The 55,616-nt window shown below is 69.7% G+C and carries 52 protein-coding genes and 8 pseudogenes (2 of these 60 cut by a window edge); 30 read left to right on the top strand and 30 right to left on the bottom strand.

What is annotated here, in order from left to right:
- From CP984_RS02880 to CP984_RS02860, 4 genes are all read left to right on the top strand, one after another.
- Window positions 1-121, top strand: partial view of a helix-turn-helix transcriptional regulator gene (locus CP984_RS02880; protein WP_003979375.1) — the 3' portion only. It extends 77 nt beyond the left edge of the window; 121 of the gene's 198 nt are visible here — the last part of the coding sequence; the start codon falls outside the window, past its left edge; it ends in the stop codon at window positions 119-121.
- Entirely contained in the window at window positions 118-1,503 is a 1,386-nt protein-coding gene (locus tag CP984_RS02875) for a tyrosine-type recombinase/integrase (protein ID WP_030181393.1), read from the top strand. Before CP984_RS02880 ends, CP984_RS02875 begins: the two co-directional genes overlap by 4 nt.
- Before the next feature lie 874 nt (window positions 1,504-2,377).
- A complete protein-coding gene (locus CP984_RS02865; protein ID WP_003979372.1) occupies window positions 2,378-2,560 on the top strand; it encodes a hypothetical protein in 183 nt (60 codons plus the stop codon).
- Between the two features lie 200 nt (window positions 2,561-2,760).
- Complete coding sequence (locus CP984_RS02860) at window positions 2,761-3,246, top strand: Asp23/Gls24 family envelope stress response protein (protein WP_003979371.1); 486 nt, start codon at window positions 2,761-2,763, stop codon at window positions 3,244-3,246.
- A 734-nt stretch (window positions 3,247-3,980) separates the two neighbouring features.
- Here the strand turns inward: CP984_RS02860 and CP984_RS02855 are convergent.
- The gene (locus CP984_RS02855; RefSeq protein WP_371281515.1) at window positions 3,981-4,400 is read right to left on the bottom strand and encodes a spore-associated protein A; all 420 of its coding nucleotides are present in this window, start codon (window positions 4,398-4,400) and stop codon (window positions 3,981-3,983) included.
- 626 nt (window positions 4,401-5,026) lie between these two features.
- Between CP984_RS02855 and CP984_RS41070 the strand changes: the two genes are divergently transcribed.
- Window positions 5,027-5,662, top strand: a complete 636-nt coding sequence (locus CP984_RS41070; protein WP_003979370.1) for a DUF4386 domain-containing protein — start codon at window positions 5,027-5,029, stop codon at window positions 5,660-5,662.
- A gap of 56 nt (window positions 5,663-5,718) precedes the next feature.
- Window positions 5,719-6,426 (top strand): DUF4386 domain-containing protein, encoded by a 708-nt coding sequence (locus tag CP984_RS02845; protein WP_003979369.1) that lies wholly within the window; start codon window positions 5,719-5,721, stop codon window positions 6,424-6,426.
- A 930-nt stretch (window positions 6,427-7,356) separates the two neighbouring features.
- Here CP984_RS02845 and CP984_RS02840 read toward each other — a convergent pair.
- From CP984_RS02840 to CP984_RS02820, 5 genes are all read right to left on the bottom strand, one after another.
- Window positions 7,357-7,635: a hypothetical protein gene (locus CP984_RS02840; RefSeq protein WP_129820861.1), complete on the bottom strand. Its 279-nt coding sequence runs from the start codon at window positions 7,633-7,635 to the stop codon at window positions 7,357-7,359.
- A gap of 593 nt (window positions 7,636-8,228) precedes the next feature.
- Entirely contained in the window at window positions 8,229-8,783 is a 555-nt protein-coding gene (locus CP984_RS02835; RefSeq protein WP_129820860.1) for a DUF5994 family protein, read from the bottom strand.
- A gap of 209 nt (window positions 8,784-8,992) precedes the next feature.
- The gene (locus tag CP984_RS02830; protein WP_003979366.1) at window positions 8,993-10,195 is read right to left on the bottom strand and encodes an IS110 family RNA-guided transposase; all 1,203 of its coding nucleotides are present in this window, start codon (window positions 10,193-10,195) and stop codon (window positions 8,993-8,995) included.
- A gap of 148 nt (window positions 10,196-10,343) precedes the next feature.
- Window positions 10,344-12,134, bottom strand: coding sequence for a reverse transcriptase/maturase family protein (locus tag CP984_RS02825; protein ID WP_003979365.1), 1,791 nt, complete (start codon window positions 12,132-12,134; stop codon window positions 10,344-10,346).
- 1,099 nt (window positions 12,135-13,233) lie between these two features.
- Window positions 13,234-13,704 carry a DUF5994 family protein gene (locus tag CP984_RS02820; RefSeq protein WP_003979364.1) on the bottom strand — a complete coding sequence of 157 codons (471 nt, stop codon included), beginning with the start codon at window positions 13,702-13,704 and terminating at the stop codon, window positions 13,234-13,236.
- 387 nt (window positions 13,705-14,091) lie between these two features.
- On the opposite strand from CP984_RS02820, the gene CP984_RS02815 reads away from it, so the two are divergent.
- On the top strand, window positions 14,092-14,658 hold the full coding sequence (locus CP984_RS02815; RefSeq protein ID WP_003979363.1) for a DUF5994 family protein: 567 nt from the start codon (window positions 14,092-14,094) through the stop codon (window positions 14,656-14,658).
- 588 nt (window positions 14,659-15,246) lie between these two features.
- Here CP984_RS02815 and CP984_RS02805 read toward each other — a convergent pair.
- Window positions 15,247-16,268, bottom strand: a pseudogene (locus CP984_RS02805) (IS5 family transposase).
- A 65-nt stretch (window positions 16,269-16,333) separates the two neighbouring features.
- On the opposite strand from CP984_RS02805, the pseudogene CP984_RS02800 reads away from it, so the two are divergent.
- A pseudogene (locus CP984_RS02800) lies at window positions 16,334-16,795 on the top strand (IS5/IS1182 family transposase); the annotation flags it as partial.
- A 26-nt stretch (window positions 16,796-16,821) separates the two neighbouring features.
- Here the strand turns inward: CP984_RS02800 and CP984_RS02795 are convergent.
- Both CP984_RS02795 and CP984_RS02790 read right to left on the bottom strand, forming a co-directional pair.
- Window positions 16,822-17,214, bottom strand: a pseudogene (locus CP984_RS02795) (transposase); the annotation flags it as partial.
- 157 nt (window positions 17,215-17,371) lie between these two features.
- Window positions 17,372-17,959 carry a Rossmann-fold NAD(P)-binding domain-containing protein gene (locus tag CP984_RS02790; RefSeq protein WP_003979357.1) on the bottom strand — a complete coding sequence of 196 codons (588 nt, stop codon included), beginning with the start codon at window positions 17,957-17,959 and terminating at the stop codon, window positions 17,372-17,374.
- 326 nt (window positions 17,960-18,285) lie between these two features.
- On the opposite strand from CP984_RS02790, the gene CP984_RS02785 reads away from it, so the two are divergent.
- Entirely contained in the window at window positions 18,286-18,534 is a 249-nt protein-coding gene (locus CP984_RS02785) for a TetR/AcrR family transcriptional regulator C-terminal ligand-binding domain-containing protein (protein ID WP_003979356.1), read from the top strand.
- A gap of 216 nt (window positions 18,535-18,750) precedes the next feature.
- On the opposite strand, the gene CP984_RS02780 is transcribed toward CP984_RS02785, so the two are convergent.
- From CP984_RS02780 to CP984_RS02755, 6 genes are all read right to left on the bottom strand, one after another.
- The gene (locus tag CP984_RS02780; RefSeq protein ID WP_003979355.1) at window positions 18,751-19,749 is read right to left on the bottom strand and encodes an acyl-CoA desaturase; all 999 of its coding nucleotides are present in this window, start codon (window positions 19,747-19,749) and stop codon (window positions 18,751-18,753) included.
- 116 nt (window positions 19,750-19,865) lie between these two features.
- On the bottom strand, window positions 19,866-20,324 hold the full coding sequence (locus CP984_RS02775; protein ID WP_003979354.1) for a DUF5994 family protein: 459 nt from the start codon (window positions 20,322-20,324) through the stop codon (window positions 19,866-19,868).
- A complete protein-coding gene (locus CP984_RS02770; protein WP_003979353.1) occupies window positions 20,321-20,704 on the bottom strand; it encodes a hypothetical protein in 384 nt (127 codons plus the stop codon). Before CP984_RS02770 ends, CP984_RS02775 begins: the two co-directional genes overlap by 4 nt.
- A 165-nt stretch (window positions 20,705-20,869) precedes the next feature.
- Window positions 20,870-21,424: a DUF5994 family protein gene (locus tag CP984_RS41065; protein WP_003979352.1), complete on the bottom strand. Its 555-nt coding sequence runs from the start codon at window positions 21,422-21,424 to the stop codon at window positions 20,870-20,872.
- A gap of 120 nt (window positions 21,425-21,544) precedes the next feature.
- The gene (locus CP984_RS02760) at window positions 21,545-22,687 is read right to left on the bottom strand and encodes a fatty acid desaturase family protein (RefSeq protein ID WP_003979351.1); all 1,143 of its coding nucleotides are present in this window, start codon (window positions 22,685-22,687) and stop codon (window positions 21,545-21,547) included.
- Window positions 22,688-22,705: 18 nt separating this feature from the next.
- Window positions 22,706-23,857, bottom strand: a complete 1,152-nt coding sequence (locus tag CP984_RS02755; RefSeq protein ID WP_003979350.1) for a ferredoxin reductase — start codon at window positions 23,855-23,857, stop codon at window positions 22,706-22,708.
- A gap of 711 nt (window positions 23,858-24,568) precedes the next feature.
- Between CP984_RS02755 and CP984_RS42755 the strand changes: the two are divergent.
- The 3 genes and pseudogenes from CP984_RS42755 to CP984_RS41850 all read left to right on the top strand — a co-directional run.
- Window positions 24,569-24,850, top strand: a pseudogene (locus tag CP984_RS42755) (DUF1206 domain-containing protein); the annotation flags it as partial.
- A gap of 12 nt (window positions 24,851-24,862) precedes the next feature.
- Window positions 24,863-25,405, top strand: a complete 543-nt coding sequence (locus tag CP984_RS42750; protein WP_306464343.1) for a DUF1206 domain-containing protein — start codon at window positions 24,863-24,865, stop codon at window positions 25,403-25,405.
- Window positions 25,406-25,915: 510 nt separating this feature from the next.
- Window positions 25,916-26,104 (top strand): Asp23/Gls24 family envelope stress response protein, encoded by a 189-nt coding sequence (locus tag CP984_RS41850; RefSeq protein ID WP_050505928.1) that lies wholly within the window; start codon window positions 25,916-25,918, stop codon window positions 26,102-26,104.
- 192 nt (window positions 26,105-26,296) lie between these two features.
- Here the strand turns inward: CP984_RS41850 and CP984_RS02740 are convergent, their stop codons facing one another.
- The 3 genes from CP984_RS02740 to CP984_RS02730 all read right to left on the bottom strand — a co-directional run bounded on the left by CP984_RS02740 (window position 26,297) and on the right by CP984_RS02730 (window position 28,617).
- Window positions 26,297-26,464, bottom strand: a complete 168-nt coding sequence (locus CP984_RS02740) for a CsbD family protein (RefSeq protein WP_226048596.1) — start codon at window positions 26,462-26,464, stop codon at window positions 26,297-26,299.
- Between the two features lie 101 nt (window positions 26,465-26,565).
- Window positions 26,566-28,008, bottom strand: a complete 1,443-nt coding sequence (locus tag CP984_RS02735) for a PP2C family protein-serine/threonine phosphatase (protein ID WP_063726408.1) — start codon at window positions 28,006-28,008, stop codon at window positions 26,566-26,568.
- A 228-nt stretch (window positions 28,009-28,236) separates the two neighbouring features.
- Window positions 28,237-28,617, bottom strand: coding sequence for an STAS domain-containing protein (locus tag CP984_RS02730; RefSeq protein ID WP_003979347.1), 381 nt, complete (start codon window positions 28,615-28,617; stop codon window positions 28,237-28,239).
- A gap of 1,076 nt (window positions 28,618-29,693) precedes the next feature.
- Between CP984_RS02730 and CP984_RS41060 the strand changes: the two genes are divergently transcribed.
- Both CP984_RS41060 and CP984_RS02725 read left to right on the top strand, forming a co-directional pair.
- Window positions 29,694-29,837: a hypothetical protein gene (locus tag CP984_RS41060; protein WP_156100270.1), complete on the top strand. Its 144-nt coding sequence runs from the start codon at window positions 29,694-29,696 to the stop codon at window positions 29,835-29,837.
- 514 nt (window positions 29,838-30,351) lie between these two features.
- Window positions 30,352-30,834 carry a sigma-70 family RNA polymerase sigma factor gene (locus CP984_RS02725; RefSeq protein WP_003979346.1) on the top strand — a complete coding sequence of 161 codons (483 nt, stop codon included), beginning with the start codon at window positions 30,352-30,354 and terminating at the stop codon, window positions 30,832-30,834.
- A gap of 798 nt (window positions 30,835-31,632) precedes the next feature.
- Here the strand turns inward: CP984_RS02725 and CP984_RS02720 are convergent.
- The 3 genes from CP984_RS02720 to CP984_RS02710 form a co-directional block, all read right to left on the bottom strand.
- A complete protein-coding gene (locus tag CP984_RS02720) occupies window positions 31,633-32,628 on the bottom strand; it encodes a sensor histidine kinase (protein ID WP_003979345.1) in 996 nt (331 codons plus the stop codon).
- Window positions 32,621-32,968, bottom strand: a complete 348-nt coding sequence (locus CP984_RS02715) for an STAS domain-containing protein (protein WP_003979344.1) — start codon at window positions 32,966-32,968, stop codon at window positions 32,621-32,623. Before CP984_RS02715 ends, CP984_RS02720 begins: the two co-directional genes overlap by 8 nt.
- Window positions 32,969-33,395: 427 nt before the next feature.
- Window positions 33,396-34,124: a GAF and ANTAR domain-containing protein gene (locus tag CP984_RS02710; protein WP_003979343.1), complete on the bottom strand. Its 729-nt coding sequence runs from the start codon at window positions 34,122-34,124 to the stop codon at window positions 33,396-33,398.
- 358 nt (window positions 34,125-34,482) lie between these two features.
- On the opposite strand from CP984_RS02710, the gene CP984_RS02705 reads away from it, so the two are divergent.
- The 3 genes from CP984_RS02705 to CP984_RS02695 all read left to right on the top strand — a co-directional run bounded on the left by CP984_RS02705 (window position 34,483) and on the right by CP984_RS02695 (window position 36,741).
- Window positions 34,483-35,226 carry a GAF and ANTAR domain-containing protein gene (locus CP984_RS02705; protein ID WP_226048595.1) on the top strand — a complete coding sequence of 248 codons (744 nt, stop codon included), beginning with the start codon at window positions 34,483-34,485 and terminating at the stop codon, window positions 35,224-35,226.
- A complete protein-coding gene (locus CP984_RS02700) occupies window positions 35,223-35,951 on the top strand; it encodes a GAF and ANTAR domain-containing protein (protein WP_003979341.1) in 729 nt (242 codons plus the stop codon). The genes CP984_RS02705 and CP984_RS02700 overlap by 4 nt, the downstream gene beginning before the upstream one ends.
- Before the next feature lie 97 nt (window positions 35,952-36,048).
- Complete coding sequence (locus CP984_RS02695) at window positions 36,049-36,741, top strand: GAF and ANTAR domain-containing protein (protein ID WP_003979340.1); 693 nt, start codon at window positions 36,049-36,051, stop codon at window positions 36,739-36,741.
- 439 nt (window positions 36,742-37,180) lie between these two features.
- Here CP984_RS02695 and CP984_RS41055 read toward each other — a convergent pair whose 3' ends face one another.
- Window positions 37,181-37,324: a hypothetical protein gene (locus CP984_RS41055; RefSeq protein WP_003979339.1), complete on the bottom strand. Its 144-nt coding sequence runs from the start codon at window positions 37,322-37,324 to the stop codon at window positions 37,181-37,183.
- A 147-nt stretch (window positions 37,325-37,471) separates the two neighbouring features.
- Here CP984_RS41055 and CP984_RS41845 point away from each other — a divergent pair, with 147 nt between their 5' ends.
- Both CP984_RS41845 and CP984_RS41840 read left to right on the top strand, forming a co-directional pair.
- Window positions 37,472-37,669 carry a hypothetical protein gene (locus CP984_RS41845; RefSeq protein WP_197049334.1) on the top strand — a complete coding sequence of 66 codons (198 nt, stop codon included), beginning with the start codon at window positions 37,472-37,474 and terminating at the stop codon, window positions 37,667-37,669.
- Between the two features lie 7 nt (window positions 37,670-37,676).
- Entirely contained in the window at window positions 37,677-37,895 is a 219-nt protein-coding gene (locus CP984_RS41840; RefSeq protein WP_197049335.1) for a nuclear transport factor 2 family protein, read from the top strand.
- 285 nt (window positions 37,896-38,180) lie between these two features.
- On the opposite strand, the pseudogene CP984_RS42915 reads toward CP984_RS41840, so the two are convergent.
- Together CP984_RS42915 and CP984_RS42560 are read right to left on the bottom strand one after the other, a co-directional pair.
- A pseudogene (locus CP984_RS42915) lies at window positions 38,181-38,450 on the bottom strand (zinc-binding dehydrogenase); the annotation flags it as partial.
- 26 nt (window positions 38,451-38,476) lie between these two features.
- Window positions 38,477-39,079 carry an alcohol dehydrogenase catalytic domain-containing protein gene (locus tag CP984_RS42560; RefSeq protein WP_063726410.1) on the bottom strand — a complete coding sequence of 201 codons (603 nt, stop codon included), beginning with the start codon at window positions 39,077-39,079 and terminating at the stop codon, window positions 38,477-38,479.
- A 134-nt stretch (window positions 39,080-39,213) separates the two neighbouring features.
- Between CP984_RS42560 and CP984_RS02680 the strand changes: the two are divergent.
- Window positions 39,214-39,598 (top strand): annotated as a pseudogene (locus CP984_RS02680) (winged helix-turn-helix transcriptional regulator); the annotation flags it as partial.
- Window positions 39,599-39,729: 131 nt separating this feature from the next.
- Here the strand turns inward: CP984_RS02680 and CP984_RS02675 are convergent.
- A complete protein-coding gene (locus CP984_RS02675) occupies window positions 39,730-40,425 on the bottom strand; it encodes a GAF and ANTAR domain-containing protein (protein ID WP_100246456.1) in 696 nt (231 codons plus the stop codon).
- Between the two features lie 370 nt (window positions 40,426-40,795).
- Window positions 40,796-41,425 (bottom strand): 2'-5' RNA ligase family protein, encoded by a 630-nt coding sequence (locus tag CP984_RS02670; protein WP_003979336.1) that lies wholly within the window; start codon window positions 41,423-41,425, stop codon window positions 40,796-40,798.
- Between the two features lie 632 nt (window positions 41,426-42,057).
- Between CP984_RS02670 and CP984_RS02665 the strand changes: the two genes are divergently transcribed.
- Window positions 42,058-42,255: a hypothetical protein gene (locus CP984_RS02665; RefSeq protein ID WP_030658501.1), complete on the top strand. Its 198-nt coding sequence runs from the start codon at window positions 42,058-42,060 to the stop codon at window positions 42,253-42,255.
- Between the two features lie 528 nt (window positions 42,256-42,783).
- A complete protein-coding gene (locus CP984_RS02660) occupies window positions 42,784-43,566 on the top strand; it encodes a GAF and ANTAR domain-containing protein (protein WP_030181424.1) in 783 nt (260 codons plus the stop codon).
- A 1,469-nt stretch (window positions 43,567-45,035) separates the two neighbouring features.
- Here CP984_RS02660 and CP984_RS02655 read toward each other — a convergent pair.
- Window positions 45,036-45,200: pseudogene (locus CP984_RS02655) on the bottom strand (ISAzo13 family transposase); the annotation flags it as partial.
- Between the two features lie 1,020 nt (window positions 45,201-46,220).
- On the opposite strand from CP984_RS02655, the gene CP984_RS02645 reads away from it, so the two are divergent.
- On the top strand, window positions 46,221-46,898 hold the full coding sequence (locus CP984_RS02645; RefSeq protein WP_167748709.1) for a chaplin: 678 nt from the start codon (window positions 46,221-46,223) through the stop codon (window positions 46,896-46,898).
- A gap of 15 nt (window positions 46,899-46,913) precedes the next feature.
- Here CP984_RS02645 and CP984_RS02640 read toward each other — a convergent pair whose 3' ends face one another.
- The gene (locus CP984_RS02640) at window positions 46,914-47,321 is read right to left on the bottom strand and encodes an STAS domain-containing protein (RefSeq protein WP_078586938.1); all 408 of its coding nucleotides are present in this window, start codon (window positions 47,319-47,321) and stop codon (window positions 46,914-46,916) included.
- 523 nt (window positions 47,322-47,844) lie between these two features.
- Here CP984_RS02640 and CP984_RS02635 point away from each other — a divergent pair.
- The 3 genes from CP984_RS02635 to CP984_RS02625 all read left to right on the top strand — a co-directional run bounded on the left by CP984_RS02635 (window position 47,845) and on the right by CP984_RS02625 (window position 50,420).
- Window positions 47,845-48,327: an STAS domain-containing protein gene (locus tag CP984_RS02635; RefSeq protein WP_050506198.1), complete on the top strand. Its 483-nt coding sequence runs from the start codon at window positions 47,845-47,847 to the stop codon at window positions 48,325-48,327.
- 231 nt (window positions 48,328-48,558) lie between these two features.
- Entirely contained in the window at window positions 48,559-49,026 is a 468-nt protein-coding gene (locus CP984_RS02630) for an ATP-binding protein (protein WP_003979329.1), read from the top strand.
- A 692-nt stretch (window positions 49,027-49,718) separates the two neighbouring features.
- On the top strand, window positions 49,719-50,420 hold the full coding sequence (locus CP984_RS02625; protein ID WP_003979328.1) for a GAF and ANTAR domain-containing protein: 702 nt from the start codon (window positions 49,719-49,721) through the stop codon (window positions 50,418-50,420).
- A 552-nt stretch (window positions 50,421-50,972) separates the two neighbouring features.
- On the opposite strand, the gene CP984_RS41830 is transcribed toward CP984_RS02625, so the two are convergent.
- The gene (locus CP984_RS41830; RefSeq protein WP_003979327.1) at window positions 50,973-51,296 is read right to left on the bottom strand and encodes a hypothetical protein; all 324 of its coding nucleotides are present in this window, start codon (window positions 51,294-51,296) and stop codon (window positions 50,973-50,975) included.
- On the opposite strand from CP984_RS41830, the gene CP984_RS41825 reads away from it, so the two are divergent.
- Window positions 51,283-51,624, top strand: coding sequence for a hypothetical protein (locus CP984_RS41825; RefSeq protein ID WP_226048594.1), 342 nt, complete (start codon window positions 51,283-51,285; stop codon window positions 51,622-51,624). The two genes, CP984_RS41830 and CP984_RS41825, sit on opposite strands and share 14 nt — an antisense overlap.
- A 200-nt stretch (window positions 51,625-51,824) precedes the next feature.
- Here the strand turns inward: CP984_RS41825 and CP984_RS02615 are convergent, their stop codons facing one another.
- Window positions 51,825-53,987, bottom strand: coding sequence for a hypothetical protein (locus CP984_RS02615; RefSeq protein ID WP_165417064.1), 2,163 nt, complete (start codon window positions 53,985-53,987; stop codon window positions 51,825-51,827).
- Between the two features lie 177 nt (window positions 53,988-54,164).
- Between CP984_RS02615 and CP984_RS41820 the strand changes: the two are divergent.
- The 3 genes and pseudogenes from CP984_RS41820 to CP984_RS02605 form a co-directional block, all read left to right on the top strand.
- Window positions 54,165-54,281, top strand: a pseudogene (locus CP984_RS41820) (mini-circle protein); the annotation flags it as partial.
- A 677-nt stretch (window positions 54,282-54,958) separates the two neighbouring features.
- The gene (locus CP984_RS42555) at window positions 54,959-55,093 is read left to right on the top strand and encodes a hypothetical protein (RefSeq protein ID WP_255304205.1); all 135 of its coding nucleotides are present in this window, start codon (window positions 54,959-54,961) and stop codon (window positions 55,091-55,093) included.
- Window positions 55,090-55,616 carry the 5' portion of a methyltransferase domain-containing protein gene (locus CP984_RS02605; RefSeq protein WP_030312370.1) on the top strand. Its footprint extends 352 nt past the window's final position, so 527 of the gene's 879 nt are visible here — the first part of the coding sequence; its start codon is at window positions 55,090-55,092; its stop codon lies beyond the right edge, outside the window. Before CP984_RS42555 ends, CP984_RS02605 begins: the two co-directional genes overlap by 4 nt.

Raw genomic sequence — 55,616 nt, 5'->3', positions numbered from 1 at the left:
GCGTGCTCGCGGCCAGGCCCCACGCATGATCAAGCTGCCGAATGGTGAGCTTCGCTGCCGCCGAGTCGATCTGGACGCCTGGTGGCGGGAATGTGAGAAGGAAACCCCGCATTGGCGATGAGTTATCACGTCCGCTTCTGGGACATCCGGGAGCGGCCGGATCGGCGAAAGCCGTTCGAAGTCCGCTGGACGGTCAGTGGGCGCGAGCGGTCCGAGTCGTTTCTTACCAAGGGCCTTGCCGAAAGTCGGCGGGCCAAGTTGATGACGGCGGCGCGCGACGGCGAACCGTTCGACGTGCGGCTGGGTTTGCCGGCCTCGGAGATCCGTGCGCTGAAACAGCGGACGACGTGGTACTCCCTGGTCCGCGAGTACATCGACCAGCGATGGGACCGGACACCGGGCAATACTCGCCGCACTCTGGCTGATGCCCTGGCCACCATCACCCCTGCCTTGGTGGAAGGGGGGGCCGCTTACCGGGAGCCGCGGGTGCTGCGACGGGCTCTGTATTCCTGGGCGTTCAATAAGAACGCCTGGGCCACGGAGCCGCGTGAGGAGTGGCAGTCGGCTCTGGACTGGCTGCAGCGCTACACCCTGCCGGTCAGTGAGTTGGAGGAGCCGGACGTCCTGCGGCGCGGGCTGGATGCTCTGTGCAGCAAGCTCGACGGGAATCCGGCCGCCGCGAAGACCGTGAAGCGCAAGAAAGCAGCGATCAACGAGGTGTTCGGTGTCGCGGTCGAGCGCGGTTACTTCGCTCATAACCCGCTCGCGGGGTTGCGGTGGGTGGCACCGGCTGTCGCCGACGAAGTGGATCCCGACTGCGTGCCGAATCCGGCGCAGGTGGCCAGGCTGCTGACGGCGGTCGCCGCACAGCCGGGACGAGGCCCTCATCTGCACGCGTTCTTCGGTTGCATGTACTACGCCGCCATGCGGCCGGCCGAGGTGATCCACCTCAGAGAAGCGCAGTGCCGCCTCCCGGCGACCGGCTGGGGCCTGCTCAACCTCAAAGGCGGCGTGGTCACGGCGGGTAAGGAGTGGACGAACGACGGGAGTTCCTACGAAATTCACTCTTTGAAGAGACGCGCGGCCAAGGCCACCCGGCCGGTCCCGATACCGCCGTCATTCGTCGCCGTGCTGCGCGGACACATCGAACGCTTCGGCGTGGCGCCCGACGGCCGTCTCTTTCGCAACCAGGCGGGCAACTACGTCGACATCTCCGCCTACAACGTGACGTGGCGACGCGCACGCGAAACCACACTCACCCTCGGCGAGCAGGCGCAGGAGCTGGCCAGGCGCCCCTACGACCTCCGTCACGCAGGAATCTCGTTCTGGTTGGCATCCGGTGTCGATCCCGCCGAGTGCGCCCGCCGGGCCGGGCAGAGCATCCAGGTGCTGTTCCGCTACTACGCCAAGTTCCTCGCCGAGGCTCGGGATCACGCCAACCATCTGATTGAGGAATCGATGCGCCGGTGGGACGGCGGCACGGAGGGCGCAGTCGGGGGCTGAACGGGCATCTGGCCCGTGTATGGCCCGGAACGGCTGGTCAGGGCGGGTATATGGGTGGGGCATATTGGGAGGAGGAGAACATTTGGCTACTCCCCCTCGGGGAGCGCCGCGGAGGGCGCCTGGCCTGCATAAGTGCAGGTCAGGCGCTCTTTTCGTGCGTCTAGAAGAAGCCCAGCTTCTTCGGCGAGTAGCTCACCAGCAAGTTCTTCGTCTGCTGGTGATACACGGCGTCCACTGCTTCTGAGCTGCAGAGATGGCTGGAAATGCCAGGCAACACCCCGTGTGGGACCGCCCCTGGCCCGGATCTTGCTCGGTGCTGACAGGGGCACCGGTCCCACATGGCGCATGTAGTAGAAGCCGTCCAGGGGCGTCCAGTGGGTTCAGGGGGAGAGTGTAAGTCCAGGTCAGAGCGTTGTGGCGTGATGGTGTCCGTGGGGTTGGTGACTCGGCTGTGATCGCTCGTGACATGTGAGGGCCCTGCGGGCTTGCTGCGACGGGGGGCCTGCGTAGACGGGATCTGATGCGAGGACGCCCCGCTGGCTTGCTCCGGCGGGGCGTCCTCGTGCAGTTGGTCAAGACGGCTTGGTGCTTGCGCTGGAGGCTGTGTTGTACTCCGGCTCGCCGCTTTCGAGTACCCGGAGGAGCGGGGCGGTGACGACGCGGTTGGTACGGCCTATCGGCAGTACGCGGCATGGGAATCCCCCGCGGCGAACAAGGTCGTAGCTCTTCGACCTCGACAAGCCGAACGCCTGGGCGGCGTCCTCGACGCTCGCGGTCCCGCTCCAGGTGGCGCGGATGTGCTCAGGGCTGAACGGGTCATGATGCGTCGTGCTTTTCTGGCTGGGCATTCCTGTCCGCGTGTCTTTCGGGTCTGGTGCCCAGCCCGCATCTGCGCAAGGCGCAGCCCAACGTCCGCCGGTACTGCCAGGAGGCAGGCATCCATTACCTGGAGGCCAGCCTGTTCGCCTCCTACCGGCAGGTTCTCAAGAGCCTGCACCACGCCGGCACCCCGATCCGCCAGGGGACCCGGGCCGCCCCTGACACGCCCACCGGGTAGTGGCGACTCTGTCGTCCGGGGCCGTCATGAACAGCGGGCCGGACCTCACAGCCGCAGGTGTCCCGGACGGGGGTGCGAGGCCCCGGAGACATCGTTAACAGCCTGCGTAGTTGCTGAGTTGGCCAGTACTCGCGGTGTACGGAAAAGCCCTGACCGTTGGAGTATGGGAGCCGGTGGACCACCTGAGGAGGTGGCTTCGCATGACGGAGCCGATCAGCCCGAGCACGCACAAATCCGCTGAGCCTCGCCGCCCGGACAACGCGACGACACCATCCGGGCGGACCGGCCCCGCCCAGTTGTCCTCGCCCCGGGGCAAGACCACCATCGCGGACGGCGTGGTGGAGAAGATCGCCGGAATGGCAGCCCGTGAAGTGCCCGGCATCTACGCACTGGGCGGCGGCCTCGCCCGTACCTTCGGGGCGATGCGTGACAAAGTCCCCGGCGGCGGCTCGAACTTCAGCCGCGGGGTCAAGGTCGAAGTCGGTGAACGGCAGACAGCCATCGACCTGGACGTGGTCGTCGAGTACGGGGGCAGCATCCCCACCATCGCCGCCGACGTCCGCGATAACGTGACCTCAGCCCTGGAACAGATGACGGGCCTGGAAGTCGTCGAGATCAACATCTCCGTCAACGACGTCCACCTGCCCGACGACACCACGGAAGACACCGAAGACCGAGTCCACTGACAACCGGCTTAGAGTTCCGCTACGGAGAAACGTTCCGTCAGGAGGCGGAGCCGAAGACCTCCCGTCCGTCGCCGCCCTCCAGGACGTCCGGTACGCGGGACGCCAAGCCCGCACCACGTCCTGTTCGACGGGCGGCCCAGCACGCTCGGGCCCGACACACACGAGTTCGCCACCACCATCCGGGCGCGCGTCTCGGTCGGCGCGCGGCAGTTCCCCACCCCGACGGCTGCCCCCATCCAAGGGCGCTCCGTGCCAACCGGCCTCGTGCGTGTCGTCGGGCACAACACCGTGCTGCTCGTGACCGACGCCGAGGGCCCCGGCCGACTCGACGTCACGGTGGTCGGAGCTGGCCCCCGGACCCACCACGGGCCCGGGGCATCGCCCCTGGAGCATCTGCTGCCGTTGGGACCTCCCCCTCGTGTCCCAGCGCAGGCACCGCTTGGGAGAACCTGGGCAATCTCGCCGGCGCTGGGGAGTTCATGGAGAGAATCGGTTGCGTAGGACAGCACGAACCTGACAGATCCGGAAAACAGAACTGTTCAGCTCAGACGTACGGAGCATCACATCAGGCGCGGAACACGACCGTTTGTCGGAAGGATTCAAGAACACCTTGCCCGGTCGTGGGGATTGGCTGGACATTCGCCATCAAGTGGCGGCGAGAACCAGGTTCGCTAAGGGCAAGAGGCCGTCGCCTCCTCTTTCTGCGCCGCATCATCAGGTCCGGCTGGTACACCTCACCGGGCGATGCGGCCACAGTTGGTGCCGCTCTTACCGGCTGACTCACCCGCGATTGCTCCGCCCCAGGAGACACAGTAGCCTTTGGCATCGAGGTAGACAGGACCCGCGTACGAACGGTAATAGCCTTCGTCATCGGCGTAGTCTCTCGTGTCGTCCCGCTGGACCCAGACGTACATGTGGACAGCAGGACCAGCAGTTTTCCGGATGGTCACCGCACAGTTCTTTCCCGTCGCGGCGTTGTAGGTCAGGTAGGACGTGCCCACCTTCCCTATGTCGGCCTGGTTCACGACCTTGTAGCCGGCGCCACATGCTTTGTTGTAGGCGGCCGCGGCTTTGGCCGGAGCTGCTGCCGCCCCGGTGGCTGTTGCCATGACGCCCCCAGCCGCCAGTGCCACCGCGGCCCCCGCCGATCGGATGTGTCCCCAACGTTGCATCGTGTGTCCTCCTCGAAGCCATGCCCGGTGTACCATCCGGCGCCCCGCCGACTTGGCTGGCCCCCGTGGTGGCACTTACATCTGTAACGACACGGTTGAAGCCCCGGTCAGTTGCGTCCCGTGCTTTGCAACTCGTCGTCGTCGGCACGTTCCGGCTCAGAGAACACTCCGGCCCCAGATGCCATACCGGACGGTGCATCAGGCACCGCATCCCGACGAAGCCGGGCCCGCTGATCGGCGTACTCCTCCCGTCCACGAAGCGCGGGGGACGGGGCCCGGCAGGGCCGTGCGGGCAGGGCGACAGCTCCAGGATGAGATCTTCGGATGCTCCGCTGTCCGGAAGAGGTTCGCGCGGACCCTGGCGGGTGGGCGTCGGCGGGAGGAAGCTCCGAAGGACCCGGCCCGAGGGGCCGGAGCCGCAACGGTTTCCGAAGGGAGCCCCGTCGACGCCCGTACTCCCTGCCCGGGAAGATACGGGTCTGAGGCTGCATGGGAGAAGACATCTGGCTGGTACTTCTCGGCGAACCCCATCGAGACCGGTACGCCGACACCGGTCACCGAAATCCGTCGTCCCGGATTTCGTGCGCGCAGCACAGAGGAGAACGCACATGCCATACAGAAAAACTGCCATCCTCGTGGGACTGCTCTTCATCTCTTCGACGGTCACCTTTGCCGCGGGCAGTTCTCTCGTACATGCCTACTTCTCCGACACCACCCCAAGCAGCGAGACGCTGTTCGGCGGGGTTTTTCTGGAGTGGTACACAGCTTCAGCGGTCGCCGTGATCGGTATCGCGTTGTTCCCCGTCCTCAAGCCACACGGGCAGAACCTGTCGGCGGGCTACCTCATTCTCCGGGCCATGGAAGGCGCGGCGATCATCGCGGTAGGGGTCTATTTTTTGGTGAGCCGACACCAATTCGAGGACTACGTTCTGCTCGTCTACATCCTGTCGGGTTCCGCTGGCCTCATCCTGTCCTACCTGTTGCTGCGCTCCGGGCTGGTCGCCCGGTGGCTGTCGATGCTCGGGATCGCGGGCTACGCCGCTCTGCTGGCAGGGGTTCTGGCCGATATGTCGGGGACAGTCAGCCTTGCTACCGGCGCCGGAATCGCGTTCCTCGTTCCTGGCGGCCTGTTCGAAATGGCTTTTCCGCTGTTGTTGATCTTCAGGGGTTGGCGTTCCGTCGACCCGGTCGGCTGCAAGGAGGACAGTCGTGCGGGAGTGGTGCCCGGTGGGCCTCGTGGGTGACTTCTGTCGCCCTGGAGCAGCCGGGTCCTGTTCAGGTATTCACCCGGGAGGGAAGCATGGAGGCTTCGGAGCCGACGAACCGAGACCTACGCAGGGCGGCCCTGGTCGCGGGCATCGGAATTCTGGCGATGGCAGCCCTCGCCACCTTCGCGAATTTTACCGTAGTGGAGAACCTTGTCACTGAAGGTGATGTCGAACGGACAGCACGCGATATACGCGCTTCCGAGGTGACGTTCCGTTACGGCGTCGCCGCCTGGGCGTTGGTGGCCGTTCTCGATGTCATCGTGGCCTGGTCGCTGCTGGCCTTCTTCGCACCAGTACACAAGGGGCTCTCCGCTCTTGCGGCGTGGTTCAGGCTCGCGTACGCAGCGGTGCTCATGGTCGCCGTGAGTCAGCTGGCCGGAGTGCCTTCGCTTGTCCGGGGGAGCATGCGGCCTGGGGCGTCAAGCGCAGGCCGGTCGCATGAAGAAGCGCTGATGAAGATCGACGCCTTCCACGACATCTGGGACGCCGGTCTCATTCTCTTCGCCTTCCACCTGCTGACACTCGGGTACCTTGCTTACGAGTCAGGCTATGTCCCCAAGGTTCTGGGACCCCTGCTCGTGATCGCAGGACTCGGCTACCTGGTGGACAGCTTCGGCCCCCTGCTGTCTGCCGGCTATGCGGCCGAGGTTGCCCTGTTCGCCTTTGTCGGCGAGTTCCTGCTGATGGTGTGGCTCCTGGTCAAAGGCAGGAACGTCACTTTGAAGGAACCCCGGGCCTGACCGACGCAACTGCGGGGCGGGGTGGCTCCACCCCGGGGCGCTGCGGGACGGGGCAGCAGATGGTGCGGTGCGCCAAGGCGCCACGTTCCTGGCCCGCAGACCTGCCGTCAGCCCGGTCGTCGGTGCGGGGAGCATCCGGCAGGGACGCCCAGGATCGGCAGCCGCTCGCCGGTCTCGTCGTCTGCTCGTCAACCGGCGATGCCGAGCACATGCCCAGCCCTTGTCGGCGGTGATGCATCGGCGAGTTCGGTGCATCAGTCCCTCATCCGCGCAGGTTTCGCGGCAACGAACCCCCACGTCGGCAGGACCGCCCCGCGCCACACGTCAGGACCAAGAGGCTCGCACTGTCGCCGGTGCCGGTGTCATTACTGCCCACGCACCGGCTGCAGAGCTGATCGGGCCGAGCGCCCCTCACTCTTCCCGTACCCGTTACCCCAGTCCGGGCGGGGCGATCCGGTATCACCGCGGACCTCGTTGCCTGGTGTCGTCAGGGCCGCCCGCCTGTGAATGTGTCGATTACCTGGTGTCGTCACGTGCCTTGGCGTCGCCGGTGATCGAGGACTGGCTCATACTCGGCTTCGGTGTCTTCACGCCAGGGCCGCAAGGGGTGACAGACCACTGGCGGTGGAGGAGCCTGTCCAGTGACAGTCTGGTGACACCCGGGGAGGCCCGGGCTCGGCTTACCCGCGTTCGGGCCGAGCACCCCCGGAGCCCTGGCTGTCATCGAGGGGGGTGTCATGGCGTGGCCGGCACGTGGGTGAGCCGTCCGGCGACGCCATGGCCGCCATCCTGACGTTGTGGGCCGCGGAGTTCGACGGCGTTCGCGATGTACGGTGCTCCGCCCCGGGCCGTGTGTGCGGCCGGCCCGACGGCCGTCTGCGAGGTACTGGGCAACCTGCACGGCAGTTTCGCGGAGACCTCCGGCTTCTTTCACACCCATACCAAGGTCTTCGGGCTCCGGCCCGCGCAGATCGCGATCGACCGTGCGGCACGCGACCGGATACGCGGCCACCTCGATGCACGCAGGGCTGGCCCGTCAGCCTGAGCGGCGAGGGGCTCGCGTCCGATGGCTGCTGGCCCGACGCGGGCCGCTTGCTGGTCCGCGAGCACAGGAAGTGCATCGGCGAGGATCGCGAAGGCCAACAGGCAGCGGATGGGCAGCCCGGTGCGGACCGTGGCCGTGACCCGCTTGTCGGTGGTGGTGCCCACGTGAGACCGCTTCGTGTACTCGGGTCTTGTCTTGTAGTCCTTCGGGTCCACGACGCTGCGATCGCGCCACTCTCGAATACCGGCTGCACGGATCGTGGTCTGCCTCCCGAGCCGTCCAATTGGGTGGATACCCGCCAGTCACGGCACCCACGACCTGCTGAGCCCCGGGCCGCCCCGGGTTCTTCGAGGCAGCCGGGGGACCTCTGCACCGTGCACTGCCTCGGCAGAGGTTTCGGCCGCAGTGTTGTCAGGCGGCCGGGAAAGCCGGCAGGAGGAGGGTGCCCCGGGCGCGGATCAGCGGCGCCCCGGCCTTGCCCCGGCCCCGCCCCAGGCTACCGGCATCGATGTCTCGGGAATACGGGCTTTCGGCGGTGCCGTCGACGCTGTGGCGCGGCCGGAACAAGAACGCGCCCTTCGACGTGCCGAATCCTCAGGAGGCTTCGCGCTGCAGCCGCGACGGCCGAGCGGTACCTCGCTGAACTCGAAGGAGGCAACCCATTGGGTGGGCCGGGCATGGAGTGCGCGGAAAAGGACAACCCCTGCTGCGGCCAACACGAGAAGATGGGCAACGGTGAGCACGACCGTCATCGTCGTCATTGCGCCCGGGCCGGTAAGCCGAAGGGGGTGGCCGGTACCCCACCCAGGTGCGGCGCGGCGACGCCGTGACTCTCCCCGGCGTCGTCGGGGCATCCGAGGCCAAGGGCGTCCTCGTTCGCGATCAGGGCGGCGGCCGTGCCGTGGTTGTGCGGATCGGCTGCGGCGGCCACCGGCCGTGCGGCCGCGGATGGGCCGCTCTCCGGCGGGATGATCACTGGGTTCCAGCGGTCCACGGTGCAGGTGAGCAGTGACCGTATGCGCGGGTCCTGCTCCCGCCCGAATCGGCCCACGTGCACCACATGGCCGGTGGCCTGCACCTTCCACGGGTTCAGCGGCCAGTACGTGTGTTTGACCGTGACGTGGGTGATCCGCCCCCAGCGGTGGTCGAGCAGACCGATGAGGGCGGGAAGCTCGTGTGCCAGACCACGGGAGCGTGGCCACCAGGCGCCGTCCAGCAGTCCTCGGCGCGCGCCGGGCTGTTTCAGCGACACGTGCCCTGACGGAGCCACATGCATGTTGGCAGTCGGCAAGAGACCGATGGTCGTCGTCATGGCGCGAACCTGCCTTCGGGGATGTTTTCGGCCGCCCCGCATGGCCTTTCGCCGGGAACGGCGCCGATGTGGAGACGGCGCGCGGAGTGTTCCCAGCTACTTCACCCTACTCCGGCGAGGGCCCGGGACGGGCGGCTCGAACGGTCGAAAACTTCCCTGTCTGCTGCACAGCAGTGGCCAGGACACGGGGGGTGCCCCTATGGGTTTCGTCAACCCGTGGGGGCGGGCTTGGGGTGGTAGAGGGTGCCGTCGCGGAGCATGGCGAAGAGGACGTCGGCTCGTCGTCTGGCGAGGCAGAGGAGGGCTTGGGTGTGGTGTTTTCCCTGAGCGATTTTCTTGTCGTAGTAGGCCCGGGAGACCGGGTCGGCCAGGGCGGCGAACGCGGAGAGGAAGAAGGCCCGTTTGAGCTGCTTGTTTCCTCTGCGCGAGGGGTGTTCGCCGCGGATGGAGGAGCCCGAGCTCCGGGTTGCCGGGGCGAGGCCGGCGTAGGCGGCGAGGTGGGCGGCGGACGGGAAGCTGGATCCGTCGCCGACGTCGATGAGGATCCGTGCTCCGGTCCTGACGCCGATCCCCGGCATGGACGTCAGGACCTTGGAAAGAGGGTGGGACTCCAGCAGTTCCTCGATCCTCATGGCGAGGAGTTTTCGCTGGTCGAGCACTGCCTGGAGCGAGCCGGCGAGGCTGGGGACGATCAGTGTGGCCGCATCGGTGCCGGGCACGACCACGGTCTGCTCGTCCAGCGCGGTGAAGATGTCGTCGACCAGCCGCTCGGCCATCCTCGGTGCCTTCGGGCGGACCAGGTTCACCAGCCGGCGCCGTCCGGCCTTGCGGATCAGGGCTGGCGAGCCGAACTGGTCAAGCAGCTTGAGCACGGCCGGGTGCTGCACTCGCGGGCCCAGCACCCGTTCGAGCGACGGGTGGATCTGGGTCAGCAGGCCACGGAGCCTGTTGCTGATGCGGGTGGCTTCGCCGGCCAGGTCGTCGTCGAAGCCCGCGATCATCTCCAGCTCGGCCACCGTCTCGTCGGCGGGCTCAATCGCCCGCAGAGTGTGCGGCATCGAGCGGGCGGCGTCAGCGATGACGAACGCGTCGCGGGCGTCGGTCTTGGCCTCGCCGGGATAGAGATCGGCGATCCGCCGCATGGTCAGGCCCGGCAGATAGGCGACTTCGCAGCCCGTGTCGCGGGCCACCGCGAGCGGCAGGGCACCGATCGAGGCGGGCTGGTCAACGACCACGAGTACGGTGGTGTGCTTGGTCTTGAGCTTGGCGAAGACCTCGCGGAGCTTGGATTCGCTGTTGGGCAGGCGCTTGTCGAAGGCTTTCCTCCCGGCCGGGGTGACGGCGGTGGCGTGGTGCTCGCCCTTGCCGACGTCCAGGCCGAGGAAGGCGCCGATTCCGCTGATGTCGATCACGTGCGTCCTTCGGTCGTCCTCGCCCGGCCGTCCCACGGCACCGATGTGAAGTAGGCCGCCGACGAGGTGCCCGTGGCTCGGGTCCTTTTCCGACGGCCCCTTCCCGAACCGGACGGGCCCGCTTTCCAGGCATCCGGCTCTCCAGTGGTCATCTCCGGGTTGAGGAAGTGGCCCGACCTGCATGAATGGCGTGATGACAGGCTTCACAGACCACCAGGGTCTTGCGTCGCCATTTCGCCATCAGCACCTTCCAAAGCGGAGGGTCGGGCCGACCGGGGCGCTTGAGATCGGCGAGCTTGCGGACGTGATGGACATGAAGTCCGGTCCGCTTCCCGCACATCTCGCACTCGCCAGCCAGGAGCCTGTGCAACAACTCGTTGCCCCGGCTCCGCTTGGTGGCCGGTGCCCGGTCGAGGATCTCCGCCGCGCGCTGCCGCTTGAGCGGGATGCCCCCGAAGGTGGCGACCAGTGGCTTCCTTCCGCCGTCACGGGGAACCGTGACCTGCAAACACCACCGGGGACCATCCGGAGTCTCGGTGGTCGCATAGAGCCTGCGGGCCACCTTCCGAACAGAGCAGGAGTGCTTACTGGCGAGGGTCTTGAGCATGGAAGTCTCCATGACCCAGCGCAGGCGGCCCAGTCGGTGAACGTCCTGGGCGAGGAGGTAGTACTGGACCAACCCTCGGTATTCCGCTTGGTACTTCACCACGATCGAGTAGTCGCTGTCGTGGATCAGAACTCCGCGGCGTACGGGTTTCCCGCCGCGCATGTAGATCGCGCAGCGTTGCCGGATCACAGCTGGTGGCACGTAGAGACCGATGACGCCGTTGGTTGCCCGGCGTCCCCGGGAGATCTTCGTGTCACTGCGCTGGGCCCTGATGTCGTAGCCGAGGAAGCACGCCGGCTGGCTGGCGGCGTGCGTGATCAAGGTCTTGGACTCAGACAGTTCCAGCTTGAGCGTGTCGCGCAGGAACTGCTGGATCCGTTCTTTGATCTCCTCGGCTTCGGCCTTGGGCCCGGCGAATCCGAGGACCCAGTCGTCTGCGTATCTGACATACCGAAGCCTCCGGTAGCCCGGATCGGCGGGGTCGAGGCTGGGCCTGCGGCGTTGCTGTTGTCGAAGTTCCAGCACCGTCGCAGTGTCCCCGCGTCGCCGAGCCCGTGCGATCCGGTCGGAGACCCGTTGGTATTCAGGATGACGCCGTCGGACGACGCCTCGGTTGTATTCCGGCAGCAGGTGCTGTTCAACGAAGCGGTCGAGCCGGTCCAGGTAGATGTTGGACAAGATCGGCGAAGCGACTCCACCCTGCGGAGCTCCGCTGAGCGTGGCCTTCCACCGCCAGTCCTCCAGATACCCGGCCTTGAGCATCCGGCCGACCAGCCGCAGGAACCGGCTGTCGTGGATCTTCTCTCCCAGGATCCCGAGAAGAATCTCGTGATCCAGACTGCCGAAGCAGTCGGAGATGTCGCCCTCGACGAACCAGTGCGTTCCCTTCCAGGTCGTCACCTCGGCAAGCGCGGTGTGACAGCCCCGGCCAGGGCGAAAGCCGTGGGAGCGATCAGAGAACTGGACGTCGTAGTACGCCTCAAGCAACAGACGTACCACCTCAGCGACCAGCTTGTCCGACCACGTCGGCAGACCCAGACCACGCCGCTTCTTCGTGCGTCCCTTCTTCTCGATGTAGACGCGGCGGGCTGGCAGCCACCGGTACGACTCCGTGCGCAAAGCGCCGGTGATCACATCGATCTTCGCCAGGGACATGCCGTCCACGGTCTCCCCGGTGACCCCCGGCGTCATCGCACCCGCGTTGGCGTGGATACGGCCGTAGGCCCTGAGGAACAACTGCGGGTTGAACAACTGCCGGTAGAGCCTCTCCAACGGCAGGTTCTTCCTGCCGCGTTCCCGGATGACATTCAGTACCGTTTCGGCGTTCTGCATTACGCATACCTCCCGAACCGAATATCCTGACCTCCTGTGCCCCTTCGCCCTGTGGCCCGGCTTTCCCGGCCCCCTCGGCAGGTCGTGACTCCTGCGACTACTACGGGCACTCCGTCACCGTGGGGCTCGCGCCCTGTAGGTGATCCCGTGGTACGTCCTCGCTGTACGTATCGAGCGCGACGTAGGCCGCCCACTCATCTCCTTGACCGCCCTCGCTGGGCGACGCTCCCCGTCCCGGAGGTTGTCCGCCGACCGGCAACTTCGGCAGGCAGGGTGGGGTATCGGTGTCAGACGTCATACCGACGGCGGTGGTGCACGCCGCTGGAGATTAGGCTTCAGGCAATCCAGCTTTGGCCATATCGCGCGGGTCTGACGGACGCCGCCCTGGACGCCTCCAGGCGGTCCGTAGTCCTGGCATGCTCTTGTCCCCTCGCGCTTTCACGTCCAGGTAAGCCAGGTGACCCAGAAACATTCCTCCAAGTTCCTCCCGATTGAGTCGGGTATACAACGAAGCGCCTCACGGCGCACCGCCACATCCACATTACGAAGAGCCTCCCGGACCTGCGAAGAAGCCGGTGGTCATGCCCCTAATCAGCGGTCTGTCGATGCCTCCGGAACCGGTGACACCACCCCCCAGGCCATGTGTTCGACAGGGGGAGACAGTCATGCCAACTCCGGAGGCCGAGCGCCCCATTGCGGGGCCACCAAGAAGGTAATGGGGGAGGAGACAAGCCGAAATCCCCAGGTTTGCTGCACCACGAAGTTCCGCGATGGCGTATACCGGCTACATGCTCTTCGGCTATGGGAAGGCAATAGCCCCATACCGCAGGGAGCGAAATTCGCTGCGATGCCGTTCCGCTGTGCGGGAACACGCCACTGTGTGCAACGGTTGTCCATTGGCCGCCGGTATCGCCGTACTCATGCCTTGCATCGCGCAGACCCGGCCCTTGACCATCGCGTGCGACGAGACAGGCCCAGTAGTCGCGGTGACAGCACCGAGCACTCTCACGCCCAGCTCGGTTCCGACCGGTCCGCCGTGTCGCCGGCCTGCTCCTCTGCGGCAGCGGAGCAGGCCGTTGGCAGGCCGGGGCTGTGCTCCTCAAGCGGGAACGACTCCGGTGGCGGCAAAGATCTCCGCGGCCGATGTGCTGTTGCCGTCCTGGACAGCCATGGTCATGGCTGCGCGTGCCGCGGACGCGTCGGCCTGTGGCGGGAGCATCAGGAAGGAGAATATGTCCTGCCGCCCGCGGGTGACGAGCATCGTGCCGTCGCCGACCTCGGACCAGTCGATACGGATCAGGTGACCGTCGACGACCAAGTGGTGCGGGTGCGCGTCCCAGGCGCTCGCGTCCAGTCCGAGACGTGCGAGGGGACCCAGCCGCTCGGTCAACACGCGTATCAAGCCGGGCAACTCGGTCTCCAGATGCCGGGACCTCGGCCACCACGTGCCGTCGAAGGTCCCGTCGCGGCGAGGAGTCGTCTCCATTCTCAGTACGGCTATCCCTGGGCCCGCCTGGTGGGCTCGGGCGCCGTCCGACAGCATCACGGGCAGCAAAGGGTCAACGGTCATGGCGCACCGTCCGCACCCGAATGCTGCAGCAGTCGCGGAGGCGTCCATGGCCGGAGGCTCGTTTGCCGATCACCGGCGGACCGAGTGTGTTCGTGGTCATCACGCGTCCTCGCCTGGGGCAGCCCCGGTATGGTGCTTCGCCGAGAACGACACGGGAAACGGAGCCCGCGTACGAGGAGCCCTCGGTGTAATCAGCCTACTCTTGAACCACCGCTTCCCTGGTCAGGGTCTGTGCCCAGGGCTCCGGCCGACGGTAGTCGTGGTTGGCACTGCCGGCAGAGTACGCTGGTGGTACCGAGAGCATTTCCTGACCGGCTTCCTTGCCGGTATCTCTCTCGGTTCCAAGTTCCGGGCCGAGCACGCCGGGTCCGGGGACGGGTCGACACCATGACGGTGATCACCGAACGAGCCCCGCCGGCCACGCCGGCTGTCAGCCCCTCCGGCCACCCGCCGGTCCGGCTCTCCCTCAAGCCCTCGGGCCCGCGCACCGGGCTGCTCGACGGCGCCTGGTGGCCACGCTCGCGCGACCTCGCACGTGAACTTCCCACCCTGACCGGACAGCTGGAACCGCTGTGGGGCCGCATCACGCGCATCACGGTCAACCCGACGCACTGGCCGGTCGTGCCACGCAAGATCCCTGCCAACGGCCGTGTGATCAAGGTGGGCTGGTTCACCGACGAGCAGGACCCGCATCAGCTCCTGTTGCTCTCCTATCGCGTCGGGCGCTGGGACCTGCTGATCGTCCCTCCGGAGACCGGCGCGGCCGCCGCCGCACGGCTCATGGACGCCGCTTCGGACCCGCACACCGCCCGTACCGGCAGCGAACTCCTGGGGGCCGAGTTGGCTCGTCACCCCACGGCCTCTGCCGAGGCGGCTTCGCCGGGCCACACCGAGACATGGGAAGCGGAGGGCGGCGCCATGGCCGCACCCGTTTCCACGACCGACGGGAAGTGACACGGCCATGGGCACCGGCCTCACCGTCACCGTCATACTCGCGATGATCGCTCTGGGAGTATTCGTGATCCACCTTCTGAACGCCCAGCACAACGACCGGATCGCGCTGCACCGATACAGCCGCCGCATTCCGGACCGCCGCGGCTCCCGCAACCCGGCCCGGCCGCAGCAGGTCACCGCCGCCTCTCTCCCCGTTCACACGCGCCGGGACCACAGGGACGGAGGCCGCGGACGCCTGCGCCCGCGGCGCAGGACCACCGGATCCTTCAAGGGCCGGAGGTTCTGACAGGAAGAACAGCGCGACGCGGCGGGCCTGTGACCGGGCCTGCCGTGCGGTTCTCGCGGAAGCAACCACGGGCCTGCCACGGGCGGTGAGCGGGGACTTGGTGCCCGTACGGGTTCGAGGGCCGACGAGCCGCGCTGATGCCCGCGTAGTCGCCGCGCCCCCCACACACCTCCCGGCGGTCGCGCCGATGCCCGAGCCGGGCTCCACGCGCAGCCCGGCCGGATCCGCGTCTTGCGCGCTGCCGTGCCCTCGACCGCTTCCCCGACCCTGACCGACCCGTTAGGAGCTGTTCGAGGTTCGGATCACGTGGGGGAAGTGATGCGTTTCAGCCACATGATTGACCCTCGGAGGTGGAGCCCGGCCTCGTAGCTCTGCGGTGTTTTGTCATGGCGGGTGGCCAGGCCGCGCCAGGTTTTGATCTTCTGGAAGCAGCGTTCGACGGTGTTGCGCTGTTTGTAGCGTTCGGGATCGAAGGTGACGGGCCGCCCTCCGGCCGAGCCCTTCTTCTTCCGGTTGTTCTGCTGGTCGGTCTTCTCCGGGATGACCGCGCTGATGCCGCGCCGGCGCAGGTAGACGCGGTTGGCCCGGGAGGAGTAAGCCTTGTCCGCGGCCACGGCGCGTGGACGGGTGCGGGGGCGGCCAACAGGCCCGGGCACGCGCACCCCGCCCAGCACAGTCTGGAATTGAGGACAGTCCGCAGCCTGACCGGCGGTGAGCACGAACGACAGCGGCAGGCCGGCGGCGTCGACCGCGACGTGGATCTTGCTGCTCAGTCCGCCCCGGGACCGGCCGAGCCGAGCGGCACCCGCCCTGGCCCTGCGGCGCCGGCGCAAGGCCGCCCGATCCTGGGCCGGCGGCGCGTTTGCACGGTCCGGGCCCGCACAGGCCGTCGCCGGATCACCCGCCACACTGGTGGCTGCACCGCAAGCGGAGCCTGCTTTTCCTCGGTCAGTGCCTGCTCCAGGGCGTCCAGCGTCTCTCCGGCCACCGCCAGCCCGGCCGACTCATGGTGAGCCCGAACGACCGTGGAGTCCACACTGACCAGTTCCAGGCCGACCTGCCCCCGAGCGGCGGCCTCGGCGATCAGCGCGTCCATCAGGCCCTGCAGCACCCCGGCCCTGGCCCAGCCGTTGAACCGGGAGTAGACCGTGGACCAGGCCCCGTACCGTTCCGGGACATCGCGCCAGCCGCTGCCGGTGCGAAACCGCCACAGCACCCCGTTGAACTGGTCCCGCACCCGCCGCGGCAACGGCCCGGTGGCCGCCACCGGCAGATGCGGCTCGATCAGAGCCCACTCGGCATCCGTCACATAGAAACGCGCCACAGCCGAGTTCTACCAGCCCCAGTGAACACCGCACCGGACCTCACCTAGATCCGAACCTCGAACAGCTCCTAGACGGAACGCTCGCCGAATGCGACCGGGTCGGTGACAGCCGGGCCGGCTTCTCCCACAAGCACCGCCGCCACGGGGTGAATGTGCAGGTCGTGGCAGATCCTGCGGGCAAGCTGCTGTGGATCTCGCCCGCACTGCCCGGCCGCACCCACGACCTGACCGCGGCCCGCGCCCACCGCATCATCCGGATCTGCGAACGCCAAGGCGTACCCGTCCTCGCCGACCGCGCCCACATCGGGGCCGGCTCATGGGTGACCACGCCGATCAGACGCCGTCCGCACCAGGACCTCACCGCGACCGAGCGGACGATAAACCGTGCCCTGTCAGCGGCACGAGCCCCGGTCGAACGAAGCGTTGCGAGACTGAAGCCCTGGCGCATCTTCCGCCGAACCCGCTGCAGCCCCAACCGCATGAGCGTCATCGCCAAAGCCGTCCTCACCCTGGAGAGGCACCACTGAAAACGCTCAGTTATTCACGGACAAGCCCCGGCCGTGCCGGAGTACTGCCGCTGCACCCCCGCCGAGACGGTGCCCTGCTTCACGAACCCGGTGTCGTCGACGATCAGGACGCCGCCCGGGGCGCCGAGCTTCTCGGCGACGTAACTCTGCACGTCATCGCGGAGCTCGTCGGGGTCCCACCGGCTCCACGACAGCAGGTGCTGTAGGCCGTAGGGGCCGTTGTGACCGGCGCACTCGGCCAGCTGCCTGGGGGGCGCCCCCTCTGGGGGACTGTTCTTGCGGCTCACCGGGCCCAGCAGGCCCGGGACGTAGTCCCGCATCCGCCGCCGCACCTCGATCCGGCCGAACCTTCCGCTCACCCGCAGGAACAGGACTTCGAGCTCGGCGCTCCAGCGTCCCGTGACAAAGTCCGCCATCATGCCCCGATCCTGAGCGTTCCGCCCCGCTGTCCACGCCGGCATCCCGGAACCGGCCCGTGGGGCACCGCCCGCCCGCTAGGCTCGAAAGACCGCGTCTGACCAGCGGGAATGGTGAAGTGCCACTGGAGTACTAAGGCCCGGTCCGTGAGTCGGGGACCTACGGTGTCCGGTCGTGTGGGTAGGCGGTGGCCCGGTGCTGGAAGGAGAGGATCTTCGGGTTCTGGACGACGCCGTCGCGGATCTCGATCGCCTTACTGATCGTGGCGTCGGCCTCCCATGCCCCGGGGCCTTCGAGGACTCTGCGCACATACGGGAGGACGGCCTCGCTGATTTCCCACGTAGCCGAATCCCACAGATGCGACGGGCTGTGGTCGACGGCGTAGTAGTGGCAGCCGGCGCCAATGGTGGCCATCGGCTCGCCGAAGGTGGCCGGGCACGCCCACTCGAAGCCCATGCCTTCGTCGCACGACACGTCCACGAAGTAGGTCCCCGGCCGGAACAGACCGAGCTCCTTGTCCGTGACGAATACCAGCGGCGCGTCGGTGTCCTGTCTTATGCAGTTGACGACGATGTCGAACCTGGGCAGGTACTCGGCGAGCGGTACCGGACCAGCAGGGGCCAGGGTCTGGAGGCGGGACGGATCGTCCGGCTGCTCCTGGAAATGGCCCATCACCACGGACGGCATCGGCGAGGCGACCGCCGCCGCATCGCGCTGGGTGAGCACCGTGACGTCGGACACGCCCATGGCGCCCAGGCCCGTGACCGCTCCACGCGCCGTCGGTGCCGCAGATAACGCAGGTCAGCCCAAAGAGCATCTCTTCGGTCGGTGCCGAGCGGCTGTTGCAACGGCTGTAGATGGAGGATTGCGAATACATCAGTCCCACGTCCTCGGGAGCCGACGGGCCCTGGGCTTGTCGTTCGCCGAGAGCGACACCGAAAGGGATGACGGCATACGAGATACGCCCGGTACTGCCACCGTACTCCGGTATGCGACCGGTTCGAACCACCGTTCCTAGCACGAAGCGGCCCGCACGATCACCTCGGTTGCGGCCGGGACGGCGGGCGGATGTCGTGACAGCGCCGGCCGCCGACCCCGACGGCGAGGCGGCACGCGGCCGGTGCCCCGCCGCCCGCGCCGAACGGGTCCGGGGCATGCTCGACCGGGCCCGCGCCCGCGGCGCGGAACCCCTGTACCTGCCGGATGGGCTGGCCGTCGTCCTGATGCCGACCTGTGCCCGGATGCTGTTCGGCGTCGGGCCGCTGACACCGGACTGCATCGACGATCTGGTCGACCGCGTGCTCGCGCGCCGACCCGGGTGACGGCCCACCTCGTACAGACGCCCTGAGACCGCGCCGCATGTCCTCACAGAATCGGCTGCCGGCGTACGCGCCGGTCACGGTCAAGGCGGGCACCCAGAGGGCGCTGGTCGGCGCGCAGGTGACAGGCGAGTACGGGCGTCACGCCCCGCGCCCGACCCGCATGTCCGGCCGGAGCAGTCGATGACACCGGCGCCCGGTCACCGCGCGCCGCGTGGGTCATCGGCGGCGGTGGTCGAGGCGGGCGGGGGTGGGCCAGCGGACGTCGGTGGCCCAGCCGAGGCGTTCGAAGAGGCGGATGGCGGCGGCGGTCGGGTCGAGCTGGCCGCGGTCAACGCCGTGGCGGGCGCAGGTGGGGTCGGCGTGGTGGAGGTTGTGCCAGCTTTCGCCGAAGGAAAGCAGGGCCAGCGGCCACAGATTGGTGGCGCGGTCGTGGCGGCGGGTACGGAACGGGCGGGTGCCGACCATGTGGCACAGCGAGTTCACGCTCCACGTCACGTGCTGGAGCAGGGCGACGCGTACGAGGCCGGCCCACAGCAGTGCCGTGAGAGCGCCGTGCAGCGTGCCGCCGACGCCCCAGCCGATGGCGAACGGCAGCGCGAGGCTGAGGGCGCACCATGCGGGGAAGGCACGGGAGACGGCGCGCAGCCCGCGGTCGGCGAGCAGGTCGGGGGCGTAGCGTCCGGCGGGGACGGTGGCGCTGGTTTCGCGGTGGAACAGCCATCCGACGTGGGCATGTGCCAGGCCGCGGAGCTGACCGCGCAGGGTGGTGCCGTAGCGGAACGGCGAGTGGGGGTCGCCGGGGCGGTCGGTGAAGGCGTGGTGGCGCCGGTGGGTAGCGACCCAGCCGATCACGTCGCCCTGGAAGCTCATCGAGCCGGCCACCGCCAGGACGAGGCGCAGTGGCCGGATGGCGGTGAAACTGCGGTGCGTCAGACCCCGGTGGAACCCTGCGGTGACGCCCAGGCCGGTGACGACGTAGAAGACGAGGGCGATGAGGAGGTCGGCCGGCCCGAACAGGCGTCCCCACAGCACCCAGCCGGCCAGGACCACGGCCAGCAGGGGAAACGCCACGATGGCCCCCGTCAGGACCATCTGGAGGCGCTGGGCGCCGGTACGGGGGCCGGGCCGCCCCTCCGGGAAGGGGGAGGTCCCGTCATAAGCGCGTCGGCTCCCGGGCCGTTCGGGTGGTGCCTGGGGCGCGGTGGTCGTGGTCACGCGTGGCTCCTCGGCCTGTTTGGAGGGGTTCGGTCCGGCCGGGGTCCGGGGCCTGCAAGGTAGGGGGTTCCCAAAACGGCGGGAGGCGGCACGCTGTGTGCTGCCGCGAGTGGCCGTCAGGCGGGGAGACGGTGCGGGCCGTAGCCCGCTGGGCTGGTCTGCGCTCCGGTACCGCCGCCCGCGCGGGAAGCGTTGGCCATGATGCGGACGGCCTGGTCCGCCGGGGTGTCGGGCGCCACGACGAGCAGGTCGCACCGGCCGGTGCCCAGGGCGAGCAGGCACACGCTGTGGCGGTGTCCCATCCCGATGGACCGGCTGATGTGGATCACCCGTCGGCCGAGCGCCAGGCGGTGGGGGCCGGTGTCCCACATCGAGTTGTCGACGGTGACCCGGGTGATACGGCCCCAGCGGGGGGCCAGCGCATCCAGCAGGGGCGGCAGTTCGGTGGCGAGATGCCGGGTGCGCGGCCACCACGCGCCGTCGATGCGGTGCAGGCCGGTGCCCTGGGGGAGAACGGCGAGCCGGGCGGGAAGGGACCGTTGAGGGGCGGTCGGGGGCACGCTGGTGGTGGTCATGGCGTCAGCCTCTCTCCGGACGGTTCGTCCGGGGCGGTGGGTGCGGACGGCCGCGGGACGGCGTCCGCGAGTTCGTCGTGGTGGGGCCGGCCGGCGACCGGCCACGGCCGTGGCGGCTCCATGGCACCGGGGGTGCGGGTGGTGTCGACCGTGAGGTGGAGTCTGGTGCCGCCGTCGGGCGCGTCGGGGTAGCTGCGCTGCTCGGCGCCGGCGTAGTGGTCGCGCAGCGTCTGGGCGACCAGGCGGGCCGCTTCGGGGGTCGCCGCCTCGATGCGGACATCGACGTGACCGGGTGCCGTCGTGGGCCCCTGGGTGGCCTCGGCGGGTTGCGGACGGGCAGTGGTGCGCTCGGGGTGGTCGGTCAGTGGGCGGTGGGTCATGGATATCTCCTTCCGGGCCGTACGGTGGCGGCGTCGGGGCGCGGTGATGTGTAGGGGCGGCCGGAGAGGAAACCTCCGGTGCGGTCGCGAAGCCGGTGCCGAGCAGAACGTTGCCGGGACGTCGCAGCCACCAAGGTGCCTTGCCGCACGCGCGGCAGACCGGGCCTACCTGGTCGGGGCCGGGGCCGTGCGGACGGCTCCGCCCTCGCTCTCCCATTCGGCTGCGCCGGGCGCCACGTTGCGGGTACCCGCCATCCGGCGGCTACACGCAACGGCCGGTGGACCGACGGTCTTCAACAGGCCGCTTGCCGTGAGGGAGTTGTGCGGATCGGCGGCAGCGAGCATGAGGGCCGCCGCACGGTCCGGGGCGGTTTCGGGCGGCACGATCAGCAGGTCCCAGCGCCCCACGGTGTACGAGGCGAGGAACAGCTCGTGCGGGTCCTGTTCGGCCCCGAACGCTCCCACCCGCACCACGTGGCCGTTGACGGGCACCTTGCGCGGGATAACCGGCCAGTAGGCCGGGTTCACCGTGACGCTGGTGATGCGGCCCCACAGGGGGTCCAAGGCGGCGGTGAGAGCCGGCAGTTCGCGTACCAGGTCGCGGGAGCAGGGCCACCAGGCGCCGTCCAGTGGGCCACTGCGGCGGTTCGTCGGTGTCAGGCGAAGCCTGGCTGTCCAGGAGCCGGTGGAAGCAGTCGTTGATTCGTCGAGCACGGTCATGGCTCGGTCCCACCTGAGAGGCACCACAACGGGCGACGTTGTCTGCCTGGGGGTCGTCGTTCTCCGAGAACGACTCCGGCGTCTGAGCCAGTGTACGAAATGCTCTCGGTGACACCCAGCCTACCGCGTCCGGCGATTGATCGGCCTGGGTGAAGGTACCGGCTTGCTCACATCGGTCCTGCTTGGCTGATGCTCCTGTACGGCGCGCGCGGGGAGCGCGTGGCGCAGGATGCGGCCCCAGGTGGAGGCGTACTGCCGGTGCAGCGGGCCGGTGACGTACGGGATTCCGTACGTCGCGCAGGTCTTGCGCACCCGGTGGGCGATCTCGGCGTAACGGTTGCTGGGCAGGTCGGGGAAGAGGTGGTGCTCGATCTGGTGGCTGAGGTTGCCGCTGAGGAGGTGGAAGAGGGGGCTGCCCTGGAGGTTCGCCGAGCCTTGAATCTGCCGGAGGTACCACTCGCCCCGGCTCTCGTCCTCGATCTGCTCCTCGGTGAAGGTGCGTACGTCACCAGGGAAGTGGCCGCAGAAGATGACGGTGTGTGCCCAGATGTTGCGCAGGGTGTTGGCGGTGAGGTTGGCGAGCAGGCACGGCACCGCGGACGGGCCCGCGAGCAGCGGGAAGAACACGTAGTCCTTGGCGAACTGGCGCAGGGCCTTGCGGGCCAGCCCCGCGGCATCGGTGACCAGGCGCCGGGCACTCTTTTGGCCTGCGACGGCGGCGTCCACCTCCAGGTCGTACAGCGCGATGCCCCACTCGAAGACCGGCGCGAGGAGGGCGGCGTAGAGCGGCTGGAGGAGGTGGGCCGGATGCCAGCGCTGGTCGGGGCTCATGCGCAGGATGGTGTAACCGAGGTCGCGGTCGCGTCCGGCCACGTTGGTGTAGGTGTGGTGCAGGTGGTTGTGGGTGTGCTTCCAGGCTTCGGCGGGGGAGGGGAAGTCCCACTCCCAGGTCGTGGAGTGGACGGCCGGGTCGCCCATCCAGTCCCACTGCCCGTGCAGGATGTTGTGGCCCAGCTCCATGTTCTCCAGGATCTTGGCGGTGGCCAGCATCCCGGTGCCCGCGAGCCAGGCCGGCGGCAGCAAGGAGACGGCGAGAACGGCCCGGCCCCCTGCCTCCAGCCCGCGCTGCACGGTGATCACGGTGTGGATGTAGCGGGCGTCGGCGGCGCCGCGGTCGGCGACGACCTCGGCGCGGATTTGGTCCAGCTCCGCTCCGAATGCTTCGATCCGCTCGGGAGTCAGGTCGGGGGCGGTGGTCGCCATGGTGGCTCCTTCACCTGTCTAGATGTCGAGGGCGAGCGGACTTGCCGCGGTGTTCACGCAGCTCTGGATCGGCGTCCCCGGCTCGCCGTGCACCTCGCCGGTCCGCAGGTCGCGCACCCGGCCGTGCAGAAGCGGCAGCAGGCAGCCGAAGCAGACGCCGCGCCGACAGCCATATGGCATGGGGACACCCGCCTGTTCGCCGGTCACCAGCAAGGGGACAGTCGGGTCGGACTCCGCCTCGATGCCGCTCCGGGCGAACCGGACGTGGTCTGCGGGGGTGCTGGAGCCCGGTGGACAGGGTGGGGTGAGGCGGAAGCGCTCGGTGTGCAGCCGTGTGGTGAGACCGGCTGACGCCCAGTGCTCCTCGATCGCGGCCAGCAGACCGGGCGGACCACAGGCCCAGGTGTCGCGGGCGCGCCAGTCCGGGCAGAGCCCGATGATGTCGGCGGGAGTCAGCCGACGTGCCGGTGGGGCCTCTTCCGCGGCCCCGGCGCGGGAAGCCTGGGTTCGGGTGTGCCGCTCGCGGAAACGGAACCACGGCAACCGGGCTGCCATGTCCCGCAGTTCGGCGCGGAACAGACACTCCTGCGGGGTGGGAGCGGTGTGCAGGAGTACGACGTTCGGGCGGCCGGGCTGTCGGGGGTGGCGCCTGATCAGCGTACGCAGCATCCCCATGAGCGGCGTGATGCCGCTGCCCGCCGACACCATCAGCATCCGGTGTGGCGGCGGGTCGGGGAGTACGAAGTCGCCCTGGGCAGGTCCGAGTCGCAATACGGTGCCGGGCGGGATGTGGTGGACCAGGCGCGGGGAGACCCGGCCCCGCGGGTCCGCTTTGACCGTGATGGTCAGCGGCGTACCGGGCCTGCCGGGCGGGGAGGTCAGTGAATAGGTGCGCCAGTGTCGGACGCCGTCCAGTTCGACACCGACGGGCAGGTACTGCCCCGCCCGGTGCCCGGCCCACCCGCGCCCTGGCCTGATCACCAGTGTGGCGGCGTCGGGACCTTCCGGCCGCACGGCGACGATCCGGCCAGCCGGGTGGCGCGCCGACAGTAGTGGATCGACCAGGCCGAAGTAGTCGTCCGGTCCCAGCGGGGTGGTCAGCCAGACCGCGGCCGACAGGATCCGGTCGGTGAGCCGACCGGCGAAGAGCGAAGGCGCGAACGGAGGCATCTACGGAATTCCCTCTTCTCGTGCCATAGACGATGGCGCGCGAGCAGGCCAGAACGTCGCACCCACGCGCGTGCCTCTCTGGCGGTGGCCGAGCCCGAACTCGGCCACCGCCAGAGAAGCACAGGCGCCCGGCATCGAGGAAGAAATCCCGCCAGTGGGCCTGCCATCCCCGTGTCCTGCACCCGTCGGTGCCGCTGTCCTTCACAAAGGGCAAGTCGCACCTTGGCAGTTCGTGGTCGGCGCCTGCCGTGGCCTGCTGCGGGAACCCTCCGTTCTCACCGAAGCGCTGGTTCTCCCTGCGAAGGCAGGCCTCCCACATCGCTGCGAAGCCCGAGCACTGGCCGGTCCCCCTGCACAAGATGCCCGTGAACGGTTCTGCGGTGCAGGTGTCGGCCGGTCCGAACGAGGGCTGGCTACGACGTTGGAGCCTGGTGCTGTCCTGTGTCTCCGGACGCCGGAGCGTGCTGGTGACTCCGCCCGCATACCGTGCCTTGCTACGGCTCGGCTGATGACCGCGGTGTGACCACATCCGCTCCGTTCGTCCCCGTGTCCTAGAGCCCGCGTGCGACGTTTCCCGCCATCGAGCCACGCCTCACATCGGTAGCGGGACCGCGCGGACAGGTTCGGGGCGGCGCGCTTCGAACGCAGCGACAGGGGCACCCGGATGATCCAGGGACGCGCACCGCGCTCCACTGCTCCGGGGAGGGCACTGTGACGTGGTCACATGCACGTGGGCACGGCCGCGCCGCGGGAGTTCCGGGTCGGCGCACCGCCGACAAGGAGTCACTGACCCTCGCGGGCCGGGCGGGTTTCGTTGCACGGGGCGTCGTGTACGCACTCATCGGCGTGCTCGCCGTCCAGATCGCCTTCGGAGAAGGAGAGGAGTCGGCGGACCGGCAAGGAGCCTTGGGCCAGATTGCGGCGCAGCCTTTCGGGAGTGTGATGCTGTGGGCCCTGGCCGCGGGTTTCGGATGCATGACGGTCTGGCGGGGTGCAGGTGCCATATTGGCCAGGGGAGCTGAGCGGAAGGTCCCGGCGCGGTTGCTGAACGGTGGCCGGGCGGTCTTCTACGCGGCGGTCTGCTGGGCGACCGCGGCCTACGCTGCCGGGAGTGGCGGGGGTGGCAGCGGCAACGCTCAGCCGCAGGACTGGACGGCGGCGGCGCTCAAGCTGCCGTACGGCCGGGTGCTCGTGGCCCTGGCCGGTGCCGTCCTGATCGGTGTCGGCGTGGTGCTCGCCGTAAGGGCGGCCATGCGGCGCTTCCTGCGGAAGCTGGACAGCGGCGCGATGAGCCCCCGCACATGGCAGGCCATCACCGGCATGGGCATGGGCGGCGGCGTGGCGCGTGGCCTGGTGTTCGCCGCGGCGGGATGCTTCGTTCTGATCGCCGCCCTCACCTTCGATCCGCATCGGGCCAAGGGCCTGGACGCTACGCTGCGTAGCTTCACTCAGACTCCGGCGGGCCCGTGGCTCCTGGTGGCCGTCGCGGTCGGACTGGTGCTCTTCGGCGGCTTCTCGTTCGCTTCGGCCCGCTGGCGCCGTTTGTAGCAGCGGTTCCGCCTGGAGGGGCTCCGACCCGGAATTCCCACCGGTCCCGCGGCCGGCCTCCGCTTCGCCCGTTGCGTACTTCGCCTCAACGTCTGCCTGGAAGGCCAGACCTGCTGCTCGGCGCTGTCCCGTTCATCGTGCCCTCCGCGGACCGGGGGACTCGGCAGCTTCCCACCCCCGGGGCAGGAAGAGCGGTGGGCACCTGAGGAGGTGACGTCGCATGACGGGGTCGACCAGTGTGGCCCGGCAGGCGTCCGACAGGTCACTCGTCGCCGGTGGCGCGTACCGGATGGTCCGGATCAGTGCAACTGGCCTCGCCGCGCGGAAGGACGATCATCGTAGGCGGGGGTGTCGCGAGAATCGCCGGATGGCGGCACGCGAAGTTCCCGCGATTCACGCGCTGGGTGGTGGATTCGCCCGGAGCTTCGGTGCGAGGTGTGAGAAAGCCCCCGGGGGCGGGGCGGCACGGACCGTGGAATCGACGTCGATGCCGGCACGCGCCAGGGCGCCGTGGACCGGGCAGTGGTCGTCGAATACGGAATGAGCACTCCGGTGATCGCCGCCGAACTCCGTGACCATGTGAGCACGGCCACTGGAGAGAGGACCGGCCTGGAAGTTGTCGAGGTCGACATCGCGGTCAACGACGTCCACCTGCGTGAGGGGAGTATGGTGGAGCGCATCGAAGGACGGGCGCGGTGACCACTGTTCAGCCGCGCTGTCGCTGCTGGGGCGCGGAGGAGCGCTCCGTCCGCTTCCGCACCGTCGTGGGCCGTCCGCATCAGGCCGAGCTTTTGCTCTGCATGAGGTGCGCCGAGTGGCGGCGGCCGCCCTGCCTTCCGGCAGGCGGAAGCACCTCTGGGGCAAGTGACTCCTCCGGGCCCCGCGTACCGGTCAGCGTTTGAAGGCCTTCCTGGCTTTGGCGGCGGCTTGTTTCAAGTTGCCCATCGAGCGGTCCGATCGGCCTTCGCGTTGCGTCTGCCGGTTGCGGGCGGTCCGGCCGAGGGTCTCCTTGATCCTGCCTTTGGCTGTCTGGGCTTTGTTCCTGATGACTCGTCCCATGTCCATGGCGGTCCTTGTCTGTGGTGTGGTGGCTGTCGCTTCGGGGATCGTGGATGTGCGCGTTGCGGGAAAGTGGTCCGCGGACCCGTCCGGTGGCGAGATCATGCGCGCTCTTGTGGGCGGGGGCCGCTGGTGTGGGTGGTGCCCGACGCGCCGACGGGTGCGCCGCCGGCACCTAAGGGGGTGGCGCTGAGAGCGAGAAGGGCCACGTCGTCCGCCGGGCCGACGGGAAAGGTCGCCAGCAGGGCGGCGAGGTCGTCGATGACGGCGGCTGCGCGGGTCGCCGTACTGGTGGCCGCGTGGTGGGTGAGATGCGCGGCCAGGCTTTCCTCGTCGAAGCGGGCGCCGTGGGAGGTGCGCGAGGCGGTCAGGCCGTCGCTGCGGAGCAGGAGAGCTTCGCCCGGTGCCAGGCGCAACGTCCGGGAGACGACCGAGGCGCCGTCGAGTACACCGAGAAGCATGCCGCCGGACAACTGCATCGGTTCGGCACGGGGGCGCAGTCCCCGGCGGGCCGGGCGCAGGTGGTATGCGGGAGGGTGGCCGCCTCCGGTCAGGGTGATGGTGAATCCGCCGGCGGGGTCGGGGACCAGGGTGCCGAAGACCAGGGTGCACAGGCGGACGCCGGCGGTCGGGTCCGCCAGCAGAGCCTTGTTCAGTATCTCCAGCACGGTGCGCGGGTCGGATTCCAGCAGGGCCGTGGAGCGAAGGGTGTGGCGGATCATCGAGGTGAGCGCGGCCGCCGTCGCACCTCTGCCGCTCACGTCACCGAGGCAGAACGCCCACCGGCCGGCGCCCAGGGGAAAGATGTCGTAGAAGTCGCCGCCGATGTCGTGGACGGAGGCGGTCGTGTAGTGGCAGGCCGCCTGGAGACCCGGCACGTGGGGCAGGGCCGGCGGCAGCAGGGAACTCTGCAGGACCGCGGCGAATGCGGCGGTCCGGGCCCGGTCCTGCTCGGCCCGGTCGCGAGCCGCGCGTGCCACCTGCAGTAGTTCGCGTTGCCTGCGCAGCATGTGCAACGCGGACAGCCGCAGCTCCAGTTGGTCCATGACCAGCGTGGCCAGATCGGTCAGCGCGGCGGCCTGCTCGGGGGTGATCCGGCGGGGCCGGGTGTCCCGGACATCGACGGCACCGAGCCGGTGGCCGTCGGCGGTGGTGATCGGTGCCGCGGCGTAGAAGCGGATGCGGGCGGGGCCGGTCACCATCGGGTGTGCGCGGGTCAGGGCATCGTGACGGGTGTCGGGGATGACCAGGGGCGCGTCGGTCAGGATCGCCGAGCTGCTCAAACTCGCGTCCCGGTCGGTCTGGGTGGCGCCTTCCAGCCCATAGGCGGCCTTGAACCAGACCCGGTCGGTGTCCACGATGGTCACCGTCGCCATCGGGACGTCGAAGAGGCGTCCGGCCAGCGCCGCGATCCGGTCGAACGCCCCGTCCGGTGGGGTGCCCAGGATGTCGTAACGGCGGACCGCCGCGATACGTCGCGCTTCTCGTTCCCGGCCGTCCTCGGAGGCGAGTTCAGGCTTCCCGCTCTGTTTGTCGTCCGGCATGTGCCCACCTCGTCTCCGGTCGCCCAGGACGCTGCGTACGGGTGTCGTGCGCGAGGACGCGGTCGGCCGTGCCCGTAGCGCCGCCGGCCCGGAGAGCCTGCGAACCTGTCCGATGTCCTGCCACCCCACGCCGGAAAAGCACGGTGGGCGGCGTGGCCGGCCTGATCCGCCAAATTCGCGCTGAGCGAGGCGTGGACCGCTCCTCGCCTGGTCCGGGTCCGGTGCCCGTCACGGTGTGCCTGCCGGAAAGGGAGCGGGCCATGGTGAGGGCGTGCTTCCGCGGTGGCTCGCTGGAACGCCGCCCAGCAGCAGGGCAGAGTTGCCGTGCGAAAGGATGCGTCGCAGAGCGAGCGGCGGATGATGCAGTCGCAGGCTTCTGCCTGTCTGCGTGGCCTGCGCGGCAGCGTGCAGGAAGGCGTTGAGGCCGCTCACGTCGCAGAAGGTGACGGCGGTCAGGTCGATGTCGATGGTGCGTATGGAGCCGTACAGGCATTCCCGCAGGGACGCGCTGACCAACGGCGCCGTCGTCAGGTCGATCTCACCGGCCAGAGTGATCAGTGCACGGTCCCGCTTGTCGTGCCGGTAAACGTTCAGACCGGGCAGGGACATAACGCCTCCGGTTCCGGGCGTCCGGGCCGGGACGGGGCAGCGGCGGTGCGGGCCGTGGTCCCGGCAGGTGTGCGCTCAGCAGCAACGCGCCGTCGGGGTCTGGAACGTCGACGTCCTGATACGAGGGTAGCCCCGGGCCCAGCAAACCGGGAGGCGGAGGGGGCCGCTCAACATGCCGGGACGAGATTTCACGGGCGCGATGCCACCGTCTGCTCGGTCATCCAGGTCGCGGGGAAGCAGATGCCGTGGCCAGGGAGCAGGTGGCGGTGACGGCGTAAACAGGCGAGCTTGGCTCTGTCGGGAATTCCGAAGTGGCCGACGTCAACTGCCGAGGAGGCGCCAGGACATCGGCCGAGGGACGCTGTGCTGGTTCAGGAAGGTCTGGAAGGCAGTTGGCGGCCGCGGTGCCCTCGGTGGATGTCAGGCTGCTGAGGCGCTCGATGTCCACGGCGATGGCCGTGACACTTGCTGCGGATGGACCTTCGGCTGACCTCGGTAGTGCCGGTGGCGCACGCCGGATCCGCGGGCCAATTCGTTGATGGAGTCTTCACGTCTTCCCCCCCCGAAGCGGACCGCGTAGCGAACCCTCCAAGTGGACGTCTGCGGTTCGACGCGGACGTGGACTGTCCCCGCTGCCCCAGTGCCCGCGAGAGCACCCGGAGCGGGGTTTTCCCCGCGAGAACTCCGCGATCTGCCAAATCCCTTCCAGCTGACGATGTGCCCATGGCGGAGGTAACGCGCCGTGGTGTCGCAGGGGGAGACGATCGCCATGGAGGCGCACCGACGACCGCCGGCTTCAACGGCGCGCCGAGCGGCAGGGGTCGGCCGGGCGGGCGAGGCTGTGGCGGAACGCCCGAGAACGGTCCCGACCACGATGCCTGCAGCAACGTCTCCTCCGTCGGCTGGGCCGCTTGAGCTTCTACTGCAGCCAGGGTCGTCGGCTGCCGCTCCCGCGCTGCTTTTGCACCGGTGTCGGCATGTTCTTACCGGCCCGTCCTCTCTGTACGCTGCACGAAAGAACTTTCGCGTGGGCTAACTATATGTAGCTGTGCGTCTTCGCTTCGTTCCTCCACCGGGTGCCGGTCGACCTGCTGTGCGTGAAAGTCGCGGTCCAGGCGACAGCGGAGACAGATTGGGTAATGGTCTCCATGCTGATCGCCTTTCCTGCCGCGCTGCTGACCTTTCGCGGATCGATCGACGCCAACGGGGCCATGACCTGACGCAGCGATACCGCAGGTTCACCTCCTGTCCGCGTTCCTGTTGAAGCGGGCCCGCCCGTCAAGGGCCCCGGCCGGCAGTGGTTGTTGTGCTCGGTTCTGCCCGTGCGGCCGCTGCCCTACTGCCGTGCGTCCCGTGGGGCTGGCCCAGGCTAGGCGTGTTGGCCAGCAGATTCAGTCGATACGAAAGTGGCGGCCGGTGCTGCTTTTGTTCAGGAGATGGTGCCCACTGCGTGGGCGTCCGGGAAGCGGGCTGCTTCGCTCCTCGGACGCGCGCCACCACAAATGCTTTCGGATTGTACGTGTGGAGGGCGGTATCCGGGTCAGGAGACCTGTAGTGCTTCGGAACCGCAGGCACCCCGTTACGAGGGCCAGCCTGCCGGATTCCGGTCAGTGGCCACTTAATTGCATGCGAGCCGCCTACCAGCGTCTAAGGAGAGCCGGCGATGGCCACCACCATGATCGAGTGTGCCCGCGGGCGATACCGCGATCCGGATACCGCCGAAGACTTCCGTGTGTGCCCCGGCGTACCCAGGAACTGCGCAACAAGGTCCGCAAGGACGTACGGGAACTGGGCACCACCTTGGACGGCAGGTCGCCGACCGTGACGCAGGTCGCCGAACACGCCTGCCTGGCCGAGGAAGACGTCACGCAAGGGCTGGAGGCGCTGGAGAGCTACCGGTCGCTGTCGCTGGACGTGGCCCTGGACCGCAGGGCCGACAACGACGACTACACCCTCATGGACACCCTCGGCGGTGCCGACAGCCGCTTCGGGCTCATCGAGGACCGCGAAGCGGTCAAGCCCGCGCTGGCCATGCTGCCCGAACGGGAGCGCCGCATCCTGTACTGGCGGTTCTTCGAGGACATGACGCAAAGCGCGATCGCCGCAGAGCTGGATCTGTCCCAGATGCACGTCTCACGCCGGATCACCCGGGCGCTGGCCCGGGTGCGGGCCGAGGTGGAGCAGAACGCGGAGCAGGAGTACGGGGCTGCGGCGTGATCGGCGGATGCTTCGGTTTGGGCACGGGAGGTGCGGTTACCCGGCCTGTACCTTGGTCGGTAGGTGTCCGGCGGCCCGGTCAGGGCATGTGCGCCGGGGCCGGCCGGCAGGCTCCGGTGGGCGGTCGCCGCCGTTCAGACCTCGTGCGGTAGCGATATGGGCAGTCTGCGACAGTCCGCCTGCCTCCAGCTGTCCCGCTGACGTCGGGCTTCGGGCCCGGGCGGAGTCGCCCGGGCCCGAAGCGACATCCGGAGAAGGTGCCTGAGACGCGGTTGAGCGGTGCGGCACTCGTGCGGCGCAACTGGAAGTCGACGGCCTGCTTTCCCGTTGCTCCGGTGCTGCGCGACCAGCCGCACCTGGCGGCTCCGAAGCGAAGCAGCCAGTCGACACTCCGGTTGGTGCTTCACGGTGCGCCATGATCACCGGATTTCCCTTCACGGCCCAGGCTGTCTTCTGGAGCAAGCAACGAAGCGCCCCTTCCAGCTCGGCACGTGCCGTTGCGGTTCCTTCCCCCGAAGGCCACGGTCAGTAAGGCCACGGTCAGTGGTGCCGTAGCGGCGGTGCCGACTGCTCGGTGAAGAGCCCCCGCGCCCGGCCGTCGCTCCACGCGGTGCTCAGGCGCGGCCAGCAGCAGTCCACCGCCGACCGAGTGCAGGCGCATGGACTTGCGGACCAAAGTGGCCAGGGCATCAATACCCAGCAGCTCTCCACCGCCGACACATCGACAATCACCGTGAGTGCTGACGCGCGGCCCCGGGTGACGTAAGCAAGACAGCCGAATGTCTCGCAGGTGCCGGACTACTTCGCCCGTTGCGGTGGTGGGGAGGGTGGAGTGGTGGGGCGGCGGCGGTTCATGCGGATGCGGATGGTGGTGCCGTTGGTGTTGCTGCGTATGTCGGTGGCGTCGCTGAGCTGGCGGATGATCCACAGGCCGCGGCCGTCGAGGTGGGCGGTGGCGGGTGGCAGGTATCCGGCCAGGGCGGTGTTCAGGGTGCCGTGGGGGTCGGTGACTTCGCAGAGTATTTCGTCGGTGGTGGTCCAGATGCGGCAGTGGCCGCCGCCGGCGCCGTGGTGCACGGCGGTGGTGGCGGCCTGGTCGACGCAGATCAGCAGGCTGTCGATGCGGTCGGGGGCCAGGGCTGCGGTGCGGGCGAGGCGGGCGGTGAACTCGCGCAGCTGGGCGAGGTGCTGGGGGCCGTCGAAGCGGAACTGTTCGCAGTGGGCGGGCGGGCCGGGCAGCGGCACGCTGTCGCAGGCCGCGCTGAATTCTTCGGGGGCGATGTGGGCGGGGTTGGGCCGGTGGGCGGTTCCGGTGGTCAGGGCCGGGTGGGTGAGCTGGGCGGCGTGCAGGACGCCGTCGGGGAGGGTGCGGGTGTCGTAGGGGCACAGGTGCCAGGCGCCGGTGGAGGCCAGAGCGAGGGTGAGCAGGCACTCGTAGCGGATCCACTCGCGGGCCTGGTCGTCGCTCAGGCCGGCCCAGGGCGGCTCGCCCAGTACCCGGGAGGGCCCCTGGAAGGTGCGGGCCTGGTCGTGGAAGGCCAGTAGCGCCTGGGCGGGCGTGCGGTGCCAGTGGGCCGGGGCGAAGGAGACCTGCTCGGCCTGCGGTCCCAGATGCTGTTTGAGCAGGGCGGTGTTGTACCGGCTGGTGGCGATGAAGACCGGCTCCCCTGCGGCCAGCCCGTCGCGGGTGAAGGGCAGGGCGGCGGCCAGAAACTGCTCGTCGCCGCCGTAGAGCAGCAGGTGGTGCGCGTGGGGTGTGCCGCCGGGCCGGGAGGGTGGCTGCGGGTCACTCATCGCTGGCCTCCTCCAGGAGGGGCAGGCGCAGTTCGGGCCGGTCCCAGCCGCAGGCCAGCAGCATCTGACCGACGACGGGGGCGCGGGTGTGCAGGACCAGGCGCCGGCCGGCCCCCAGCAGTTCGGCGTAGGAGACCAGGGCGTGCAGGGCGGCGAAGTTCAAGAACGTCACCTCGCGCAGGTCCACGGTGACATCGGCGGGTGCTCCGTTGAGGGCGAGCAGCTGGCCCATCAGCGCGGTCTGGTTGGTCAGGTCGATCTGGCCGGACAGCCGCAGGCCCGGCGGGTCATCGGTGTGCCAGATGCGCAGCAGCGCATCGGCGTAAGTGGGGAGGCGCACGCTGGACCACTTCCCTGCGCACCCGGAACCGGGCTCCGGGACGCTGCACACAGCGGCGGCTGATCGCGGCCGTCCGGGGGCCGGGGCCGGTACACGATGAAGTGGGGAGCCGGCCGTCGGGGGCCGGAGGAGTGCCCGCTGGCGGCATGGCCTGACCTCCCTCGCCGAGGCCGCCGGATGCCCCGTCCGTACGGTGATCGCGCCGGTGGAGGTGTCCGCGGATGCCCGTCGAGCGTACGCCGGTCCGACGGCGCAAAGCGGACTTCGGCCGTTCGGACTTCCTTGCGGCTGGGACAGGGCAGACGCGGGGCGCACCTGCCCGGCGTCCGTGTGGCGTTGCCGCGCCGGGTGTCTCACCTGATCGCCTTGAGGCGGATCGTCTCACCGCGCCGAGGCGGAGGTCCGTCGTGCTCAGGGCGCCGGGCTGTCAGGAGTCTGTCTCGGGTGGGTCGGGCAGGTGCAGGTTTTCGTGGACGATGGCGTGGGCGAGGCTGGTCAGGTCGGTGTCGGTGGAGTGGGCGTAGGCGCGCAGCAGGGCCAGGGCCTGCCCGGTGGTGAGGGCGTGGCGGTAGCTGATCACGCCGGTGGCCTGGTGGACGACGGCTTCGACGGGCAGGAGCCAGGCGTCGGCAAGGTCGTCCTCGGCAGGTACGGGGGCGCTCAGGAGCAGGAGTTCCGCGGCGTCGGCATGCAGCTGGGCGGTGTGCAGCTCTGCTGCGGAAAGCGGGCCGGGCCGGTCTCGGTAGAGGGTGAGCACGAGTCCGGCCTGCTGGGCGGGGGCGGGGCCGCTGAGGACGGGCAGGGCGAAGGCGGCGCGGATATGGTGCGCCTGGGCCTGCTGGGCGTAGACGGGCCACTGGCGGATGGTGCGGGGGTCGGCGAGGTCGTCCGCGAGGACCGGGCTGCCCTGGTTCAGGGCCTGGACGCAGGGGCCTTCGCCGAGGTTGATCTGCAGGGTCTCGCCCTGAGCTGCCAGAGGGCCGGCGGCGCACAGGGAGGCCCGTTGGGCCAGGGCGGCGTCGGCCGCCAGCGTCAGGCCCACGCAGTAGGCGTCGTCCAGGGCGGTGCGGCAGGCTTCGCCGAGGTGCCGGGCCGGGTGGGGCCGGCCCACGTGGCGGGAGGCCAGGGCGACGGCTTCCGCCCGGGGCCTGGTCACCGCGGGCCCGGCGCACAGGTGGGCGGGCGTGCGATGGGGTGGGCACGCATGGGTGCGTTCCGATCTCCGGCATTCACCGCCGATGCTGCCCTGACCGGAAGCCAATGTCAGAAATAGTCGACGGGCGCGTCACCTTCGGGCAGCTACCTTCACCCTACGCCCCGCACCGGCGACCCACCGTGCTTACGGGCGGCCGGGTCCGTCTTTCTTTCCCTGCGGCTGGTGGTTCCGGACCGGCGTGGGATGTGTTCGCGGGAAACTCGAAGTAGGTCCGGATCTTTCCCTAGACTGTCCGCTGGTGGAGTGCGTCCCTGCGCCGCGGGGCGGCTGCCGGATGGGCGTGCTGGAGGTGGGACGGGTGGGTGCCGACCGTGACGTGACTGCTGTGCTGAGGCACCTGGCTCCCTCCGGCGCCGGTACGGGGCTGGTCGGTGTCGATCCGCAGGTGTGCGCCCAGGCGCTGGACGTGGACGGCGTCGCCGTCTCCGTGCTGGCCGGCAACGGTCTGAGCGAGGTGCTGTGGTGCTCCGAAGGCGCCAGTGCGCGGCTGGAGGAGTTGCAGTTCACGCTGGGCCAGGGCCCCGGCCCGGAGGTGGGGGTGTGCTGTGCGCCGGTTGTGGTGCCGGACCTGGCGCGGGTCCCGGCCGGGCGGTGGCCCGCACTGCTGCCCGAAGCCGCGGCGCTGGGCATCGGCGCACTCTTCTGCTTCCCGCTGCACATCGGTTCCGCGTGCCTGGGGACCTTGACGCTGCAGCGCACCGCGCCGGGCCCGCTGGCGGACACCACGATGACCGATGCGTGGCTGGTGGCCAACGCCCTGACCGCCCTCCTGGTCAAAGGCGGTCCGCAGCTGGACGCCTTCGCCGCCGCAGAAGAGGGGGCGGAGTTCTACCGGGCCGTCGTCCACCAGGCCAGCGGCATGGTCAGCGTGCAGGCCGGTGTGCCCGTGGCGCAGGCGCTGCTGCGCCTGCGCGCCCACGCCTTCCGCCACGGGCGCCCGGTGACCGAGGTCGCCGAGGACGTGGTGGCCCGCCGCTTGAGCTTTCGAGATGATGGAAACGGGCCGGCCACCGCTGCCGGTGAAGGGACTGAAGGGCCATGACACGTGAGGAACACCTGCTGGCGGCCATGGTCGAGGCCGTCGACACCCTCGTCGACGACTTCGACCTGATCGACTTCCTGCACCAGCTCTGCGACCGCTGCAACCAGCTCCTGGACGTGACGGCCGTGGGCGTCATGCTCGCCGACCCCGACGGCAGGCTCCAGGTGATCGCCGCCTCGGACGAGCACACCCGGCTGCTGGAGCTGTTCGCCCTGCAGACCGACCAGGGCCCCTGCGTGGAATGCCACCGCAGCGGCACCCCCCGTCTGAACGTCGACCTCACTTCCCCCGTGCAGACCGCCGCGTTTCCGCGCTTCGCCGCCCGCGCCCGCCAGGCCGGCTTCACCACCACCCACGCCCTGCCCATGCGCCTGCGCCAGCAGTCCGTAGGCGCCATGAACCTCTTCGACGCCCGCGCACAGGACCTCAGCGCCACCGACGCCCGGGTGGCGCAGGCCCTCGCGGATGTGGCGACCATCGCCATCCTCCAGCAGCGCACCATCATGTACGGCAACGTCGAGCGGGCCCAGCTGCGGGCCGCCCTGTCCAGCCGCATCGTCATCGAGCAGGCCAAGGGCGTCCTCGCCGAACGCTGGAACACCGACCTCGACACCGCCTTCGACGCCCTCCGCCGCCACGCCCGCGCCCACCAGCTCCCTCTGACCAGGATGTGCCAGCAGGTCATCGACGGCGCCCTCGACACCACCGCCATCCAGCGCCCCTGATCCATACCCGGCCCTACTTCCACTCCGCCCCGGACCCCGGCGGAAGGACGTGTCCCTCCCGCCACCCCTCCAGCGCACACCCGCAGCAGGGACACCCATGGACCATGATCATCACGTCGCGGCGTGGCAGCGCCTCGGCGCCGCCGTCTTCACCGACGGCTTCACCCTCACCACCGCCTGCCGGGCCTGCGCCGACGACCTGGACGCCGACTTCGCCGGCACCACCCTGATCACCGCCGGAGAGCTGCGCCTGCTGGCCGGCGCCACCGACGAACGCGCCCGCCTGGTCGAAGACGCCCAGCTCGTCACCGGCGAAGGCCCGTGCATCGACGCCTACACCCACCGCGAACCCGTCGACATCACCGACCTGCAGCACGCACACACCCGATGGCCCGCCTACGCCCCCATCGCCTGCGAACAAGGCGCCCGCAGCGTCCTGGCCCTGCCCCTGACCGTCGGCAGCCTGACCATCGGCGCCCTGGACCTCTACCGCTGCACCCCCGCCCCCTTCACCCCTGAACAACAAGCCCGAGCCGGCGCCTACGCCCGCATCATCGCCCTCCTCGCCCTCGACGAACACCCCCACCTGCTCACCACCGCAAACCGCCCGCCCCAGCGCGGCCCCCAGGGCTACCCGCCCACCGTCCACATCGCCGCCGGAATCCTCGCCGCCAAGTACGGCCTCACCCCCGACGACGCCCTCGCCCGCCTCCGCGCCCACTCCTTCCGCCGCAGCCAGCCCCTCCTCCACACCGCCCAGCACGTCCTGGACCACCAAAGCCTCGACTAGCACACGCACCAGCCTCCCGGCACCCCAGTGGTCTGGCATATGGAAGCCGGCAGCCCTGTCGTTCGGAGCGGACAACACCCAGATGCCCGCGTACTCGTCTGAGTGGCTCCGGCAAGATTTTCGTAGGCAGGGGTAGCCCCGGCGGCGCAGCCCTTCTGGTGCAGCGTCGTCAGAAGTGCGCGATCAGGACGAAGTGTTGCCGTAGCAGGGACGTTGGCGCGGCTGGCCGACACCGCGTCGCCGAGTTGCTGTCGCAGCCGTGCCGCTGCCCGGCCCCACAGCTCCTCCAGCGCGACCACGGCGTGGTTCAGCTCAAGGGAAGAGGCGTGCCCAGTACCGCGGGTGCGACCAGAGGGGACAGGCGTACCTCTACGCACTCGATGTTCTCGCCCCGCACGCGAACAGGGACGTGCCCGAACCCGGCGACGAGGTCGCTCCGTTACTGCCGGGCGGCGGCGGTGTCCACGACGAGCGGGCAGGCACCGAACTCCAGCACCACGGTGACGGCCGGATGCGGCATCACCCGCATACCGACCGTTTCTTCGCCGCAGACGCGGAATCCGGCCATGCTGATGCCCGCCAACCGGCTGGGCTCCGGCAGCCTTGCAAGGTCTCACCCGGCGACAGCCCCACGCTCGTGCCTGACGGATCGCATCTCCGCACGGTGTGACGGGACCGGTCTGAACATTTGTCCAAGACGCTGCCGCGCACCGACGGTGACAGTGAATTCATGACCGACACCGTCCTTCAAAACGCCTTCATGGCCCTCGCCGGCAACGACCCTGAACAGATCTGTGCGGTCCTCACCGAAGACGCCCAAGGGCTGTCGCAGCCCGGGAACGATACCGCCGTCGGGCTCAAGCTGTCCCCTCACATGGTGGGTAGGGCGGCGTTCGCGGGCTTCTTCGCCAAGCACTTCCCCCGGTAGTTCGCGCGTGACCGGCCGTGACGTCACCCTCCACCACCTCCACTCCGACGGCGAACGAGGAATCGTGGAGGCGACCGTGACGGCGACGCTCGCCAACGGCAACCACTGCGCCAACGACTACTGCTTCGGCCTCGAACTCCGGAACGGACTGATCCACCGAGTCCGCGAGTACGCGGGCACAGCGCGCGGGCACCGCATGGTCTTCGGCGACCTTCCGCAGCAGTGATCCCCGACCCGGCCGCGTACCGGATGGCGTCCGGCGAACAGACAAAGCGGATCGGCGAACCCACCTCGTCAGCGCTGGACAGGACCAACAGGCCGCCCGCAAACTCGCGGTCGGCTGCCCGGCCGCGAAACTGGAGTCCACTCCGGGCCGGTGACGACAGCCACCGACTCGTCTTCCCTCACTCGCACCCGGCTGCGATCCAGCCGGGCCGTCTCGCCGGACGTCCAGCAGCACTTTCCCTTGCGCCCGGCGCTGGTCGAGTTCAAGCAGAGCCTGCGATGCCTGCTCAAGCGGGAAGCGCCGCCCGAGTACGGGCTGGAGCTCGCCGGCCTGCAGGAGAGGCAGAAGCGCAGCCCACTGCTCCTGCAAATTGGAAGGCTGCCTCGCCCAGAACGCGCCCCAACCGACTCCTGAGACATTGAGGTTGTTGCGCATAAGATCGTCGACATTGATCTGGGCAACGTTGCCGCCCGTCGAGCCGATGATCAGCAGGCGGCCCTCGCGCGCGAGACTGCGCAGCGAGCCGTGGACCCGGTCGGCCCCGGCCGGGTCCACGACGATGTCGACGCCGGGATGGCCGGTCAGCTCCCGCACAGCGTCCTCGAAGCCGCCAGCCAAACGACCTCGTCGGCGCCGACAGCCCTCGCCGCAGTAAGTTTGCCCGGTTCGGACACGACCGCGATCACCCTGGCATCCAGCGCGGCGGCCAACTGCACAGCAGCGGTGCCGACCCCGCCAGCTGTACCGTGCATCAAAACCGATTCACCCGGTTTCAGGTGCGCCCGGCGCACCAGGGCGAAGTGCATGGTCAGATAGTTCATGGGCAGGGCCGCGCCCGCACGGAAGGACACGTTGTCGGGAAGCGGGAAGACCGCCGCCGTCGGCGGGACGGCCACCGTCGCGGCGTACCCGCCGATTCCGGGGAAGGCCGCGACCCGCTGCCAGGCCCTCAGGCCGCTGTCCGAGGGCGCGGACCGGACGGTCCCGGCGACCTCCGTGCCCGGGATGAAGGGCAGAACCCGCTGCAGGTGGTACTCACCGTGGCTCTGCGCAACCTCCGGAAATGTCACGCCGGCGACATGCACATCGATGACGACCGACTCGGCACCGGCCGTCGGTTCATCGACTTCGACGGCCTCTACGAAGGCGGGGCCCTTGAGGCAGATGATGTAGATGGCGTGCATGGGGCTTCTGGGGCGGGACAACAGGATGGAAGAGCAGAGTTACTTTTCATGCCCCAGTACTCTTTTAGAACCGCGACCATCGTGGGCACCGACCGCATCCCGATCAATAAGGCACTTTCCGGTGTCCCGGTTCCCTGGAGGTAACGATCACCCCGACGAGCAGCCGGGCGCAGCAGGACGCGGGCCAGGCCCGCGTCGTCCTCGGCACGGTCGGGGACAAGTGGTCGCTCCTGGTGGTCTGCCGCCTCGACCAGGGGCCGCGCCGTTTCATCGAACTCAAGCGCGCTGTCGACAGGATCAGCCAGCGCATGCTCACCGTGACCCTGCGGAGTCTGGAACGGGACGGCATCCTGACCCGCACCGTCCACCACGTCATGCCTGCCGCCTCACCTCACCTACGAACTCACCTCGACGGGCAGAACGCTCTGCGAAGCCGCCGTGCCCTTCCTGCAGTGGACCACCGAGCACCTGGCGCGCATCGACGCCGCCCGTGCGGCCTACGACGCCCGCGCCGATCCCTCCACCTCCGTCAGGATCACGCCTGATCTTGGACGTCTCAGCGCCGGATGGCCTTCGTCCCGCCCGACAGCATTCCGGGGGCCTGTCCTGGCCAGCCCGGGCAGGCCCCCGGGAACTGGCATGTGCTGACGCTAAGCCTCCGGGCCGTTGGACAGCTGCGCGAGGATGGCACGGGCGAGAGCAGGCAGAGGGCACCCGGTGGCGAAGGCGCGGGCGCGCAGGCGGGCCAGGGCTTCGTGGACAGGGATCTCCAGGACGCTGGCGACGGCGCCGACTGCACGGTAGGTGGAGGTCCAGTGCTCGTCGATCAGCGCGGCCGAGTGCCAGGGCAGCTTGGAGGTGGCGCCCAGGTGGGGCAGGCACCGGTCGGCGACGGCTTCGGCTGCCGCGGCGGTCACGTGCGCTGCCTCAACGAGCTGGACCGGGGCGAGGAACAGGGGGCCATAGCGCAGGCAGGTGGCGGTTCCGAGCACATGCCGGTCGACCGTGAGGGGGAAGGCGTACAGGGCGCCGAGGGGGCCGAGTTCTTCGCGCAGCCGGGGCCCGAAGAAGGGGTACGGCGTCGGGTTCTTCGCCAGGTTCGGATACAGCACAGGGCGGCCGGTAGCGGCGGCCTCGATGCCGGGGCCCTCCCAGGTCTCGTACTGCACCTCCTCCACCCGCAAGATGGCCGCCTCGGAGACCGCGAGGACCTGACAGCAGGTCTGCCCGGTGAACAGGCACAAGGAGACCTCGTCCCCCGGCAGGCCACGGCCGACCGCGGCGCACAGCTGCTGCGGGACAGCGGCCTCGTCCCGCCCGCGCGCGGCCTCACGGATGTATCTCACCGCCTTCTGGCCCGGCACGTCATCACCCTGCCCTGGTCGAGGAGTGCCCCCGTGCCGAGTCCCCCGTTGCGCCAAGCTCAACGCGCCCTCGCCGGTCGAAGACGTCTTCGACCGCTCACCCGGTCCGATCGGGGCATGGTCCGCTGCTCGGCCTCGACCTCCTGGACGGCCTGTCCCCTGCCGCGGCCCGGCACTCAACAGTGCAGCGATCTCGCGCTGCTGATGGGCGACGCTGTGAAGTCGGCGTCCTCCGGTACCGCAGGAGCGGCAGCGCCAAGTGCCAGGTCAAGCCGGGCTTCGGCTCCGTCACCCATCCGAGCGGGATGCAGGCTGGCGTCGTGGAGCTCGGTGAGCTTCATCCAGGTGGTGTCTACTGACCGAGCGGGAGCGGGGTGTGGGCGTCCCACTCGTACATGTGCCGGTCGCGGTTGAGGCGGACCAGGTCGACGTGGTCGATGTGCGTGGTGGCCGGGGATGCATCCACGGTGTCGAGAGCGGCCTGGACGGGGCCGGCGGGGCCGGTGGTGTTGCTGTAGGCGATGGAGATGTGTGGGGTGAAGCCGTCGGGTTCGTCGACGGTGCCGCGGACGGTGCGGATGGCGTCGCGTAGCGCGGTGCGTACGGCGGCCGGCGGGGCGGTGGGGGTGGCTTCCCAGCGGATGGCCTCGGGGGTGGTCTCGGGGCGGTGCAGGGTGAGGTCGAACGGAGGCAGTGCGGCGAGCCGGGTGGCGGCCGCGGCGAGGACGGCCCGGACCTCGTCGTCGGGGACGGTGTCGGCGAAGCCGAGTCCCTGGGTGGTCAGGTGCAGCCAGCGGTCGGGTACGAGGTCGAGCCCGGCGACGTCGGCGAGCGCCGTGCGGTAGGCGGCTGCCAGGCGGTGGACCTCGGGAGCGTTCTGGAAGGTGAAGTGGAAGGTCAGGAAGCGGGTGCCGGGCTGCCAGCCGGGGCGCCACCACCAGTGGTCGGCCATCGGCGGGCGCGCGTCGGTGTGTCGGGTCATGGGGCGCATCTCATCAGTCGCCGAGGGAGCCTGGCGAGAGGGCAAGGCGTCGTGGGGCGGAGTCGAGGTACCCGGCTTCGACCGCGCTCTGCGGAATGCTGGCGGTCCGGCCGGAGGCGACCGGGGAGCGTGCGACGTCGGTGGCGAACTCCTGCAGCCGGGTAGTAACCGGGGCAGGCGCTCCTTGGGTGGCAGTGCGAGCAGGCCCAGGGCCTCGGCGGCCTCCTCGGGCCCGCCGAGCGCCAGGTGCGCGGCGGCGACGGTGATGTGCATCTGTGTGGCCGTCCCGTACGCGTGCGGCGCCGGGTCGGACAGCGCGCCGGTGCCCTCACGCGGCGCAGGCGTTTACGGCCGGGCGCCAGGCGCGGCGCGGCATCAGTCACAGTCCGCGAAGTAGCGACATCAGGAGAACGCCGTGAGCGGCTTCATCACCCAGGCCCGCGAAGGACACCCCGAGGTGAAGGCGGCGTTCCGCTTCGTCGCCGAATGGTGCGACGGACACCTGATCGACGGCGCGCCCGCCATCGCACACGCCCGGAAAGTCATCCGCACCCTCGCAGCCCACTGCCCGGACGCACACGTCCACGTCATCGCTGCGGCTGACGGCGGCCGCTGTTGCCGACAATATCGTGGTGTTCGAGCACGCCGTCGACCTCGCCGAGCACGCCCCTGACACGGCCGCCTTCTGGGCCGGACGCCCCGCCTTCACACGGCTGCTGCTCTACTTCCACCGCGTCCAGCGCGCGGCCGACCGCGTGGTGCCGCAGTCCATGAGCCTCGCGTACGGACGTCTGCCGGCCCGAGGCCCGAAGGCGACCGCGGCCACCTGAGACGCGTCTGGGCGGTCCCCACGGCACAAGGGCCTGCTTGCCTGGTTTTGTACGTGGGAGGGTGCACGTTTCTCGTTGGTCTTGGGCAACGCTCAGCGATCCCGGGGCTCGGGTGTCGGTGCGAACTGACAACCGGTGGAGGCCGGGGCGTCCGGGCAGGCTTCGCCGCTGAGCGTCCGGCTGCTGCCTGCTCGCTGCTCACCCCCGCCGATCCCCGGGCTTGGCCTTTAGCCCGGTCTCTGGCCGAGGGGTCCCCGCCGATCGCTGCACTCGCGAGTCTGCTCAAGCAGGGAGGTGGGGTAACGCGCCGCCCGGATCTGCCCTGTTGGATCGTGCATACCGAGTCCGCCGCGAGTCGAACTCCTGGGCAGATACCATGCCGGTGTGGGCGAAGGTTCCGCTCTGCGCTTTCTCACAGCGTGGGAGTACGGTGAGGGCAGGCCGGGCCGTATCCGGGTGGTGTCCCACCCAGTCCCGCAGCGAGCTTCCGGTTCCGCCCCGGCGTCCCCCTTGCGACCGGAGGCTGCCATGCCCGTACCGCCCTTAACGTCAGCTGGCCGCGACGGCCCGAACGGCTCGTCACGAGAGGCACGGGTTTCCGCCGCGCTGATCGACCTCGCCGACACCCTCGTCGCCGACTTCGATGCGGCCGCCTTCCTCTACCGCGTCACCGAACACTGCACCGCCCTCCTCGACATCGACGACGCCGGCCTGATGCTCGCGGCCGCACCCGGGTCCCTGCGCCTGATCGCCGCCACCTCCGAAGCCGCCCGCACCGTCGAACTCTTCGAACTCGACGCCAGCGAAGGCCCCTGCCATACCGCCTTCCACACCTCCACCACCGTAGAGCACACCTTCTCCGCCACCGCGACCCCGCGCTGGCCCCGCTTCAGCACCCACGCCCACCGTGCCGGCTACACCTCCATCCACGCCACCCCCGTCCTGCGGCGCAGCAACACCCTCGGCGTGCTCAACCTCTTTCGCCGCGCCCCCGGCCGACTGCCGATAGAAGACCGGGACACCGCCCGGGCCTTGGCCGACATCACCGCCATCTCCCTGCTGCTGCAGAGCACCCTCGAAGAGCACCGCACCGTGCAGGACCAGCTCCAGCACGCCCTGAACAACCGCAACATCATCGAGCAGGCCAAAGGATTCCTCACCGCCCGCCACCCCACCGACCCCGACACCGCCTTCCACCGGATACGCACTCACGCCCGCCACCACCATCTGCGCCTGACCGACCTCTCCCGCGACATCGTCAACGGCACCGTCACCCTTCCCCCCCCACCCGACGACATGGCGACCGCGTGAAGGCGTACTTGCCGCGACGCCGACGCCGGCCCAGCAGGGGCCCGCCCCCGGCGGATCCTGCGACGAAGCGCCGGTACCGAGGCAGATACCAGACGGATGTGCGTACCGGGCAACAGCACAGAGCCGACGGACCGGAAGACGCGTAGCGTCGGTGACAGTCGGCTGCCGACCCCCCGCAGGCGGTCAGGCTGCCCGGTATCCCAGCTCCCGACTCCGGACGGGCGTCCGCAATACCGGGAGCAAGCAGACAGCCCCGGACCGGGCGTCATAGGCCGCTCTCCCGCGGTGCGCATCTGAGTACATGGTTCGTCGGCGCCCGCAACTGCTGGGCCCGTGCCCGCTCGGGCAGGAGGAAGGGCCGGCGCCGGTGGCTATTTGGAACGGGACGGACCCTTCAGGAAGAAGTGTTGTTGAGCCGCCGTAGGCTGACCCGGGCAGCCGCGAGGATGCGCCTGTTGTTGCTGCTCATGCGCCGCCCGTCCAGGCGGGAGGCTGCCGCAGCGGCACTCATCGCCGAAGTCCGGATGCCGGCTTCCCGGGCGGCCCGGCACACCCGCTCGGCTCTGCGCCGCATGAGGATTTGCCTGACCAGCTTCGTATCCACAGGTCCCTCGGGCCAGCCGATCGCGCGAACACGTACGGGGCGGCGGCGTGGGTGTCAGCGGCCTTGAGGTGGGGGCGGGCCGAGCCGGGTCGTCACCGGCGTCTGGCCGCCTCCGGCCCGATCCGTCTGGCCCCGATCGCCTTCCCCTGGAACAGGCGAGCAGCCTCTGCCCCTGCCCCTGGCCGGTATGCGCCCGCGTGCCCTGGCCGACGGCGCACGTGACAGCTCGGCTGACGTTCGGTGGCTGGGCGCCTATGCGGGGCGTACGGTCCGGCGCCTGCCGCGCACCCGTCTCCACGGTCGGCGACTGTGGCTCGTGGCAGGCTGAGATGCACCTGCTCCTGCGAGCAGAACTTGCTGCCGTCAGGTGGCGGCTGCCAGGGCGCGAGGACGGTCTCCGCCGGGCCTGTCCTCGCGCCCAACCCATCTCGTTGCTTCGAGAGGCCGACAGGCCAGACGGGACGCGCTTCGGCATGAAAGATCCGTCCAGCAGGAAGGCATCGGGTCTCTGTGACACATGGCGTGGCCGGCACTCAATGTGCGACGGCCTCGCACCAGTGAGGGCGCAGACGGCCCCCACCCCGGGGGACACGCGCCGGGGTGGCTCCGGGCGACCGGAACCTGGGGATGGACTCCGGGGTATGCGCCCCGGCACACGGGGGCCTCCCGCCTCGCCGATTCCGCAGGCCGAAAGAGGTACAGCTCGCGGCCGGCGAAGGCCCGGCCCTCGACGCGGCAGCCCCTGGCCAACCGGTGCTCCATTCGGACCGCATGCCCGGCCGACGCCCCACCCCTTCTTCGCGCACACGACGCCGGAAAGCTGCCTCGGCCAGGGCATCCCAGTACGGTTCCGAGGCCGTCACGAGGGAGGGGCCGGCGCCAGTGCGTTGTTCCAGTCGCCGTGAAAGGCGTTGGGTGTGATCGGCAGGGAGTGAAATTCGGCGGGCGCGGCGGTGGTGCCGAGGGGGTAGTCGCCGGTGTCCAGCTCGGCCGCGGTGGACGTTGCGGTGATCGTCTCAAGCACGACCTGCGCTTGGCGTTGATGATGCGGTAGTGGTTGTTGCGCAGGGTGGTGGTGTCGCGCCGGTTGTCCTGGACGTAGTCGTGGCGTTCCTGGTCGACGTCGTGCCAGGTGTTGTGTCCGTTGCCAGTGTGTACGCGTGCTTCCTGGTGGCCGGTGTTCTTGACGGTGACCCATTTGGCGTTCAAGGAGCGGTTGGAGCCGTCGTCGCAGCCGGGGGAGTCGGCCTGGACCGTGCCGATGACGACGGGGGAGCGGTGGGGGCAGGGTGTGGGCGCCGCTGACGGCGGTGGCGGGCAGGGCGGAGGCGGTGACCACCGTGGCCGAGCTGAGGGCGACTGCCATGAGACGGGCGGAACGGGACATGACCAACCTCCTGCGGACGGCCCCGCCCGGGGGCGGGGCCGGTAGGATGAGATGCCCGGACGGCTGCCGGGCGCCCCCGCTGCACGTCCGCCGGTCAGAGCGTGGTTGAAGATGTGACGGCCCATAACAGAACGCGGACATTTGTACAGCCTCTCTGTGTCCGCAGTGCACACCACCGCGCCCGCACGTCGGTCACGCGCCCCCGGCACTCCGCACCGCACAGGTCCTTGCCCTGGCTCTTTGCTGGGTCTGTGGCCTGCGGGGGCCTCCGTACGGGCGTGCCCGTACGGAGGCGGTTGCAGGGAACGCGTGTTCATGCCGAAGAGTGTTCGCGAAGGCGGTGCGGGCGAGAGGAGAACCGTTCAGGCGGGGGCGCGCGCAGAACTCTGCGCTGCCTTCCGGCGCACCGGTCGTTTGATCCGATGCGACGCGCTGAACATTCCTGCTCGGTCCTGTCAAGGCTGACCAATAAGGCCCGGTGAGCCGGATGTCCGTCGTCTGGGCGGCGTACCTCGGCGCAGGGGGCCGGCCGGGCGTCATCGTTTCGGATGCGGGCACCTGGCCAGCACCAGGTGCCCGGTCCGTCACCTTCGACAAGATGATGGACCACCCGTGCAACATCTGGTGCAAAACAGCGTGCTGGTCGCCGAGTCGGCGACCGGGATGCTGACCGGCGCGGCGGCAGGCGCGCACGCCGGCTCCGGCGCCGCGGCCGCCCCCGGCGTCCTCGCGGGCAATCTGCTCCAGGCCCCGGTCCACCTGCCGATGAACCTGTGCGACAACACCGTCACCGCCATCAGCCTGTTCAACCTCGCCCTCGGCAACCACTGCGCCAACACCGGCGGTCGCCACCACCCGCCTGGCCACCAGCCGTCAGGGAATCACCAGCCTCCCGCTCACGTGTCCCAGCGGCCGTGTCTCCGGCCCGGCGGCAAGGGCCGGGTGGGCGGGCAGGCCGTCCCAGTTCCGGTGCTGGCCAGCACCGGCAGCGACGGTCTTGGTGCCTCGGTGGCCGCGAGCGGCGCGCTGCTGCTCGGCGCGTGGCATTCGTGCGCCGCAGCCGGAGCTCGCGCGCCTGGCCCCGTCCCTCCGGCACTACGACCAGCCGCACCTGGAAGCTTTTGGAGCGGGAGCCGCCAGTCCCGAGGACTCCGGCCTGGCGCCGTGCCCAGTCGGCACACCGGACCGGCGCACGGCGGGGTTGGGTGCCAGGCCCGAACGCGCTCCACGGTGCGCCATGATCACCGGCTTTCCCTTCACGGTGCCCGAGCGGTCTTGTGGAGGGAGCAACGAAGCGCCACCGCGGCCGGTCATGTACCGTTGCGGTTCTTCACCCGGTGATCTCGGTCAGTGGTGTCACAGTGATGGTGGCGGTGACAATGGCTCGGCGAAGAGCGCACTGCGTCCGGGGGTCAGGTCCATCCGCTGCCAGGCGCGGCTGTCTTCGGCCAGCGCGCGGACCGCGGCAGTGGTGTCGGCGAAAACGGGCAGCAGCGGACCGGTCCCCGTCCGTTCGATGACCTTGCGTACGGCGGGGCAGGGCCCGGCCAGCAGCAGTTCACCGCCGACCGAGTGCAGGCGCATGGCCTTGCGGACCAAAACGGCCAGGGCATCGATACTCAGCCGCTCCACCGCCGACACATCAAGAATTACCGTGGGTGCTGTCGCGCCGCACCGGATGACGGAGGCCAGACAGCTGACTGTCTCGCACGACCCGTCAGGAAGGGCCAGCAGATGGTACTGAGCAGGCCGTGCCGCCGTCATCAAAGCCCCACAGTCGCAGAGTTGGTCGCCCAGGCCCAAGAGTGCGCAGCCCGCATGGCGCAACGCGAGGACCGTGCCACTGACATACCCGGCCGCCCGAGCGCCACTCCGTCCCGCCGGCACGAAGTTCTCTACGCCTCTCTCCTGCTACGGGTAGCTGTTCTTCGCAGAACACTCACCAGTCCCTGACCGCAGGGCACCTGCACGGGGCAACCGGCAGAGGGGGCGCACGCAGGAGCACGGCGCGCCGAGGACCACGGCACCGGGCGGCAGCCGAAGACCGAGGGACGAAGCCTTGCTCCCCTCCCCGTCCCTTGTTCGAAGGGGGTGGACTCAAAGCCGCATCGGCCGGTCAGATGTGGTCAGTTCACGGCCGCACGCGGGCGCAAGGAGGCGGAAGAGCGCATTCCTTTGATAGGGAAACCGTTTGCTCCGACGGTTGCCGTGCAGTCCGTAAGGTGGCGTCCCACCGTCGGCAGGACACCTGTCGCAGGTGCCCTCTTCCGGCAAGGAGCTGGCCCACTTGAGCATTCGCTATCCCGCACCGCAGGGGAACGTCCGCACGGTGCGGCCCACCGGCGAACTCGACCTGTCGACGGCCCCGGCGCTGCGCGACCTCCTTCGCGGAAACGATGCAGCACCCGCGGCCCGCCTCATCGCCGACCTCACGGCCGTGACCTTCATGGACACCAGCGCCCTCACCGAACTCGAAACCGCCCTGGCCCGCAGCGAGGCCGTCGGCGGCTGGCTGCGCCTGGTCTACCACCAGCCCGCCATCGGCCGGCTGCTCCGGCTGACCGGACTGACCCGGCGCTTTCCCCGCTACGCCACCGTCCAGGACGCCTGTACAGGCCGTCCGGCCCAGGCCATAGCCGCCCGCTCTGCTGCCGCACCCGCAGGAGCGGCCGTACACGGGGTTGGCCCCCTGCACTGTGCCTGGCCCCACGCCCCGGCATGGCGCCATGAGCCTGCCGGACGCCTGGCAGGAGGCCGGCAGGGGTCGTAGCCGAAACCCGCGTGACCCTGCAGAAGAGGCCGAGCTTCTTGGCGGCCTGCGACATCATTTGCAGTACAGGCCCGGTGCTGGCGCTGGTCTCCCGGCGGGCGTGCGCCCGGCGTACGCCCGCCCGGTGTGCCGGGCGCCGCCGGAACTGCCGGGCAGGCCGGTTGTCCAGGGGCTTTGAGGGCACCCGGCACTCACCCGCCGTCCCGCCTGCGTACCCGGAAAGCGAGCCCCATGCCCCAGCCGCACGCCCGCACCCTGCGAGTCGAATACCTCCTGCCCCACACCGAGCGCGCGGCCTTGTGGGCCCGGCGCCTGACCGGCGTGTACCTCGGCCGAGAAGACACCGGGCGGCACCCCGTCGACACCTGCGACGCGGCGGTGGTGGTCTCCGAACTGGTCACCAACGCCGTCCGCCATACGCACGGCGCCTGCCGCCTGCGCTTATGCCTTTACAGCGGGCACCTGAGCGTCGAAGTGCACGATGACAGCCCGGCCCGGCTCCGGCCCCGGCCAGTCGGAGGGGAAGCGGAAGACGGCCGTGGCCTGGCTTTGGTTGGCGCCTTAGCCCAGACGCTGGATGTCCGCTGCGATCCGGGCGGCGGCAAGACCGTGCGGGCGACGCTGGGCACCGATCGAAAGCCGGCCGAGGTGACCGGCGGCTTCGCTGCGGCTGACGGCAGCACCCGAAGGCGGGCGTGAGGACGTCCGGGGGAGCCGCCCTCACGCCCGGGTGACCCGTCTGTTGGCGGCGACCCGCGGTCCAGGGGAGCAGGACGGTCAGCAGCCTGCCACGCCCGGGTGACGAACGGCGGCCATCCGCGTCAGGCTGCTGAGCGGCGCGGAGCGCCGCACAGCCGGGTGCTGCAACCCAGGGCCCGGTCGGGTCTCGCCGCGCCCCCTGGCCATGGCAGACCTCATGTCCCATGCGCCTCCTGTTGTCGCCGCCCGTGGTTCGTGCGGTCTTCGGGCGGGCCTTGCCGATTCCGCCTCCGGGCCCGGGCCGGCTGACGTACCGTACAGGCGGGCCCGCCTCGACGAGATGCGAGCACGAGGCGGGCCGCCTGCACGGCAGACCCCAAGCGTCTTGCGGACAAGGCGTTGGCGAGAATCTGGACGGCGATGCCGGGGCGCGATGCAGGAGCTTCATGATGCCGACGAGGCAGCGTTTGCCGACCGTGACCGAAGGCCAGCTCGGTCTCCATGCCCTTGCGCATGTTTCTGCGGAGGGCCGGGTGCTGCCCCGCAGGACCGCGCCGGGCCGGCCGGGGCTGACGGTCGCGTTCCGGTTCGGCCGAAAGGACACGTTGGCAAACGACAGGAACGGGGACTCGGCACCGGTGTGTCAACGAAGTGGGAAGAACAAGGGGCGCACGGCGCCCGGGTTCGACGGCGTGCGCCTGGTGCACGCGGCCGCCCGCAAGCGCGACCGGGCCCGCCTTCCCCAGCGGTTGTGCGCGGCCCTGTGCCGGGGCCTGCCGGTGGAGGAGGTGTCCTTGTGCCTGTCCACCAGCCCAACCTCCCAGCAGGTACTGGGCACCTGCGGAGCGGCGGCACTGTGCCTGGAAGAGGTGCAGTTCGAAACCGGCGAAGGCCCCGGCACCGACGCCGCCACCACCGGCCGCCCCGTGCTCTACCCCGACCTGCGCACCCAGCCGATGCCCTACCCCTTCTTCGCCCCGCGCCTGCAGGAGGAGGCAGCGCACGTGGCAGCCGTCTACGCCTTCCCTCTCAGCCTGGGCACGCACACCTTCGGCACCGCGCAATGCGTGCGCTTCGACCCGCTGTGCCTGAATGCTCTGGCGCTGGCTCAGGCGGCCGCGGCCATGGACGCGGCCGCGGGACTGGTCGCCGACTTCTGCCTGCCCCACTTCGCCGCCGACGACACGCTGCCCTGGGAGCCCGCAGAGACCATCGACGCGCACTGGGGCACCACCTACCGGGCCACCGGAGTGTTGGCCGGCATCCTGGATACTTCCGTCGCCGACGCCCTCGCGCGCCTGCGCGCCTTGGCCTTCGCCACCGGCCGTCCGCTGCCCGCCCTGGCCCACGACATCCTCCACAACCGGCGGCCGACGGCCGGCGGTGACGACTGACCCGGCTGACAGGCATCCGGTGGTCTCGCGGCATCCTGGCTGACGACAGCGTGCTGGGCTTCCGTCCGTCCGGGCGAGTGCCTGCTTTCGATCCCGGCTCCCCGCCCCAGCGCGTTGTTCCGTTGCACAAGCTGCGTCGTTGTGAACCTTGCGTCGGTGTAGATGTCTCCCTGCCCGCAGCAGAACACTTCGCTGCCCTGCCGCGGCAGCACGACAGCAACCCGGCACTGGCGGAACGTCAGGCGAACGGTGGCGCCCCGGATGGCTCGCGCCGACCGGGCGGGGCCGTGGAGAGACAGAGCGGGTGTTTACCGGTAGTTCGTTAAACCCGGCGTAGCGCGGGTTGACGGCACGACGGGTTCGCCGTAGGCAGGTGGTAGGAGCTCGACTGCCGTGCCGGAGGCTGACGATGACCTCCCGACGTCCCTGTCCGCCCGCGCCGGGACCGATGGAGGAGTACGCGGCCCGGTTCGACGAGGTGTCTGCCACCCTGGCCCAACGGCGAGGGTTCCGCGAGGGATCGTTCCGGCAGCGGTATTGGTGTCCATAGCTTCAGGCGCGGGCGGCCGCGACGGCGGCGATCCAGTGCCTGAACTCGACGGCGTAGTGCCGCAGGTGGTGGTCCAGGACCTCGTCCGGGCAGGAGACGGGGAAGTGGACCGTCAGGTTCGCGGTGAAGCCGTCGGCGGTGTCGCCGAACTGGATCAGCGCTCGCCGGACGACGGTGCCGTCGGCCAGGAAGAGATTGGAGGACATCTTTCGCCGGAACCCCGACTCTGGGAGGAGTTCGGCCGCGTCCTTGGCCCAGTCCAGCGCGTCGGTGCCCCAGCCGTCCATGTAGAGGGAGGCGACGTGGGGGCCGATGGTCTCCACCACGCGCACCGATCTCATCGGTGCCCATCACGTAGTGCTCGGGGTGCGCCGTGAGAAGCGGCTTCTCGTCGGCGGCGAAGGCTTTGTCCATCCAGGCCGGGCACTCACCCGAGGTCAGGCCCTTCGTCGCGAGCACGGTGGTGCCCCTCTTGAAGGTGCCGTCGGAGGTGCGGGCGCTTTCGCGCAGGAAGGCGTTGCCCTCCCCGATCTCGGCGGCCAAGAGGTCGAGGAGTCCCTGGCGGCCGAGCAGCGTCCGGAAGCGGTCCACTGCGCGGCGGGCGTAGAACAGCTCGAAGTCGTCGGTGCTCCGGCGCCAGTGGGTCCGGCCTGAAGTGTCACGGTGACGGACGGAGTTATCTGGTTCTCGGGCATGGTCGAACCTACCTCCTGTGGCCCGATGCCCGTCAGGATGCGCACACTGCACCATCTCCGCTCGGACTGCACTTCCCTTGCCCGCTCTTGCCATTCCTGTGACCACACATGTCACTTCGGCTCCAGGAAGCGACCGCATGGTGTCGGGTGCACGGCTGTTCAGATGCCGGGGCTCGCGGTTGCCTCCGACGGCGACTCCATGGTGGCGGAAGCCTCAGCGGGGATGGTCATGCCGATCCTGTCGTTGTCGTGGGCCACCTCCAGCCGTGCCGTATAGGAGCCGGGGGCTTGGGGGCGGAAGGTGACGACCAGAGTGCAGACGATCTGCCGGTCACCAGTGGTCGAGCACCCTTGGTGCTGCACGGTCAAGGATGGCGGCTGGGTCTGCGGGATGATGGAGAAGGTGACGTGTTCTTTGGTATCACAGTTGTAGCCGGTGTAGGTGAGGGTGCGGCTGCTTTCGCTCCCCACGCGCACGGTAGGGAATTGCGACGAGCTCTCACCCTCCAGTTGACAGTCGGAAGGCCGGCGGCTGGAGGACGGCGGGGTGTCGGGATAGGACGGCATGTCCGGTGGGCCGGAGGCAGGCAGCCGGGATCTGCCGCCCTGGCTGGTGCCCCGCTCCGCAGGCTTCTCGGAGGACCCGCCCGCTCCCGGGCGCGAGGGGGCGTGTGTGCCGTGGTGGCCGGGAGCGGTGGTGAAGCCGGGAGCGGAATGGGAGGTGGGCCCGGAGCGGGCGGCAGGCGGGCTGTCGCCACCCGCGGTGAGCAGTCCTGCCAGCAGGCCCCCCACCCCCAGCACCATCACCCCGATCCCGGCCGCCAGTGGAGTGCTCGCTGCTGATCCTGAGCCATCCGGCGGTTCGGCCCCGCCTTCCTGCGGGCTATCTGCCGTCGTCGGGCCCGTACCGCCAATGGCCTGACCGGCGGTGATGCCGCCTGCCGCGGAAGCCAGCGCCGCGGTCGCACTCGCCAGGCCCAGAGCCTTGCGCCGTACGTCCTCCTCCTGTGCGAAGTACCTCATGTCCTTGGTGGCACCGAGCCTGGTGGCGGCCGCGCCGCCGAGCGTCAACGCCTCCTTCCAGGCACCCCAGCACAGGCTGCGGGCCAGTACAGGTGCGGCGGCCCGCGCCAAATCCCGTACGGCCGTGTCGTGGCCCTGTTGTGCCGCCGACGCGAGCGCGCGCCGCACCAGCCCTGTCCCGGCGGCGACCTCACGTCGGCCGGGACGCTGGCTGATCCAGTCGGCGAGTGCGGGGGCGGCGCCGGACGCGGTCCGCAGGGCGCCGGACCGTTGGGCGGTCAGGACGGCGAGCTGACCACCGGCGCGGTAGCCACCACTTTCCCGGGTGACCAGGCGCAACTGCTGTAGCTCCGCCAGGGCCCCCGGCGCGGGTGTGCCGGCACCGACCGCCCCGAGAAGGGCCGTGGGCACGGGAAGCGGATGGAAGGCACACAGGGCACCGAGCAGCCGGGCGGCCTCCTGCCCGAGCCGTCCGGCGAGCCCGGAGGCCACCGCGGCCTCGTCTGCGGTGAAGGCCGTGGCGGCGGCGCTGCCTCCCGCCTCCAACAGGGCCGCCGAGGCGACCAGGGCGCGCGGATGCCCGTGCACCTCGGCGGCGAACCGGGCGGCGTCCCGGGCCTCGGCGTCGCTGAGCGGCCGCTGGAGTTCCTGTTCGAGCAGGGCGAGCGAAGCGCTCACCGGCAGACCGCCGATCCGGCAGGCTCGGATACCGGCCCCCGATTCCGCCGAACCGTGCTCGGTCGAGGAGGCCAGCACGTCACAGCCGGGTAGCGCGTCCCGCAGCGCGGCAAGCCCGCCGGGATCGGGATCCTCGAAGTCGTCGACGACGACCAGGGCTTCCACCGGCGCCATGAGCCGCTTCAGGCGCGCCGTGCCGGGCTTGTAGTCCTCGGTGTCGTAACAGGATTGGAAAATTTGCTGGAGTACATCTTCGACGCCTAGGCCGGCCGCTTGAACGAAGACCACCGGGGCGTCCGGTCCGCGGTCCGCGGCGACGCGGCTCAGCAGGGCCGTCCTGCCGCTGCCTGGCGGGCCGTGCACCCGGACGGCATAACCCTCGGCGAGCCGGGTGTCGATGCGGGCGCGTTCCCCGTCGCGCCCGAGCAGCACAGGCGCTCGTGGGGGCCGGACCCACTCCGCCGGCCGGGGGCGGCGTCGGACCTGCGGTGGTCCCCCAGCGCTCGGCGCCACGGACGATCCGTGGTCCAGCACGACGATGTGGTTCACAACGTTGACGTCGTTGTGATCGCCGACGACCAACTGCCCGTGCACGTTCTGTACTTGGACGCTCGTACCCAACTGCCGCTCCGTCCCCCGTGCCGGCCACTGGGACAGCAATACAACAACCCGCGGTCCGACTCGACGCTATGCCACGTCTTGGGCAAGTATGACTTGTCGGCCACCTTTTCTGCCAGAATCGGGACACCTCTGGGACACCTTTGCCTGCGGGTGTCCCTTCAGAGATTGGCCCATGCCAGCCGCACGGGCTGCGACGGCGTCTCGGCGGAGAACGCCCGCAAGACGCTCGTGCCGGGCTCTCCGCTGATGACCATGAGCGGAGTGATCAACCGCCTCCGTTGGGTTGAGTGCTACTGATTCCAGGCGGTCTTCCTCGGGGAGGAAGACCGGGCACCATGACGGGTAAACCCCGACCGCGAGATGGGTGTCACATGACCCGCCGACCAGTCCCTAGACAGGGATCGAGGACAGTAACTGTCCTCGATGGGGTCTACGGTCGGCTTCGGGTCGCTGATCGGACGGCTCGCAGGAAGGGTGGCAGCCGGTAGCCGCCTTTGGCCCCGAGCTGCCGGCCGCTGTGCAAGGAGTACGACCATGAGCATGTCCGAGGCCGCTGACCGCGCCGACACCTGGCCCTGCGGCTGCGGCCCGCGGCCCGCGTACGCTCCCGCGCGTTCGACCACATCGGCCTCGCCCGCACCCACCTGGCCGTCGGTGAACTGGCCGGGGCCTGCCAGGAGGCGACCACCGCCCTCACCATCGCCGAGGGATTGCACAGCACCCGCATCGCAGACCGGCTCAGCGAACTCCACGACGAAAAACCGAGACCTACGCGAGCAGCAACGACATCAGCGTCCTACGCGAGCGCCTGGAAGACGCGGTCACCACCATGCGGTGAACCGGGCAAGGAGGCGGCCCCGGCCATGGGCGCCGCCCCCTTGGCGCCACCGCGGTGAGGCACCGTGCACCTATGCGGTCCGGCGCGGCTTCGCTACCGTCAGCAGTGGCACTGAAGCCCCAGGGGAGGACTGATGGGCAGCACGAACGGTGCGGAGCCTGACCCGCCGCAGCGGGAAGAGGGAGACATCCCGGAGACTGACGACCAGACCGGCGACGAGAACGGGCACGAGGACGAAGACGAAGACCCGGGGGTGCCCGACGAATGACCGCCAGCGTCCCGGGCCCCGCGGAGCTGCGCGAGGAGTGCGCCACCGGCATTGCGGCGTACGGGTACTTCGACGAACAGGAGTGGCTGCGGGACGCCTTCCTGGCGGTGCCGCGCGAGCACTTCGTTCCCCGACGCGTGTGGTGGCCCAAGGCGGACGACGACGGCCGATACCCCGTCCTGGACCGGGACGAGCAACCGGAGCGATGGCTGAAAGCGGTATACCGCCCGCTGACGGCTCTGATCACTCAGGTCGCCGACGGCGCGGTCCGCATCGAGGACGGCCCGACCGCCAGCTCCGACTTCACGTCCTCCATCTCGTGCCCGGCCGTCGTCGTCAACATGCTGCGCCACCTCGCCCCCCAGGCTGGTGACCGCATCCTGGAGATCGGCACCGGCACCGGCTACAGCACCGCCCTGCTGTGCGAACGCGTCGGGGCGGAACACGTCGTCACCGTCGAGATCCAGGAGGCGCTGGCGAAGCGCGCCGAGGAACGGCTCGGTGCGCTCGGGTACCGGCCGCA

This window comes from Streptomyces rimosus (genome assembly GCF_008704655.1).
GTDB lineage: Bacteria > Actinomycetota > Actinomycetes > Streptomycetales > Streptomycetaceae > Streptomyces > Streptomyces rimosus.
The sequence above is the reverse complement of the archived record's forward strand: the minus strand, read 5'-3'. Positions and strand labels throughout refer to the sequence as shown.

Excerpts from the sequence above, each read along its gene's own strand:
- CP984_RS02875 (WP_030181393.1), top strand. The coding sequence starts at position 118 with ATGAGTTATCACGTCCGCTTCTGGGACATCCGGGAGCGGCCGGATCGG.
- CP984_RS02860 (WP_003979371.1), top strand. The coding sequence starts at position 2,761 with ATGACGGAGCCGATCAGCCCGAGCACGCACAAATCCGCTGAGCCTCGC.
- CP984_RS41070 (WP_003979370.1), top strand. The coding sequence starts at position 5,027 with ATGCCATACAGAAAAACTGCCATCCTCGTGGGACTGCTCTTCATCTCT.
- CP984_RS02845 (WP_003979369.1), top strand. The coding sequence starts at position 5,719 with ATGGAGGCTTCGGAGCCGACGAACCGAGACCTACGCAGGGCGGCCCTG.
- CP984_RS02835 (WP_129820860.1), bottom strand. The coding sequence starts at position 8,783 with ATGACGACGACCATCGGTCTCTTGCCGACTGCCAACATGCATGTGGCT.
- CP984_RS02825 (WP_003979365.1), bottom strand. The coding sequence starts at position 12,134 with ATGCAGAACGCCGAAACGGTACTGAATGTCATCCGGGAACGCGGCAGG.
- CP984_RS02820 (WP_003979364.1), bottom strand. The coding sequence starts at position 13,704 with ATGACCGTTGACCCTTTGCTGCCCGTGATGCTGTCGGACGGCGCCCGA.
- CP984_RS02815 (WP_003979363.1), top strand. The coding sequence starts at position 14,092 with ATGACGGTGATCACCGAACGAGCCCCGCCGGCCACGCCGGCTGTCAGC.
- CP984_RS02790 (WP_003979357.1), bottom strand. The coding sequence starts at position 17,959 with ATGGGCGTGTCCGACGTCACGGTGCTCACCCAGCGCGATGCGGCGGCG.
- CP984_RS02775 (WP_003979354.1), bottom strand. The coding sequence starts at position 20,324 with ATGACCACCACCAGCGTGCCCCCGACCGCCCCTCAACGGTCCCTTCCC.
- CP984_RS02770 (WP_003979353.1), bottom strand. The coding sequence starts at position 20,704 with ATGACCCACCGCCCACTGACCGACCACCCCGAGCGCACCACTGCCCGT.
- CP984_RS41065 (WP_003979352.1), bottom strand. The coding sequence starts at position 21,424 with ATGACCGTGCTCGACGAATCAACGACTGCTTCCACCGGCTCCTGGACA.
- CP984_RS02760 (WP_003979351.1), bottom strand. The coding sequence starts at position 22,687 with ATGGCGACCACCGCCCCCGACCTGACTCCCGAGCGGATCGAAGCATTC.
- CP984_RS02755 (WP_003979350.1), bottom strand. The coding sequence starts at position 23,857 with ATGCCTCCGTTCGCGCCTTCGCTCTTCGCCGGTCGGCTCACCGACCGG.
- CP984_RS02740 (WP_226048596.1), bottom strand. The coding sequence starts at position 26,464 with ATGGGACGAGTCATCAGGAACAAAGCCCAGACAGCCAAAGGCAGGATC.
- CP984_RS02735 (WP_063726408.1), bottom strand. The coding sequence starts at position 28,008 with ATGCCGGACGACAAACAGAGCGGGAAGCCTGAACTCGCCTCCGAGGAC.
- CP984_RS02730 (WP_003979347.1), bottom strand. The coding sequence starts at position 28,617 with ATGTCCCTGCCCGGTCTGAACGTTTACCGGCACGACAAGCGGGACCGT.
- CP984_RS02720 (WP_003979345.1), bottom strand. The coding sequence starts at position 32,628 with ATGAGTGACCCGCAGCCACCCTCCCGGCCCGGCGGCACACCCCACGCG.
- CP984_RS02700 (WP_003979341.1), top strand. The coding sequence starts at position 35,223 with ATGACACGTGAGGAACACCTGCTGGCGGCCATGGTCGAGGCCGTCGAC.
- CP984_RS02695 (WP_003979340.1), top strand. The coding sequence starts at position 36,049 with ATGGACCATGATCATCACGTCGCGGCGTGGCAGCGCCTCGGCGCCGCC.
- CP984_RS41845 (WP_197049334.1), top strand. The coding sequence starts at position 37,472 with ATGACCGACACCGTCCTTCAAAACGCCTTCATGGCCCTCGCCGGCAAC.
- CP984_RS42560 (WP_063726410.1), bottom strand. The coding sequence starts at position 39,079 with ATGCACGCCATCTACATCATCTGCCTCAAGGGCCCCGCCTTCGTAGAG.
- CP984_RS02670 (WP_003979336.1), bottom strand. The coding sequence starts at position 41,425 with ATGACCCGACACACCGACGCGCGCCCGCCGATGGCCGACCACTGGTGG.
- CP984_RS02660 (WP_030181424.1), top strand. The coding sequence starts at position 42,784 with ATGCCCGTACCGCCCTTAACGTCAGCTGGCCGCGACGGCCCGAACGGC.
- CP984_RS02645 (WP_167748709.1), top strand. The coding sequence starts at position 46,221 with ATGCTGACCGGCGCGGCGGCAGGCGCGCACGCCGGCTCCGGCGCCGCG.
- CP984_RS02640 (WP_078586938.1), bottom strand. The coding sequence starts at position 47,321 with ATGACGGCGGCACGGCCTGCTCAGTACCATCTGCTGGCCCTTCCTGAC.
- CP984_RS02630 (WP_003979329.1), top strand. The coding sequence starts at position 48,559 with ATGCCCCAGCCGCACGCCCGCACCCTGCGAGTCGAATACCTCCTGCCC.
- CP984_RS41825 (WP_226048594.1), top strand. The coding sequence starts at position 51,283 with ATGGTCTCCACCACGCGCACCGATCTCATCGGTGCCCATCACGTAGTG.
- CP984_RS42555 (WP_255304205.1), top strand. The coding sequence starts at position 54,959 with ATGGGCAGCACGAACGGTGCGGAGCCTGACCCGCCGCAGCGGGAAGAG.